This is a genomic window from Neorhizobium sp. S3-V5DH (assembly GCF_004343065.1).
Lineage (GTDB): Bacteria > Pseudomonadota > Alphaproteobacteria > Rhizobiales > Rhizobiaceae > Neorhizobium > Neorhizobium huautlense.
In genome coordinates this window covers 1-52,816 of sequence record NZ_SMCL01000029.1, presented here as the reverse complement: position 1 = coordinate 52,816, position 52,816 = coordinate 1, and the positions used below count along the sequence as shown (strand labels likewise).

Sequence of the window (52,816 nt, the reverse complement as noted above, 5' to 3'; positions counted from 1 at the left end):
TGACGACCTCAACTGCTCCAACCGCCCGGTGCGGACCCGCATGCCGGGTGGTGTGGGAGGGGCGGAGCCAATAGGCTCCCCCCTATCCCGATTGGAGCGGCAAAAAATACTCCTATCTCAATTCGGCGTCACCATCGCGGAGGCCGTTAAGCTGGTCAGCGATACGGGTGGGGAATTGCCGCATTGAGTAGTTTGTCCAGAGCGTGACGGCCCATATGAGCGCCATCGGGATGCAGCGCAGGAGCTCCTGGTAGGCTTGACCCAACATGGTCGTCAACCACCTGGCGTCAGTCGACGCAGCAGAACGCCTCCATTGTGTTTTTCTGGAACAGGCGGCCTGTCGGCCGCCTTTCTTTTTGCAGTGGAGGCGATGGGACGCGTTTCTCGCTTGCGTCGAGCCAGAAAATCACATAAACATATCTTTATATGTTGATTGGATGGGATGCTGCTTCGATGGGTCTCGCGCTCGATACATTGGTAGATGTGCTCAAAACGGCAGGCGAGCCCACTCGCTTCCGCCTGCTCGCACTACTGGCAGAGGGCGATCTTACGGTCACCGATCTCACGGATATCCTCGGGCAATCGCAGCCGCGGATTTCGCGGCACCTCAAGCTCCTCACCGAAGAGTCGCTGATCGACCGCTATCAGGAGGGAGCCTGGGCTTATTTTCGTCTGAGACAGGAAGGCAAGGCCGCCGCTCTGGTCCGTACGCTGCTGGCTGCCGCTTCGGAGGAGGATCCGGTCCTGTTGCGCGACAGCGAGCGGCTTTTGGCAGTCAAGCGCCTGAGGGCCGAACGGGCGCAGGCTTATTTCAGCCGCAACGCGTCGGAATGGGACGAACTGCGGCGACTGCATGTGAGTGATGCAGCGGTCGAAGCGGCACTGCTGAAGCTCATCGGCAAGACGCCAATCGATGCGCTGCTCGATCTTGGGACGGGTACGGGCTGGATATTGCAGCTTCTGTCCGATTTTTATCGCCGAGCTGTCGGCATCGACGCAAGCCGTGACATGCTCGCTGTGGCACGCGCCAATCTCGACAAGGCCGGCATCACCAAGGCCTCCGTCCGGCACGGCGACATCCTGAACCTGCCGTTGGAAGGCCAGGACTTCGATCTGATCACGATCCATCAGGTGCTGCACTTCCTCGATCAGCCGGAACTGGCCATCGCGGAGGCTGCCAGGGTGCTGCGCCCCGGCGGCCGGATCATCATCGTCGATCTGGCGCCCCACAAGCTTGACTATCTGCGCGAGGATCATGCGCATATCCGGCTTGGTTTCTCTCACCAGGTCATGGCCGAGTGGCTGGACAAGGTGTGGCTCGAAGTGGAGGAGGCGATCGATCTCGGCTCCGGCAAGGAAGGCGCACTTACGGCGACAGTCTGGCTCGCACGAGACCGCAGGCTGTTGATCGCTTCCCACGCACCCGCAGAAACCCAAAACGCCTCATAAGGGAACTGACCATGACTGCCAATCGCGAACCCTTCAGCGTTTCTTTCGAATTCTTTCCGCCGAAGTCGGACGAGATGGAGGCCCAGCTGTGGGAAGCCGTGGAGCAGCTTGCGGGTTGGGCGCCGGAATTCGTGTCCATGACCTATGGCGCAGGCGGTTCGACGAAGGAGCCGACGCTTGCAGCGGTAACACGGATGATCGGCGAGGCGAGACTTCCGACAGCGGCGCATCTGACCTGCGTGGATGCTTCGCGCGAGGAAACGCGCTCGGTCATCGAAGCATATCGGGCCGCCGGAGTTCGCCGCATCGTTGCTCTTCGGGGCGATCCGGCAACCGGCATCGGAACCGCTTACCTTCCCCATCCCGAGGGGTATGCACAGACGGCAGATCTGGTGCGGGCTCTAATGGAATATGGGGATTTCGACGTGTCGGTGTCGGCTTATCCGGAAAAGCACCCGGAGAGCGCTGATCTCGCGGCGGATATCGAGGCCCTGAAAGCCAAGGCGGATGCGGGCGCCTCGCGGGCCCTCAGCCAATTCTTCTTCGATAACGACATTTTCGAACGGTATCTGGAAAAGGTGCAGGGGGCGGGCGTTTCCATCCCCGTAGTACCGGGCATCATGCCGATCCAGAACCTTACCCAGCTCAAGCGTTTCGCCCGTCGTTGCGGCGCCTCTGTGCCAGCTTTCCTCGATGCCCGGTTCGAAGGGCTTGATGAGAAGCCGGAGGATCGCGCCAAGGTGGCGGCTGACGTTGCCGCAGAACAGATGGAAGATCTGAGCCGTCGCGGCATCCACGAGTTCCACATCTATACCATGAACCGCGCGCCGCTCGTTTCGGCCGTGCTGGAGCGGCTCGGCCGCCGGCAGATTGCCAGTCCTCGCACTGTCGCGGCCTGAATGAAAAACGCATGCTTCTACGAGAGGAGCATGCGTTCTAATTGAAGTGCTGATATCAAACGGTCATGGATGCAAAATTATGACCGGGTAGTGGGATCTGTAGCGTTCAGATGAACAGCATAGATGCCACGAACACGAACGCTACACCGACTACCAGGACATTCAGAGAGTATGTACGTCCCATGTCTGCCTCCTTGCGTTGACCGTTAAAGTCTATGTCGGTTTTGTGTCGATTGGAAAGCAGATTCTATGCTGCACCGCCGCTGCCCGAACCTCGCTTCACGACCTTAAATCTGTCATATTGCTGAATTTGCTCAATAAATTTGTTGTTAATCTTAATTGTCGCACCCTTAAAAAGTGGTGTATGAGTGTTACTGAGCGTCATATTCCGTGAGAGCTGCGCTTCTTTTTGACACTTTGCGAAGCCATTTGCTGCAGTAGCGAAGAAGCCGTCCGTCGAGCAGGACGAGGCCGAACCCGATCAGCAGCATGCCGGCGATGTCCGGCGCCTCCAGCCGCTCGCCGAGAAACAAGGCGCCCAGCAGAATGGCGCTTGGAGGCACAATGAGCGTCACCAGCGATGCATTGGTGGCGCCTGCCGTAGCCAGGATACGGAAGAAAAGCATATAGGCAAACGCCGTCGAGATCAGTGCCAGCGCCAGGATCGCCGCCACAGCCTGCATGGAAGGCGCCGGCAATGTCCAAGGCTGGTCAAGGAGTATTGAAACGGGCAGCATCATCAGTGTCGAGGCAGTCAGTTGGCCGGTGGCGGAAACCGGAGCGGGAAGGCTGCGGAAACGTTTGCCGTAGGTTCCGGCTACCCCATAGGACATTGCTGCGGCCACCGGCAGAACCAGAGCCCAGAGCGGAGCAGATGCCGCTGTTGTGATGCTCGGCCCGATCAGAACAACCGTGCCGGCGAGGCCGGCGAGACAGCCGGCGATTTTGCCTGCCGTCAGTTTTTCGTCCGGCGTCCAACGATTGGCAATCAGGACTGTCCAGATCGGTGTCGTTGCATTGAGGATCGACGCAAGGCCTGCCCCGATCTCGGTCTGGCCGAAGAAGATCAGCGTATGGGGCAGGGCATTGTTGACGAAGCCCATGACCACGAAGGAGCGCCAGTGAGCGGCCAAGGACTGATAGAGGCCAAATCGGCCGTGGAGATAGATGTGGAGCGCAAGCGCTGCCAGGAATAGACGCAGGAAGACCAAAGTGAAGGGCGGCACTTCCAGCACGGCAATGCGCGCAAAAAAGAACGAGCCGCCCCAGATCAAGCCCAGCAGCAGAAGAAGCGCCCAGACAACTGCATTGGGCTTCGAAACGGTGGCGGTCGTCATGGAATTTTCCTTCACATCGGAAGCAGGAATATAGCCAGGACGAGCCGACCGCCACCCGAATCTTGAGCAGTGGGATTGCAGGCCTTAGAGTGCCGAAAGCAGCCCCTGGGTCGGCCACCCGTCTGCCGGCAGTCCCAAGCGGGCCTGTTCCTTCTGAACCGCCATGCGGGTGCCGGAACCCAAGATGCCGTCGACCTTTCCGACATCGTGGCCGAGCGATTGCAACTTCGCCTGCAATGCCTTCATACCGGAATCATCGAGGCCGGGTTCAGGCGTTCCCTTCAGATAGGGCGGAGCGCCGGACAGGCGGGTGGCGAAGTAGGCCGCCGATGTCGTGTATATGAAGGACTGGTTCCACTCGAGATAAATGCGGAAATTGGGATAGGTGAGTAAGGCTGGCCCCTTTCGTCCCTGCGGCAGGACAAGAGCCGCCGGCAGATCGCCGAAGCTCGTATTGCCGTCGCGCGGTGTGACACCCATCTTGAACCATTCGCCAGCGGGAATCTCGTTGCCGAGGCCCGATTTCCCCCAGGGCAGGTTCTCAGCCAGCGTTACTTCCTGAACCCACGGCTGGCCTGCCTTGAAACCAAGGCTCTGGATGAATTTGGCGGCAGTCAGGATCGCATCGGCGGCGCTGTTCTTCACGTTGACATGGCCATCGCCATCGCCATCGACGCCAAACGCGATGATGTCCTCAGGCAGCATCTGAACCTGGCCGATCTCACCCGCCCAAGCACCGGTATTGGTCGCGGGATCCAGGTCTCCGTGCTGCACCATCTCGATGAGTGCGATAAGCTGCGGACGGAAGAGTTCCGGGCGCCGGCAATCATGGGAGAGGGTCACCAGAGCGTTGCGGGTGTTGAAGTCGCCCTGAACCGCTCCGAAATCCGTTTCCATGGCCCAGAAGGCGGCAATGACGCCCGGAGCCACGCCGAATTCCAGCTCGGCGCGGGCGAAGACATCGGCATATTGCTTCAGCTTCTGGCGGCCGATATCGAGCCGCGCCTGACTGACGGTGCGTTGGGAAAAATCGAGGAAGGTTTGGCGGAAGACACCCTGGGCGCGATCGCGGGACAGTACTTTCTGGTCGATCTGCGCGTCGGCGAGAGCTCGATCGGCGGCATCGGCAGGGATACCCTTGGCGATCGCTTCGGCCTTCACGCCCTGAAGGAAGGTGGAGAGATCACCTCCGCACGTGGGGGCCGGCGTCTGAGCAAGGGCGGTGGAGGCAAGGCAGCCGGCGACAACGGATGCGAGCAAGAGGCGGCGGACAAAAACAGCGGACATTCGGCGTTCCCAATGTGAATAAGCACCGCCGCATGTGGACAAAATCGTGACGGAAATGGCGGCAGCGGCGTCGGGGCAGGTTCTACCGCAACTGCTCACATATTGCCAGATGTCGGAGTGCCGGCAGGTCGAGGTTTACTTGCTGACGGATGCGACCCAGTTGTTCCAGCTCTTCGCGGTGCCGGAAAATACGTTGATATCCGTCTGACCTTGGATGCCCGGCACGATGCCCGTTGAGGTGTATTGCCAGAAGGCCCAGCGGCGACCGGCATAAATTTCACCGGGATGTGCTGCGACCGACCGCACCCAAAAATGATAATCGTTGAAGGCTCCAACCAGGTTGTCCCGGTGGAAGTCGACGGAGGTGTAGATGATCGGACGCTTGCCGTAATGCCGTTCGATACGATCCATGAAGCGCTTCATAACGTCGCGCACGGTGGCAGGGTCAGGCTTCAGCTTGCAGGTCGGCGAGGCGTGGTTCCATTCCACGTCGAGCACCGGCGGCAGCTTCGTCGACTGCCTCGGCACATTGGCGATGAACCAATCGGCCTGCTCCTCCGGAGTCGAGCAGAAATAATAGAAGTGGTAAGGCGCGTGCGGAATACCGAATGCGGCGGCGTTGCGCCAATGCCGTTCGAATGCGGCGTCGACCCGATCTTTTCCTTCGGTCGCCTTGATGAAGGCGAATGCGACTCCGGAGCCCTTCACCTGAGCCCAATCGATATCCCCGTCGTTCCATTTGGAAAGGTCGATGCCATGGATTTCGTGGCGGCCGGGATGATATCTGCCGAAATCCTGCGGATCGTTATCCTTGAACCTCATCTGCTTGACCGACGAGGTCTCCACCAGATCGTAATCGGTCGATGTGCAGCCGGCGGCTGCGAGCATGACTGTCGCAAGAAACGTCAAAAGGAGCCGAGGCATGGAAGTCCCGTGTTGATGCCGACTAAAGCCTCTCGCCTCACGAATCTGCAACGAGGAGGCGTAAACGCGATGTCGTCATAACGTCGTAAAAAATCGGTTATGGCAAGAGGGCTGCCAGCCGCATGCGCAGCGATCGGATATCAGCCGCGGCGGCGGATCACCGCGTGCCACGCATAACCCCAGCCGATCTCTTCGAAGATCATGTCGGCGTCTGCTGCGGCAAGCCTGCTTTCCAGTACACCGTGCAGGTTCGCACGAGGCGTGACGTGGAAGCGCGTCAGCCAAGCCTTCAGCAGCCGTCCGAACCAGCCGGGCAAGCGTTCCTGCTGGCCGAAATCGACGATATGCAGCGAGCCGTTCGGGGCAAGCGCGGCCAAGGCCGCATCGACTGCACCTTCCCAGTTCGGGATCATCGAAAGCGCATAGGAAATCAGGATCCGGTCAAAGCCCGTCCTGCCGAACTCCTCCGCCTTGAAATTCGTGGCGTCCGCCACCTGGAAGTTCGGTGCAGCGGCTCTGCCGCGAAAATTCGCTCGGGCGCTTTCGAGCATCGCTGCGGAGATGTCCAAGCCATAGAGTTTGGCAGTCGGATAATGCCGGTGAGCGAGCAACAGATTGCGGCCCGTTCCGCATCCGACTTCCAGCAATGTCGCTCCCGGCGGGACGTTCAGTCCTTCTACCGCCCGATCACGACCGAAGAGGTAATATTTGCGCGTGGCGTCGTAGATGTGACGCTGATAGCGGTACATCCGATCCATCCGCTCTGCATGCTCGTCGGGAAGGGACGTGCTTGTCATATGCTGCGCCATCAGGCTTTTTTCACGTAGATATGGAAGCCGCCATAGATTGCGGACCGGTCCTGGAGGTTCAGTTCGGCCGATCGATCTTCCAGATAGGTCCACTGGTCCAGTAGCGCAGCCGCCAGCCGGCCATGAAACACGGTCTTTTCGGCCGCCGTGCGGAAGATCACGCGGGCTCCGGAAGCCGCCGTGCGGGTGATTTCCGTCCAGAGATCATTGAGCTGCTGATCCGTCATCCAGTCCTGAGCGTCGAGCAGGACGTAACGGTCCACGGAAGCCGCGGGCTTGCGCGCCAGAAGCTCGGTAAAGCTCGCGTGGTGGACCGTGACGCGATCGGCATTCTTGCGGATCATCTGAAAGTTTTCCGCCTTCAGATAAGTCGGCAGCGTACCCTCTTCCGCCTTTGGGTAGCGGCGTACGAAGGCTTGCCAGGCAAAGTAGTTGTCGCGCAACGGGAAATGGCAGGCAAGCTTTTCGAGTCGCTGGCGCAGCACCGGCGCGATCGATCCATCGGCGGCAAGACTTGCGAGCTCGTCATATTGCTGCGGCGGGATACCGAGACCGAAAAGCGAACTCTTGCGGCTGGTGATCCAGCGGATTAGGGGTTTTTCGAACAGAGGAGCGATCTTTTGGTCGAAGAACTGCCGCTGCTCGCGCAGGGAGCGGGCATTCGCCATTTCGGTAAGGTCGGTTCCGTGCAAGCGGGCGATCAGATGGCCGGCGCCGATGAAGCGGCCGAGCAGGCCAGTTCTGTAGATGTTGCGATTGAAGACGCCGATGCGGCGTCGGCCCGACAGGGACCGCTTCTCCCAATAGGCGCGTGTGGCGGTGTCGAGATGCGGGGCGACGAATTTGTCGTAGCTCGTGCTGTTGGAGCGAACGCCGTCCATTCCGAAGTGGCGTACTACATCGCCGTGGCCCGGCAAATGGCGGAAGGCGGCCAGTTTCAGGCGGTTCAAAGCGACGTGATGTGGATTAAGGTCTACCACGTCGATCTTCCTCGGCGCGCGGGACAGATAGGCGAGCATATTGCAGCCGCCGGAACCGATTGTAACGATCGAGTGCCCTTCGGCCAATTCCATAGCCGTCATGTCGACATCCGGATCTTCCCAGATCTGCGGATAAACCAGCCCGGAAAACAGCAGCCCGAAAAGCCTCTCTGAAAAACCCTGTCGAGAAAGTGCCTTGTGCTGCAGGAGCGCATCCTTGAGCTTCTTGTTTTTCCGAAAACCGGCTTCCTGAGCAATATCTGCCATAATCGAGTCCCGCCTAGTCCAGAGTTGCAGGGCGTGTAGCCCGATCGTGCAACAGATTGATGACGCGGCCTGTGCTGAACATCCAGAACGGGCCCTGCGCCAACAAAACTGCTTCCTTGGGGGCGAGAATCCTGATTGCATGCATGCGCAAAAGATGAGGGACCAAGCGATTGTTGATCAGGATTGCGAAGATTTGTTTTGGTGTCGTCCTGGTCAGTGTCGCCGGAGTTGCGGGCTGGCTTTACGTTATGCCGCCGGAACTGCTGAGGGTCGGAAGCGGCTATGCCGCCAAGATCGTCTGCTCGAACGTCTTCATCGCCGGGCGGGACGCTGACGTGGTGCTTGCGGTCGACGTCCAGGCGCCGGGCCATCCGCTGCTCAAGCTGATGCACGTGTCCGTCGATCGGACCGAAAGACGTGTCCATGCCGCGCTGCTCGGCATTTTTGCCGGCAATGATGCCGTCCATCGCGATGGCTTAGGGTGTACTGTCACTCCGAATGGGGAAACATTGCCGCGGGTGGAAACGGCATCGGCTATTCGGACGCCCGTCGATGAGACTGTCCTTTGGCCGGAGGGCGGAAAAATTGAATCCCATCCGGCAATTGCGCCTTTTCTTTCACGCGATGATCTCATTGGAGCCGGTATGCGGGCGGTGGTTGTCGTGAAGGGGGGGCGTATCGTAGGAGAGACCTATTCTGCCGGGTTTTCGAAGGACACGCCGCTTCTGGGGTGGTCTATGACCAAGACGGTCACTGCGGCAATCATCGGCACGATGATGCGGGACGGCCGGCTGTCGGCGGACGATAAAAGGCTCTTACCGCAATGGCAAAACGATCAGCGTGCCGACATCAGCCTCGGCGACCTTCTGGCGATGGAGAGCGGCCTGGCGTTCAACGAGAACTACGGCACGGTCGCGGACGTGACCCGGATGCTCTATCTTGAGAGCGATATGGCAAATTTTGCCGCGGATCAGCCGGCTGAGGCCGATCCGGGCACCCGCTTCAACTATTCCTCCGGCACAGGTGTGCTGCTTTCCCGGATATGGATGAGCCGGCTGGAAGAGAAAGCGGCGCTTGCCTATCCGCGAAAGGCGCTATTCGAACCGTTGGGAATGGCAAGCGCGGTATTGGAGGTCGATGCCACCGGTACTTTCGTCGGCAGCTCCTACATGTATGCGACTGCGTGGGACTGGGCGCGATTGGGACTGCTGCTGGTGCGGGACGGCGTCTGGAACGGTAACAGGATCCTGCCGGAAGGCTTCGTCGAAGCGATGCGCCAGCCGAACCGGACCTCGAACGGCCGCTATTCCAGGATGCAGACCTGGCTGCCGGTCGCCGGTAAGGGTCTGCCCGCCGATACATTCATCCTGGACGGCCATGACGGACAGAACGTCATCGTCATTCCATCGCTCGACCTTGTGGTCGTGCGGCTTGGCCTGACGCCGGAGCGCTATGATCCGTCGATGCTTGTTGCGGAGATCATAAAGGTGACGGCGGCGCCCTAAGGAGCCGCCAATTGCCGTTACTTCTCAAGCACGTGCAGCATGTCCTTGCGCTTGGCATCATAATAATAGCCGCGCGCGTAGAGCTTGATGGCATTATCGTTCTTGTTGTCGGCTACGAGCCAGGCACCGCGCAGATATTTGATCGCGTATTTCAGGTTTGTTTCAGCGTCGAGCAGACCCGAAGCGGGTCCTTCATAACCCATGGACTTGGCAGTCGAATATTTGATCTGCATGAGACCCCAATAGCCGTTTTTGTGATAGGCCTTGGGGTCGTATTTGCTTTCCCGATGTACGACGCGGTGCACCAGCGATTCCGGCACGCCGTACAGTCCCGCATAACGCTTGATGAGCTTGCTCAAATCCGCAGGTGCCGCAGCTGCGGTGGTTGGCAGGGGGTCGCCGGGTGCCGGGGGAAATTCCATCGCCGAAAGTGCGGCGACGGCCTTCGGTGGAGCGGCATAGGCAAGTGTCGACGTGTCCGGTCGCGGCGTGGGTACGACCGATTGCAGCGCCACCATATCCGGTGTCAGTTCGGGCTCGTCCAATGCAATCGCCTGGGCTGCTGCCGGCTGGATCCTGCCTTCTGAAACGGCGGGAGCTACGGCCGGTACGGCCAGCCGTCCGCCCTTGCTGGATGCGAGGATCGTCGAGGTTGCGGGAACGGTCGGGGCGGCGGGCGATGCTGCTGCCACAAGGGTCGAGGTGGTCTTGCCAGGTATCAACGCCGTCGCGGCGCTCGGGGCGGGTGCCAAGGCAACGAACGGCGCCATGGTTGCAGATGCCATCGCTACCGTCTGGACCGAGGCCGCTTCTGCGGCCATCGGAACAGGAACCGGAAGCCGCGACGTCTTGGCGAGAGCGACCGCCGGCTGTGCACCCGCGGCCTGTGCCTGCTGACCGACCGGCAGATCCGACTTGTACTGGACAGCCAACTGCCCATCCGCGGACGCAGTCTGAACCGCACCGGCTACAGCAGTATTTGTCGGGAATTGGCTCTGAGTCGCGGCAAGTTTGGGTTCCCGTTCAACACTCGAACAGGAAGCGAGAACCGAAGACATGGCGCAGGCCACGGCCGTTCCACGGCCGAGAAATCGGATTATCGCCATTGGGTTTCTTTCATGAATTTGGTTACCCCAGCCCGCCGAACCGCTACCGAATATGTGGTTTCATTAACCTATTGGGCAGCGTCCGACAAGACGGTGAGGCCTAGGCCGCAATCCGGCGATAACCGGCCGTGACCGCACGTCGCGATATGAATCGCGTCTGGGGCTTGCGTGAGGCTTGGTTGAGGTTTGCAGCATTGCGTTTCCGGCCGAGAACGCGGCGCGGCAGCAGCACGTGGACGGCGCCACCGATTATCATGCAGACGAGAAAGATTGCCTGCATTTCAAGAAGCTGAAGCAAAATTGGAGTTTGGAGATCGATGAACTGCGCAAGTATGGCGGCAAGCACGAGCGCGTAGCGAAGAGTGAATGCGGATTGACCGAAGAGGCAGCCGAAAATCCGCGCGCGACGACATTCCGGCAGGTTGTCGTTGTCGGCCATGGGGCCGGTGATTTTCGGATCCTGATAGGACCACAATATATAGAGCATCAGATAGCCAAGGCCGATCCAGGAAATCGTTTCCATCAGCCGCGGGGCATAAAGAGCCGCAATTGCGACCGGCACGCTCGCCAGCAGCAGGGCCGTCGTCAACCCAAGCGCCAGGCCGGGCAGGGTGGCGACCGCGGTACGGCGGCCACGCTGGAGAGAGAAGCTGGCAGTAAGACAAGCAAGAGGGCTCGGGAGAAGGACGAAAAAAATCGCGGTCGCGGCAAAAGCGAGCCAGATATCAGCCGTCATTCCACTTCCTCCCGAACGCCCCCAGGCGCTCGTCAATCGTCTTGTATCAAGCAGCTTCGAAGGGTTGACCGATATGGTCCATCACTTCGCCGAACCATTTTGCCGTCAGATCGAAATGTTTTCCACCCTTGATTCTCGGGAATTCGATCGTCCGCAGTTTTCCGTTCTGGTCTTCGTCATGACCGGTCACGCCCGAGACCTTGTTCAGGGCACTTTCTACCGCCAGATCGACCATGCCTTTGATCAGCATCAAATCAGCGGCGTTGGCAGCGGCCGAACGTGCAAAATAACCGGATTTCTGCACCATGGAGCGGTCGGCGCCAAGAAGTGCTGCGAACTGCTTCTGAAACCAGTTGCCGACATTGATCGTGTCGATCTTCACGTGACCGAAGGCGTCACGCTTGACCGTCTCGCCGGCGGCTTCCCGCTCGGCGACGATCGCGTCCAAACAGGCTCCTTCAGAAACGAAAAGGGTCACGAAACCGCGTTTGTCCATCACGTCCTTCAGCCGGGCGGCTTCCTTGTCGATGTCAAAGGCCATTTCAGGAAGATAGATGCCATCGATGTTTTTCAACTCCGAGTTCATCATCAGGCCTTCGACATATTCATTGTCCTTGGTCTTCTGGATATAGGCCCGTGCAGTGGCGGCGGTAAGCCAGCCGCAATGACGCCCCATCACTTCGTGGATCACAAGTGTGCGAGGAGCGGCGCTCTGTTCGTTCGAGACGTGGTCAAAGAAATGCGCCCCCACCTCCGCGGCCGTCCAGGCGCCGAGCGATTGTCGGATCGGCACGACGTCGTTGTCGACCGTCTTCGGCAACCCGACCACCGTCAGATTATAGCCGTTCGCACCGAGATAGGCGGCGAGGTCTGCTGCGGTGGTGTTGGTATCGTCCCCGCCGATGGTGTGCAGGATGGTGATGCCATCGGAGGCAAGGCGCTCGGCGGCGACCCTGAGAGGATTTTCTCCTTCCTTGACGAGGCCGCGCTTCACGCAGTCGGCGGCGTTTGTCAGCTTGACGCGGCTGTTGCCGATTGGCGAGCCGCCATAGCGATGCAACAGATGCGCCTTCTCCCGCATATCGGCCGTGATGCCGATGCGGTCGCCCAGGAGTACGCCCTGGTATCCGGAGCGGTAGGCAATCATCTCGATCTCCGGCGCGATATCGTTATAACGCTCGATCAGTCCGCCCACGGCAGACGAGAGGCAGGGCGCAAGGCCTCCGGCGGTCAGCATCGCTACTTTCTGTTTGGCCATCGATCCTCCTTGACGCGTACACTCGCGTTCAGTTCAAAACCGCTCGAATGGATGCGACAGAGATGGTCACCTGTAAAGTGAATTTCTCAAGAAAATCCGGCCTTTCGGCTGAATATGACGGCAAGCGGCGATATAATCGTTTCAACTGAGAGAACCCTCGCGGGGGTTGGCTGTGGAAAAGCAAAACATGGAGAAAGTCCGCAGCATCCGTACCCGCGATGCCGTTGCAGCCCGATCACGGGGTCATGAAATGGCTCTTGGGATCACCGGCTGACGATCCGGTCGATTGGTCTCGCAGACTTGGTAATGCCGCTGTGAACGGCAGTGATTGTTCGGAAAACATGAACATAGTTTAATCTGAGATGGACCGTCCGCTGCCTTGCAATCATTGGGATAATCTGGTCCATTGGGGTCATGATATTCGATTTCGCCTGCTTCCAAATCTCCTCCCTCTGGGAACGGCTCCTCGGCGCCATCGGCGACGCGGCCGGCAGCGCGCTGGGCCGTATGGTGGAGGCCGTCCGGACGGTCTTCGAGGGCGATCCGGAAACCCGCCGACAGGTTTCCTTCTCGGTGGCCATCATTGCTCTGTCTGCCAAGATGGCCAAGGCCGACGGGATCGTGACCGAGGCCGAGGTGAGGGCTTTTCAGCAGATCTTCGATTTTCCGGATGAAGAGGCGCGGAACGTAGCGCGGCTTTATAATCTGGCGCGCCAGGACGTTGCCGGTTACGAAGCCTATGCGCTGAAGCTCGCCGGTCTCTGCAGTTCCGGTGTCGCAAAGAATTGCCCAATGCTGGAGAACGTGGTCGACGGCCTCTTCCACATCGCCAAGGCAGACGGCCTCGTGCACGAAGACGAATTGGTCTTCCTCGGGCGCATCGCCGAGATATTCCAAATCGACGAGGCGCATTTCCGCCGCATCATGGCGCGTCACGTGCATCTCGATGGAGCGGATCCTTACCTTGTTCTCGGGGTTTCACCGGAGGACGATTTCTCCGAGATCCGCAAGCAATATCGACTGCTGGTTTCCGAACATCATCCGGATCGGCTTATCGCGCGGGGCGTTCCTGTCGCCCTCCATGCTGCGGCCAACGAGCGGATGGCTGCCTTGAATGCGGCTTACGCAGCGATTTCGAAAGAGCGCCGCGCTGCATGACGGTTTTTGCCGCCGATTATCCCGGCGCCTCGGTGAACCCTTCTCCCAATCAGGGCGATCGTGCAAACGGGCGCAAGCCCGACATGATCATTCTGCACTACACGGGCATGCCCAGCGCCGATCAGGCGCTCTCCTGGCTCTGCAATGAGGAGAGCCAGGTTTCCAGCCATTATTTCGTCCATGAAGACGGGCGGATCGTCCAGCTCGTGCCGGAAGGGCGACGCGCCTGGCACGCCGGAAAGAGCTCCTGGGCCGGCGAAAGCGACATCAATTCCTGTTCGATCGGAATAGAGATCGCAAATCCCGGACATCCCGGCGGGCTTCCCGATTTTCCGGATGCACAGATCAAGTCGGTCGCCGATTTGTGTCTCAATTGTGGCAAAAGATGGAAAATTCCGCCCGAAAGGGTGCTTGGCCACTCGGACGTAGCGCCGATCCGCAAGGTCGACCCGGGCGAAAATTTCCCCTGGGAAAGATTGCATCTTGACGGGGTGGGGCACTGGATAAACCCAACGCAAATCAGCGGAGGGCGCTTCTTTCAGTACGGAGAGAGCGGCCAACCCGTCGAAGCTCTTCAATCCATGCTCTCTCTCTATGGGTATGCCATTGAAACTACGGGAGGCTTTTGTGATCGGACAAAAGGCGTCGTTGAGGCCTTTCAGCGACATTTCAGACCTCAGCTCGTTGACGGCATCGCTGATTTTTCAACAATCGACACCCTGCATCGGCTGCTGGCCGCATTGCCGAAATACCGCCGCTGTTAGTCGCGGTGGTTGGGGCGCAATGGGCGCGTTTCAGCAAAAATATTGCGCTGCCACATCATCTCCTCATTAGGTCTTTCTAAAGGACAGGTTAACGCAGCCACCATGTTGGACGGGGGTTGCAGAGATAAACGATAGGTCATCGTGAAGCACCGCGCCGTCTATCCGGCGACGCGGTGAGGGTGTCTGCGTATTGACGCCGGCGAGCCTATTAGTCCGGAGAGAATCTAACTGAATGAAAAAACTGGCTGTTATAGCCGCGGCGGGCCTGGCCATGGTCGTCGCGGGAAGCGAATTCGTGCGCGCTGAAGACGCCGAGAAGGTTACCGTCTACACCAAACCGCTCATTGTTCCTTGGGAAACGCGCGAGACGGGCTTTGCTGCACCTACCGACGTGGCAAAGCGGATAGTCAGACAGCTCCACTATTCCAAGATAATTGAGAAATATGCCGGCGAGTATGGTGTTCCGGTTGAACTGGCCAATGCCGTCGTGCAGATCGAAAGCAATTTCCGTCCAACCGTAAAGGGCAGGGCCGGCGAGATCGGCCTCATGCAAATCAAACCTGCAACGGCCAGGTTGATGGGATACGAGGGGCCGAGCTACGGTCTTTACGACCCTGAGACGAACATTCGCTATGGAATGAAATACCTTGCCGGAGCGCATGAGCGCGGCGGCGGCAGGATCTGCGGCACGATCCTGAAATACAATGCAGGCCACGCTGCCAAGCGCATGAACCCGGTCTCCAAGCGCTATTGCGATAAAGTGCTCGCCGTCATCGACGCTACCAAGCAGCCGACCGGCCAGCCGCAGATAGCCGATACTGCGGAATTCGATTTCGCATCGAACGTCATCCGGACGACAACACCTCTGGTATTTTGATTCCGGAAACGGCTAGAAGTGCCTTCAGGAACAGGCATTTCAGTCGAAGGAATCAAAGGGCAGAGCATGTCGGGGCGGTTTAAATACATAGTTGTCGGGAAGGGCATGATGGGCGCTGCGGCTGCCCGTTACCTCTCGAAATGGACCGATGGCGTCGCGCTGATCGGTCCGGGTGAGCCGGCGGACTATGGGCGCCATGAGGGCGTCTTCGCCAGCCACTACGACGAGGCGCGCATTACCAGGACGATCGATCGCGATCCGGTCTGGGCGCGCCTCGCCAACCGCTCCATTGCCCGGTACAGGGAAATTTCGGCGGAGAGCGGGATCGACTTCTATTCGGAGTGCGGATGTTTGATTGTGGGACCCGCCCGCACTAGCGGTCTGTCCTATGTCGCCAAGGTCCTTGATGCTGCGGGAAAGCTTGGTGTTACTACCGAAATATCCGGGGATGCCGATCTCGGCGACCGTTTTCCGTTCTTTGCCTTTCCGTCCGGTAGCGAGGGTGTCTGGGAGCCGAAAAACGCCGGCTATGTGAACCCGCGCCGCTTGGTCAAAGCCCAGGCCGAACTTGCGGAACGGCAGGGCGCCGCAATCATTCCGGAAACCGTTTCCTCCATCCAGCAGGCCGGCGATGCGGTGACGGTGACGACGGCCGAAGGCAATACCTATCAAGGCGAAAAGGTCCTTGTCGCTGCCGGCGGATTTTCCATAAATGAGAATCTCCTGCCGCGGCGGTTTCATCTGGACGTCTATGCTCGAACCGTTGCCTTCTACGAGATCGATGAAGCAGCCCTGAATGCCCTGGGCAACGTTCCGTCGCTGATCTGGAAATGGGACGAGGCCGATGACGGGATTTATCTTCTGCCGCCGGTGCGTTATCCCGACGGCAAGGTCTATTTGAAAATCGGCGGCGATCCGGATGATCTGCCGTTGCCGACCGAGCCGGACGTGCGCGCCTGGTTTCGTTCCGGCGGCCGCGAGAGCACCCACCGATATCTGACCGAGGTCATCCACCGGCTGATGCCGTCGCTCGATATTTCCCGCACGTCGAAGGCGGCTTGCGTAACCTCCTTTACCCCGACCGGCTATCCTGCGATCGCCATGACGGAATCGGATTGTATCGGGATCTTGAGCGGCGGATGCGGCGCTGCTGCCAAGAGTTCGGATGAAATCGGCAGGCTTGGTGCAGAGCTCATTTTCCATGGTCGGATTATCGACGAAAGCTATCCGACAGATTTCGCGGCGAGCTACCTGTAAACTCTGGTATTCGACGCCTATCTCGGTTATGGACCGCATGCCAGTTGGCCGGGCAGCCGCGCTTTATCAATGTCGAAAGGCGATAAGGTGAGGAAAGTCCGGGCTCCACGGAAACACGGTGCCGGATAACGTCCGGCGGGGGCGACCCCAGGGAAAGTGCCACAGAAAGGAAACCGCCCCGCTTTCTCAACTGCCCGATGGGCGGCTGAGATGGCGGGGTAAGGGTGAAAGGGTGGGGTAAGAGCCCACCGCGCCTCTGGTAACAGCGGCGGCATGGTAAACCCCACCGGGAGCAAGACCGAATAGGGATGACGCGAGCCCCGCGAAAGCGAGGCTACAGCCTGTTTCCGGGCCAGTCATCCGGGTGGGTTGCGTGAGGCGATGTGCAAACGTCGTCCCAGACGAATGGCTGCCACGTTCCGGTGCTTGCATCGGGGCCATACAGAACCCGGCTTACAGGCCAACTGGCAATTTCCCGCACCGGATGTGATGAATTCTGCGAAATCGCCTCCCGCGAGCGCATCCGGAGGTGCGGCTAACGGAAAGGTGTATTTAAGGATCTGCGAAATCTCCTTTGCTTTCGGAGCATTAGGGAGCGCCGGAATTCCACTTGCGGCGGTCGGTAGAGGCGGTTTCTCCGCTTGCTCCAATAACCCTTTGTTAAACTTAACAGCTTATAAATAAATCAGGTTTGGGAGCGGCTAGCGGGGTCTCTCCCATTGACGCCCATATGGTCCCATGGTATCCCAAAATCGCACTGCACAAGGGCGTATGAGCGCCCGCCAATCCCAAAGTTTCGGTCGGTCGGCCGGGCGGATTTCCGTTCATCCGGATGGCGAAGCTTTGTCTGGGGCGGTGCGTCGGGACGGGCGGGTATCCGTCTGGAATTGCAAGGGAGCGGGTGTTCGGCGTGGTAAGTCGCTTCCTTTCAAATGCGACGAACAGGATCGATGCGAAGGGGCGGGTCTCCGTTCCGGCGAGTTTTCGTGCGGTTCTTTTGGAGCTTGGAATCCAGGAGCTTTATTGTCTTCAGGATTTCATCTATCCGGCGATCAGCGTTGGAGGTCCGGATCTGCTCGGTCGATACGAAAAGCAGATCGCATCGGTCGATCCATTTTCGCCGGAAGCCAACAGGATGTCGCTGCTGGTACATGGTGGCGGCGTCTTCATGAGGCTCGACGCGGAGGGCCGGCTGATGGTCACGGATTTTATCCGGGACTTCACGGGAATCAGCTCGGAAGTAACCTTCGTTGGGCGCTCGGATCATTTTCAGCTTTGGCGGCCGCAGGCGTTTCACGAGGCGCAGGCGGCAGCGAGAGAGGGGCGCTTCGGTTCGCGCCCTGCGTAAAACAGAGGTGCGGAATGGCGGCGAATTCTGGCAACGGAGAAACCGAGGCCGAAGGCGGACTGGTTCGTCACATTCCAGTCCTTCTTGACGAGGTTGTCGAGGCGCTCGATCCTCAAGCGGGCAAGGTCATCCTCGATGGCACATTCGGGGCGGGTGGATATTCATCCGCCCTGCTTGCTGCCGGTGCGGAAGTGATCGCGCTTGATCGTGATCCGACCGCGATCGCTGCCGGGCAGGCGTTGGCCGAAGCTCATAAAGGGCGTCTTACGCTTATCCATTCGCAATTCTCCAATCTCGCCGACTATGCGCCCGAAGGAGGGTTCGACGGCGTCGTGCTCGATATCGGCGTGTCGTCCATGCAGATCGATGAGGCGGAGCGCGGCTTCTCATTCCAGAGAAACGGCCCGCTCGACATGCGTATGTCGGCAGCGGGCGTGTCTGCTGCTGATGTCGTCAACCGCGCCAAGGTCAGCGATCTTACCCGCATCTTCGGTTTTCTGGGCGAAGAGAAGCAGGCCGGCCGCATTGCGCGGGCCATCGAGAAGCGTCGTGCCTCCGAGCCATTTGCGACCACGCGGGATCTGGCAAACCTCATCGAAAGCGTCAATCCGCGCAAGGCGAAGGACAAGATTCATCCGGCTACCCGCGTCTTCCAGGCGCTGCGCATCTTTGTGAACGATGAACTGGGTGAGCTCGCAACGGCGCTTTTTGCCGCCGAACGCGCTTTGAAACCCGGCGGCCGTCTCGTCGTCGTTACCTTTCATTCGCTCGAAGACCGGATCGTCAAGCAGTACTTTTCCGACCGCTCCGGCAAGGCTTCAGGTTCGCGTCATCTGCCAATGGTCGAAGCGAAGCCCGCCATATTCGAACCGATCGGCAAGTCGATGATCGTCGCGAGCGAAGAGGAGGCGGAAGCCAACCCGCGCGCCCGTTCGGCAAAGCTGCGGGCCGGCATTCGTTCCGTCGCTCCGCCCCGTGCTGCCGATCTTTCCATTTTCGATCTGCCCGACCTCGCCAGCCTTGCAAAGATGGGAGCCTGAAACATGCTGCGTAGCTTCGATCTGGTACTGATCGGCGTCATGACGGCTACCGCGGTCGTCACCTACACGATCAAGCACCGCGCCGACGAGAAGCTTGCCGAGGTCCGCCGGCTGGAGGCGGAAATCAAGTTGGAGAAGGATACGATAGATCTGCTGAAGGCGGACTGGGCGCTGCTGACGCAGCCGAACCGCCTGCACCGACTGATCAATGTCTACAATTCCGAGCTTCAATTGGCTCCAACGGTGCCGACCCAGCTTGCCATGCCGAAGGAGCTGCCGATGTTGAAGGCGCAGCTTCCGCAGCCGGAGACGACGATCGAGGACATCATCGCCGGCAAGAGCAGCGAAGTCGCCGCAGCTCTCAAGGGTGTCGAGGCGGCCAAGGCGAGACCAGCCTCGAAAATCCCCGTACCCACCCCGCGCGGGCGCGGCTCCATCGAAGTTATCTCTACCGGATCGGTGAAACGCTGATGTCTTTCCTGTCCCGCATTATGGTCCTGAAGAGCCGCGCGCATTTTTCCGCAGGCGGCCGCTCACCCGCCCGAGGCGCCTCCTTCGAAGGCACGCGCAAGCGCAAGTCGGCCCAGGCGAAGAACCGGGTCGGCCTGCTGATCGCCGGTTTTACGGTCTTTTACTGCGTCATCGGCGGTCGCCTCGTGCAATATGGCGTTGCGGAACCCCTGACCACATCCAGCATCCTGCCACCCGATCGGCTGATGGCATCGCGCCCAGATCTCGTCGACCGGAACGGCGAGGTTTTGGCAACCGATATCCGCACCGTCTCGCTGTTTGCGGAACCTCACAAGATCGTCGATCCGGACGAGGTCGTCGAAAAACTCTCTACCGTTCTCAACGATCTCGACGTCAAGTCCACATATTCCAAGCTCAAGTCGGATTCCCGATTCCAGTGGCTCCGCCGTCAGTTGACGCCCAAGCAGCAGAGCCAGATTCTTGCACTCGGCATTCCGGGCATCGGATTCCGGCCGGAAAAGCGCCGGTTCTATCCGGGTGGTCCGACAGCTGCGCACGTCGTCGGTCACGTCAATATCGACAACCGCGGCGTGGCGGGAATGGAGCGTTACGTCGACAGCCAGGGATTGGCCGATCTTGCCGCCGTTGGGATGACGTCCAGCCAGCCGCTTGAGCCGGTCAAGCTTTCGGTCGACCTGCGGGTCCAGGCGATCGTGCGGGACGTGGTTGTTTCCGCGATAAAGAAATTTCAGGCAATCGGCGCGGGCGCGGTGGTGATGGACGTCCATACGGGCGAGATCCTCGCCATGGCCTCGGTGCCCGATTACGATCCGAACAATCCGGCAGAAGGAGCCGAAGAAGGCTGGCTCAATCGCATGTCGAACGGAACGTTCGAAATGGGATCGACCTTCAAGTCTTTCACGATTGCCATGGGATTGGATTCGGGCAAAGTGAAGCTGTCGGACAGTTTCGATGCGCGTTTTCCCATCCGCATCGGCGGCTTCACCATCAAGGATTTCCACGGCAAAGGACGCGTGCTGAGCGTTCCCGAGATCTTCCAGTATTCATCCAATATCGGCACCGCCAAGATCGCCGATACGGTGGGCATCGAAGGCCACAAGGACTTCCTGACGAGGATCGGCTTGTTGAACAAGATGAAGACCGAGCTGCCGGAAGTCGCGCAGCCGACCCAACCGCGTCAATGGAAAAAAATCAACTCGATCACCATTTCCTTCGGCCACGGCGTATCCACCACGCCTTTGCAGACGGCCGTCGCGGGAGCGGCTCTCGTCAATGGCGGCAAGCTCATCGAACCTACGTTCCTGCCGCGCACGCGGGAACAGGCCGATCTGGTTGCAACCCAGGTCATGAAGCCTTCCACCAGCAAGGACATGCGCTTCCTGTTCGAATGGAACGGTATCAACGGTTCGGGCAGAAATGCGCGCGTCGAGGGATTCAATGTCGGCGGAAAGACCGGCACCGCCGACAAGGTCGTCAATGGCCGTTATGTCAACGACAAGAACTTCAACGCGTTTCTTTCCGCTTTCCCGATGGACAATCCGCAATATGTGGTGCTGACCTTCATCGACGAGCCAAAAACCGACAAGGGCAACGGTGCAGCAATTGCAGGTACCTCGGCGGCGCCGATGGTCAAGGAGATCATCAGCCGCTCGGCGCCCATTCTCGGTGTAAAGCCGAAATTCGGCAGTGACGGTTCTGCCCTGCTTGTGTCTTATTGAGCGACAACAAATCGACGGGACGATTCGTGGGGAAACGCTCAAGAGGGACATTCAAACGATGAAATTGCGAGACCTCGTCGGACAGGACTTCCCGGAGCTGGCCGAACTCGTGGCCGGCCGGGCAGGTGATCTCGACGTAGCCGGCCTGACCTCCGACAGCCGCAAGGTGAAGCCCGGCATGCTCTTTGCAGCACTTGCGGGCACAAAGGCCGATGGTTCCAGCTATATCGGCGACGCTGCAGCCCGTGGTGCAATTGCCGCTATTGCCGCACAGCCGGCCGATGCCGGCATTCCGGTGCTGACCGTTTCCAACCCCCGCAAGCTTCTGGCGCTTGCGGCGGCGCGGTTTTATGGAGCGCAGCCGGCGACGATGGCGGCGGTGACCGGGACGGCCGGCAAGACTTCCGTCGCTTCCTTTACGCGTCAGATCTGGACCTATGCCGGCTATGCGGCCGCGCAGATCGGCACAACGGGCGTCGTCTCTCCCACCCGCAACGATTATGGATCTTTGACAACGCCGGACCCGGTGGAACTTCAGGAGCTTCTGGCGGAACTCGCTGCCGAAGGCGTCACCCATGCGGCCATGGAGGCGTCCAGCCATGGTCTGGACCAGAGCCGGCTCGACGGGGTTCGTCTGACGGCAGCAGCTTTCACCAATCTTGGCCGCGACCACATGGACTACCATCCGACGGTCGAGAGCTACATGGCTGCAAAGATGCGGCTTTTCGATACGCTGATGCCGAAAGGCGGACCGGCGGTGATCTTCGCGGATGATGCCTGGTCGGAAGAGGCCATTCGTGTCGCGACAGTGTCCGGCCTCAACGTGCGTACCGTCGGTCGGCGTGGCGATTATCTATGCCTCAAACGCGTCGAGCATTTCCGCCACAAGCAGGTGGCGGAAGTACATTTCGGCGATGAGATCTTCGAGGTCCATATTCCGCTTGCAGGTGACTTCCAGGTGGCCAACGCGCTCGTTGCGGCCGGTCTTGCCATGTCGACCGGCGTTTCGGCGTCTGTCGCGATGGCCGCGCTGGAGAAGTTGGTCGGCGCTTCCGGGCGCCTGGAATTTCTCGGGCAGACGAAGGACGGTGCACTGGCCTATGTCGACTATGCCCATAAGCCGGATGCGCTGGAAAATGTGTTGACCTCCGTAAGGCCTTTCACGACCGGGCGCGTGATCGTGGTGTTCGGTTGCGGCGGCGACCGCGACAAGGGCAAGCGGCCGATCATGGGGGACGTGGCGACGCGGCTTGCCGATATTGTTATCGTCACGGACGACAACCCGCGATCCGAGGTGCCGGAGGTTATTCGTGCCGAGATCATGGCTGCGGCTCCTGGTGCGATCGAGATCGGCGATCGCGCTACGGCGATCCGCGAGGCGGTGAAGATGCTGCAGTCGGGCGATACGCTGATTGTTGCCGGGAAGGGGCATGAGGAGGGGCAAACGATCGGGACCACGGTTCTGCCGTTCTCCGACCACGTGGAGGTACGCAAGGCACTGGAGGAGCTGAAACCTTGAGCTTTCTTTGGACTTCTGAGGAAATGGTGGCCGCAATCGGCGGCCGCCCGATCGGTACGTTACCCGCTGGCATTACCGGCATTTCGATCGACAGCCGCTCGATCGGCGAGGGCGAGGCTTTCTTCGCGATCAAAGGCGACCGTGTCGACGGCCACGATTATGCGAGCCTCGCGGTCGCCAACGGCGCGCCGCTCATCGTCGTCAACGAGGCGAAATTGCCGGCGCTCGGCAAGCTGACGGTGCCGATGATCGTGGTGGAAGACGTGCTTGCGGCGCTGGGAAAGCTGGCTCTTGCGTCACGAGAGCGCAGCCGGGCGCGGATCATCGCGGTTACCGGCTCGGTCGGGAAGACGACGACCAAGGAGATGCTGCGCCACGTGCTGACGCCCTCCGGCAAGGTACATGCCGCGGTTGCCTCCTTCAACAATCATTGGGGTGTGCCGTTGACGCTCGCCCGGATGCCGGCGGATGCGGATTTCGGCGTCTTCGAGATCGGCATGAACCATCCGGACGAGATCCGGCCTCTGGTGAAGATGGTGCGTCCGCACGTGGCGATCATCACCACGATTGCTGCGGCTCATCTCGGCCACTTCAAGAACCTCGAGGAAATCGCCGCCGCAAAGGCCGAGATCTTCGAGGGCCTTGAACCCGGCGGGGTCGCAATCCTCAACCGCGACAACAAGCAATTCGATTTTCTTGAAAAGAAGGCACAGGAAGACGGTGTCTCGCGTGTCTGCAGTTTCGGTCAGCACGCCAAGGCGGATTTCCGGCTGGCGGATTTCGAAGGCAATGCCGAAAGCTCCACGGTATGGGCTGTGCTCAACGGCGAAACGTCGGAAATTCAGATCGGCGCGCCAGGACGCCACATTGCCGAAAATGCCATGGCGGCACTTGGAGCCTGCCTGCTCGTCAACGCGGACATGCCCAAGGCCATGGAGGCGCTCGCTGTCCTTAGACCGGTAAAGGGCAGGGGCGAGCGCCACCTGCTCGGCATAGGCGAGGGACATCTGACGCTGATCGACGAAAGCTACAACGCTAACCCCGCTTCCGTGCGGGCGGCGATCGCCTTGCTTGCCTCGGCCACGCCGGAAGTTACCGGCCGGCGCATCGCCGTGCTCGGCGACATGCTCGAGATGGGAGAATTCTCCGCTGCGGTACATGAAGAGCTTGCCGGTCCGCTGCTGGCCGCCGGCATCGAGCACGTCTGGCTCGCAGGCCCCGAGATGGCCGCACTTCGCGATGCTCTGCCTGAGAGTGTCGAGGTGCAATATTATGAGAGAACCGCCGATCTCGCGGACTTCGTCGTGCGTTCGGTGATCCCGGGTGATGTGGTGATGGTGAAATCATCGCTCGGACTTGGCTTCGGCAAGATCGTGGCAGCCCTGCTTGACAACTATCCGGCATTCTCCGACACGGAGCGCCAACTTTAATGAGATGCGGCTTGAGAAAGGGCGCTGAATGCTGATCTGGCTTGTGGAACTGGCGGACCATTTCCAATTTTTCAACCTGTTCCGGTACATCACGTTCCGGACCGGTGCCGCCCTTTTCACGTCGGCCCTGATCGTCTTCCTCTTCGGCCCGCAAATGATCGCTTCGCTGCGCGTTCGGCAGGGCAAGGGGCAGCCGATTCGCGCCGACGGTCCGCAGACTCACTTCAAGAAGGCTGGCACGCCCACGATGGGCGGACTGATGATCCTTGCCGGTATCGTCGGTGGATCGTTGCTTTGGGCCGATCTGTCCAATGTCTACGTCGTCGCGACCTTGCTCGTCACGCTCGGTTTCGGTGCGATCGGCTTCTACGACGACTATCTGAAGGTCACCAAGCAGACGGAAAAGGGATTTTCAGGCAAGGCGAGACTTGGAATCGAGTTTGTCATCGCAGGCATCGCGGTCTTCTTCATGATGCGTATGGCACTGGCGAGCGGCTCGGCGACCAACCCGACTCTCGGCACTTCCATCGCCTTTCCCTTCTTCAAGGATCTGATCATTAATCTTGGTGTCTTTTTCGTGCTGTTCGGCGGGTTCGTGATCGTTGCCGCCGGCAATGCAGTTAACCTCACTGACGGCCTCGACGGTCTCGCGATCGTCCCGGTGATGATCGCCGCGGCTTCGTTCGGCGTGATTGCCTATCTCGCCGGCAATGCCGTCTTCGCGAACTATCTGCAGATCAACTTCGTCCCCGGCACCGGCGAACTTGCCGTCATCCTTGGTGCGGTGATCGGAGCGGGCCTGGGCTTCCTGTGGTTCAACGCGCCGCCTGCGGCAATCTTCATGGGCGACACCGGTTCTTTGGCGCTCGGGGGGCTGATTGGTTCGGTCGCCGTCGCCACCAAGCACGAAATCGTCATGGCGATCATCGGCGGACTGTTCGTGATGGAGACGCTCTCGGTCATCATCCAGGTCGGCTTTTTCAAGATGACCGGCCGCCGCGTCTTCCTGATGGCGCCGATTCATCACCATTTCGAAAAGCTCGGCTGGACGGAAAGCCAGGTTGTGATCCGTTTCTGGATCATCGCCGTCGGTCTTGCCATGCTCGGCCTTTCGACCCTCAAGCTCCGGTGAGGCCAGATGATTCCGGTCACCACCTTTAAGGATAAGCGGGTCGCTCTCTTCGGCCTCGGGGGATCCGGGCTTGCGACCGCAAAGGCGCTGGTTGCCGGTGGCGCGGATGTTACCGCCTGGGACGACAATCCAGACAGTGTCGCGAAGGCTGGCGCCGAAGAGATTGCAACCGCGGACCTTCGCACGATCGACTGGTCGGCGCAGGCTGCATTCGTCCTGTCGCCGGGCGTGCCGCTTACCCATCCGAAGCCGCATTGGAGCGTCGATCTCGCCCATGCCGCCGGCGTCGAGATCATCGGGGATGTAGAGCTTTTCGTTCGCGAACGCCGGGCGCATGCGCCGGATTGCCCGTTCATTGCCATCACCGGCACCAATGGCAAGTCGACGACCACCGCCCTTATCGCCCATATCCTGAAATCGAGCGGCCGCGACGTGCAACTCGGCGGGAACATAGGTACGGCGATCCTGACCCTCGATCCGCCGAAGGCGGAACGCTATTTCGTCGTCGAGTGCTCCTCCTACCAGATCGACCTTGCCCCGACGCTTAATCCGACCGCCGGAATCCTACTCAACCTGACGCCGGACCATCTCGATCGGCACGGCACGATGCAGCATTACGCGGATATCAAGGAGCGGCTGGTAGCCGGCAGCGATACCGCGGTCGTCGGTGTCGACGATTCCTATTGTGCGCTCATCGCCGACCGGGTGGAGCGCGCCGGCGTGAGCGTCAAGCGGATCTCCAAACGCAACGTCGTGGCCGAAGGTTTTTACGCGGAAGGCAGCCGGATCATCGAATCCCATGGAGGCACGACTTCGCTGCTCGCCGATCTCGACGGTATCCAGACGCTCCGAGGCAGCCACAATGCCCAGAACGCCGCGGCCGCGATTGCCGCGTGCCTCGCGGTCGGAATGTCCAGAGACGACATCCGCGCCGGACTGAAATCCTTCCCGGGACTGAAGCACCGCATGCAGCCGATCGGCCAATTGATGAACCGCGCGGGCGGGCAGGTGGTTTTCGTCAATGATTCGAAGGCGACCAATGCGGATGCGGCAGCGCCGGCACTCTCCAGCTACGACCGGATCTACTGGATCGCGGGCGGTCTGCCGAAGGAAGGCGGGATAGTCAGCCTCGCTCCACTCTTTTCCCGTATCGTGAAAACCTATCTGATTGGAGAGGCGGCGCCGGTTTTCGCGGCAACTCTCGGTGAGGCGGTGCCCTACGAGATTTCGGGCACCCTCGAAAGAGCCGTGATCCATGCCGCAGCGGACGCCAGGATCGACCCGGCGCCCTCTGCGGTCATGCTGTCACCTGCTTGCGCCAGCTTCGATCAGTTCAAGAATTTCGAGGTCCGCGGCGATTCCTTCGTCGGCCATGTCGCGGCTCTCGATGGCGTCACGATGTTGGTCGAGACCGGAAAGGGAAGCTGAAGATGGTAAGCCGCGCAGACCGAGGGCCGCTCGCAGACTGGTTCTGGACGATCGACCGTTTCTTCCTGGTCGCCTTCGTGCTGCTGATGGGCATCGGCTTCATGCTCTCCTTCGCGGCCTCGCCGGCGGTTGCCGAGCGAATCGGTCTGAACAGCTTCCACTTCGTTGAGAGGCATGCGCTTTTCCTCCTGCCGTCGTTGGTGGTGATGATCGGCCTGTCCTTCCTGACGCCGAGGCAGGTCCGTCGAACGGCGGTCATCCTGCTTGTCATTTCGCTGGCTATGATGGTGCTGGCGTTGTTCTTCGGTGTCGAGGTCAAGGGATCGCGCCGCTGGATAGGGGTCGGCAGTTTTTCGATACAGCCGTCCGAATTCATGAAGCCGGCTTTCGTCGTCGTCTGCGCCTGGCTGTTTGCCGAGCATGCACGCCAGCCGGAAATCCCCGGTAACCTCTTCGCGATCATCCTTTTCGGCATTGTCGCAGCACTGCTGGTCGCCCAGCCGGACCTTGGACAGACGATCCTGACCAGCGTCGTCTGGGGCGGCATGTTCTTCATGGCCGGCATGCCGTGGCTGTGGATATTCCTGCTCGGCGGCGTCGGGGCGGGAGGCATCGTCGCAGCCTATTACATGCTGCCGCACGTCACCTCCCGTTTCGACAAATTCCTGACGGGCGAGGGCGACCGTTTCCAGATCGAGACCGCGCATGAAGCGATTCTTCAGGGTGGCTGGTTCGGTCAGGGGCCGGGCGAGGGGATCGTCAAGCGGATCCTTCCCGACAGCCATACCGATTTCATCTTCTCCGTCGCGGCCGAGGAATTCGGCATCATCTTCTGTATGACGCTGGTGGCGATCTTTGCCTTCGTCGTGCTGCGCGGCCTGAATCATGCCTTCAAGGAAGGCAACGACTTCAACCGTTTCGCGGTTGCAGGTCTCGTCCTACAGGTCGGCATGCAGTCGATGATCAACATCGGCGTCAATCTCGAACTCATGCCGGCAAAGGGGATGACGCTGCCTTTGATCTCCTATGGCGGCTCTTCGATGATCGCGATCTGCGTCACCGCAGGTTTCATTCTGGCGCTGACGCGGCACCGGCCGGAAAAGCGGGCGCAGGAGCGCAGCCTGTTCCGCGTCACTCAAAGCCTGCCGGCGGAGTAAGATGAATGACCAAAGGCATCATCCTTCTTGCCGCCGGCGGAACCGGCGGCCATGTTTTTCCGGCCGAAGCGCTCGGACATGAGCTCAAGGCACGGGGCTATTCCGTCCACCTCGTCACGGACAGCCGCGCCGAGCGTTTCGCCGGCACCTTTCCGGCAGAAGAGATTCATGTCGTCCCTTCCGCCACGCTGGGCTCGAAAAATCCGGTGGCGCTCGCCCGTACCGGCTGGAGACTCTGGACGGGCCTTCGCGCCGCCCGCCGCCTGATCGGCAGGCTGAAACCGCTCGCCGTCGTGGGCTTTGGAGGATATCCGACCGTGCCGCCGCTGATGGCAGCAACGTCCATGGGCGTGCCCTCGATGATCCACGAGCAGAATGCCGTAATGGGCCGCGCCAACAAGGCATTGGCGGGAAAGGTTCAGGCGATCGCCGGCGGCTTCCTGCCGGAGACCGAAGGTCCCTATGCAGGCAAGACCGTGACGACCGGCAATCCGGTGCGTCCGGCGGTCCTTGCGGCTTCAACCGTTCCCTATGTGGCATCCCGCGGTGCCGATCCGTTCCGTCTCGTCGTCTTTGGCGGGAGCCAGGGCGCGCAGTATTTCTCTTCGGTCGTGCCGACGGCGCTCAGCCTGCTCGATCAGGCCGAGCGCGACCGCCTCACGGTTACCCAACAGGCTCGCCCGGAAGACAAGGATCGTGTGACGTCGTGCTTTGCCAAGCTGAAGGCGCCGGCGGATATTTCCTCCTTCTTTTCGGACATGGCCGAGCGTCTGGCGACGGCGCATCTTGTCATCTGCCGTTCGGGGGCTTCGACGGTGTCGGAAATAGCCGTGATCGGCCGGCCGGCCATTCTGGTGCCTTATCCGCATGCTCTGGATCATGACCAGGCAGCGAATGCGGCGGCATTGGTTGCGACCGGCGGGGCGCAGGTCGTGCCGCAATCTGAACTTTCGCCGGAGAAGCTGGCCGGTCTCGTCTCCGCTGCGATGAAAGAGCCTGAACGCCTCGAAAAGATGGCAGCGGCCGCCAAGTCGGCTGGACGACCCGATGCGGCGATCTTGCTTGCGGACATGGTTGTGGCTATTGCCGAGCGCAGGTCCATCGCAGAATTTAAGGGAGTGCGTACATGAAGATGCCGAAGGCCATCGGGCTCGTCCATTTCATCGGCATCGGCGGCATCGGGATGAGCGGCATCGCTGAAGTGCTGCATAACCTCGGACACAAGGTGCAGGGTTCCGATCAGGCAGATGGTGCCAATGTCCAGCGGCTACGCGACAAGGGCATTCCGGTTTTCGTCGGCCACAGGGAAGAAAATCTTGGCGACGCCGAAGTGGTCGTGGTCTCGACTGCGATCAAAAAGAACAATCCGGAGTTGATGGCTGCGCGTGAAAAATCGCTGCCGATCGTCCGTCGTGCCGAAATGCTCGCCGAACTGATGCGCTTTCGCAATGCGATCGCGATCGGGGGTACGCACGGCAAGACAACCACGACCTCGATGGTCGCGACGCTGCTGGAAGCCGGCGGGCTTGATCCGACCGTCATCAACGGCGGCATCATCAATGCTTACGGCACAAACGCCCGCATGGGCGAGGGCGAGTGGATGGTCGTGGAGGCCGACGAATCGGACGGTACCTTCCTGAAGCTTCCGGCCGATGTGGCAGTGGTCACCAATATCGATCCCGAACACCTCGATCACTACGGCAACTTCGATGCGGTGCGCGCCGCCTTCCGGCAGTTCGTCGAGAACGTCCCCTTTTACGGGTTTGGCGTGCTCTGCCTTGATCACCCCGAAGTGCAGGCGCTGGTCGGCCGGATCGAAGACCGCAAGATCGTCACCTATGGGGAAAACCCGCAGGCCGACGCTCGGTTCTTCAATGTGCGCATGGAAGGTACCAAATCGATCTTCGACGTCGAAATCCGTCGCCGCCGCACCGGTCGGGTATTCAACTTCAAGGAATTGGCGCTGCCCATGCCGGGGCGCCATAACATTTCCAATGCCACGGCTGCGATCGCCGTTGCCAATCGGCTCGGAATCTCAGAGGAAAATATCCGGAAGGGGCTTGCTGCCTTCAGCGGCGTCAAGCGCCGCTTTACGCTGACGGGCACCTGGAACGGCGTGTCCGTCTTTGATGACTACGGGCATCACCCGGTCGAGATCAAGGCGGTTCTGAAGGCGGCTCGGGAAGCGTGCCAGGGGCGCATCATCGCTGTGCATCAGCCCCACCGCTATACGCGTCTGTCCAGCCTGTTCGAGGACTTTGCCACCTGCTTCAACGATGCCGACAGCATCATTCTTGCGCCGGTCTATGCGGCAGGGGAAGAGCCGATCGATGGAGCGAATTCGGAGGCGCTCGTCACCCGGATCCGCTCGGGCGGCCATCGCGATGCTCGCCATATGGAATCGCCGATAGAACTCGCTTCGATTGTATCTGCCATTGCGAAACCGGGTGATTTCGTGGTTCTTCTGGGGGCTGGCAACATCACGCAATGGGCGGCTGCCTTGCCGAAGGAACTGGAAAGCATATCGGGACGACAGGAATGAAACAGGTGAATGGGGAAAAGCTGCTGGCGTCGCTGGGGGATGGCGTCAATCAACTGCGCGGGCGGCTTACGCCCGATGCGCCAATGGATCGTGTTACCTGGTTCCAGGCCGGCGGCTTGGCCGAACTCATGTTCCAGCCCCATGACGTCGACGATCTTGTCAGCTTCCTGAAGCTCCTGCCGGAGGACGTGCCGCTGACAGTGGTCGGAGTCGGCTCGAACCTCCTGGTCCGCGATGGCGGTATACCCGGCGTCGTATTGCGGCTCTCGGCGAAGGGGTTTGGCAGCGTTGACCTTATCGGCGAAAATCGCATCCGGGCCGGTGCGATCTGCCCGGACAAGCATATTGCTGCCATGGCGATGGACAACGGCATCGGAGGCTTTGCCTTCTACTACGGCATTCCCGGATCGATCGGCGGCGCGCTCCGCATGAATGCCGGTGCAAACGGTACCGAGACGGCGGACCGGGTGATCGAGGTCCACGCAGTCGACCGGAAGGGCAACAAGCATGTCTTGTCGAAGGCGGACATGGGATATTCCTATCGCCACTCATCGGCTGCGGCGGACCTGATCTTCACCCATGCGATCTTCGAAGGTTATGCGGAGGATCGGGCCAAGATCCGCGCCGAAATGGATGCGGTTCGCCAGCATCGCGAGACGGTACAGCCGATCAAGGAAAAGACGGGCGGTTCTACCTTCAAGAATCCCGAAGGTCACTCCGCTTGGAAATTGATCGACGAGGCAGGTGGGCGGGGCCTGATGAGCGGCGGTGCGCAGATGTCTTCACTCCACTGCAACTTCATGATCAATATCGGCCATGCTACCGGTTATGATCTCGAGTATCTCGGTGAGACCGTTCGGGCGAGGGTCTTCGAACATTCCGGGATCAAGCTCGAATGGGAAATCAAACGGCTCGGCATCTTTATGCCGGGACGTGAGGTAAAACCGTTCCAGGGCGTAACGACCGAATGATCTGGGCCTTCGGCTGAGGTCGTCAGGCCCACCAATCCCGTGGTACACTTCCAACAGCATCCCCCTGGGAATGGCGGCGCGTTTGAGCATTTTCTCATTCATTGCGCATTCATGAGCAGTGGTCAGATAATCCCCTGGCATTGAGCGAGTCATCACGCTGGCAGGGGCCGGCGGCGCTCTTGGGGGATACAAGATGTTTAAGAAGCTTTTCGCCGAGTTTCTCGGCACGTTCTGGCTGGTGTTCGGCGGATGCGGCAGTGCAGTTCTGGCAGCTGCCTTTCCCGAAGTCGGCATCGGCCTTCTCGGCGTTTCTCTGGCGTTCGGCCTGACGGTCGTAACCATGGCATATGCGGTAGGCAGCGTCTCCGGTGGTCATTTCAACCCGGCGGTATCCATTGGCCTGATGGTTGCAGGCCGGTTCCCCGCCTCCAGCCTGCTTCCATATGCCATCGCGCAGGTGGCCGGCGCGGTTGCAGCGGCCGCCGTGCTTTATCTGGTTGCTTCGGGCAAGGCTGATTTTCAGCTCGGCGGGTTCGCCTCCAACGGTTATGGCGAGCATTCGCCCGGCAGCTATTCCCTCCTTTCGGCGCTGGTGATGGAAGTGGTGATGACGGCCTTCTTCCTGTTCATCATCCTGGGAGCTACCAGCCATCGGTTCCCGGTTGGTTTTGCCCCTCTGGCGATCGGCCTGGCTTTGACCTTGATTCATCTAGTCTCGATTCCTGTCACCAACACTTCGGTCAACCCGGCCCGTTCCACCGGCGCGGCGCTGTTTGTGGGAGACTGGGCGCTCAGCCAGCTCTGGCTCTTCTGGGTAGCGCCGATCCTGGGTGCGGTACTGGGCGCGATTGCCTGGAGGGCTGTCGGAGAAGCTGAATAACCGCGATTCTTCCCGGCCACTAAACAGCCCGCGGGACGGCCTCCGGCGGGCTTTTTTGCATCTAACTGCCGTCGGCTTATTTTTATCTTCTTGATTAGAGAGGCTTGTTAAGATGCTGAAACAAAAGGAACAATAATGGATTTCAACTGGGGCATTAACGAAAGTAAACGGTTTGTTAACCATATTGAGGCACTAATATAGGCATGCCTTGGGTGTGGCGGGAATCGCTGAAGAACAAGGCTGGCGCAAGCGCCGCAACGTAGCGTGAAGTCCTTTTTTCGGGAGTGATTGATGAGTGACAAGCATGTGGCTGTTCTGATGGGAGGTTTTTCCTCGGAGCGGCCTGTCAGCCTGTCCTCGGGCAATGCCTGCGCCGAGGCGCTTCAATCCGAAGGTTATCGCGTCACTCGCGTCGATGTTGGCCGAGATATCGCCGCCGTCCTTTCCGAAATCAAGCCGGACGTGGCCTTTAATGCCTTGCATGGGCCGTTTGGCGAAGATGGTACGATTCAGGGTGTCCTGGAATATCTGGAGATTCCCTACACCCATTCCGGCGTTCTCGCTTCTGCGCTTTCGATGGATAAGCATCAGGCAAAGCATGTCGCCAAGGCGGCCGGGATTCCGGTTGCGGAGGCCAGGGTTATGGATCGGTTCGAGATAGGGGGTGTGCATCCGATTACGCCTCCCTATGTCGTGAAGCCGGTCCGGGAGGGATCGTCCTTCGGTGTCGTGATCGTTCAGGAAAATCAGTCGCATCCGCCGCAGGTGATCGGATCCGCCGAGTGGCGTTACGGGGATCGGGTTCTCGTTGAGCGTTACATTTACGGACGGGAGCTGACGTGCGGCGTTATGGGCGATGTGGCTCTCGGTGTGACCGAGGTCATTCCGACCGGCAATGCTTTCTATGACTATGATGCAAAATACGCTCAAGGTGGTTCAAAGCACGTCATTCCTGCGCAAATTTCACCGAATGTTTACCAAAAGATTCAAACAATAGCGCTTAAGGCGCATCAGGCGATGGGCTGCCGGGGCGTCAGTCGTTCGGACTTCCGCTACGACGACCGTTTCTCCGAGGATGGTGAGGTTATCTGGCTTGAGATCAACACCCAGCCAGGCATGACTCCGACATCGCTGGTGCCTGAAATGGCCGCACATGCCGGCCGATCGTTTGGTGAACTCGTCCGTTGGATGGTGGAGGACGCTTCGTGCTTGCGTTGATCGGCAAAAGAGCGGATGGACCGCAGGGCCGTTCCCAGAGGCTTTACTCCAGTGCGGAGGAGCGGCGTGTGCTGCCGCGGCCGTTGCGTCGGGCCGTACGTTTTTGTGTCAGCCTTGCGACTGGGCGCATCCATATTCCCGAGCACACCGGAACGGTTGCGACTTTCGGCTTCTTCGCCGTGGTCGGTCTCTATGGCATGTCGCTGGGCGGCCATACCCAGACTGTTGCTCAGGCAACCACAGCTGCCGCAGGCTTTGCCATCGAGGACGTGCGTGTCTCCGGCAACGACCAAACCTCGGAAATCGATATCCTCCAGCTTCTTGGCCTTGATGGTACGACCTCGCTCGTCGCTCTCGATGTCGATGCGGCGCGCCGCAAGCTTTCAGAGCTTCCTTGGGTGCGGTATGCGGAGGTCCGTAAGGTCTACCCGAAGACGATCGAGGTTATGCTGAAAGAGCGCGAGGCTTTCGGTATCTGGCAGCATGGTTCCGAGCTTTCGCTGATTGAGAGGAACGGTAGCATCATCGCCCCTTTGCGCGACAACAAGTTCGCTTCGCTTCCGCTCTTTGTCGGACGTGACGCGGAAACCGCTGCTACTTCGTTCGAAGGTGAAATGTCTGCCTGGCCGGAGCTCAGAAGCCGGGTCAAGGCCTATGTTCGTGTCGCCAGCCGCCGTTGGGATCTGCATCTCGACAACGGTGTCGTGCTGAAATTACCGGAAGCCAATGTCGGCAAGGCGCTGGCTGTGCTCGCTCGTCTTGAAAAGGAGCAGGGTGTGCTGGAGCGCGATGTCGCCGCAGTCGATCTGCGTCTGGAAGACCGCACAACCATCCAGTTGACTTCCGGCGCCACGGAGCGCCGCAGGGAGGCCCTGGAGGCGCGGGCAAAGACCCTGAAGAAGCAGGGAGAGCAGTTGTGAGCGTTTTTGGTTCCTCGCACTTTGGGTTGCCGCGCATGAAGCCTCTGTCTTCCAAGCGTTCGCATGTTGTTTCGGTCCTTGATATCGGTTCCACCAAGGTGGTCTGCATGATCGCCCGGCTGACGCCGCGTCAGGAAAGCCAGGTATTGCCGGGCCGCACCCACAATATCGAGATCATCGGCATCGGCCATCAGCGTTCGCGCGGCGTGAAGTCCGGCGTTATCGCTGATCTGGATGCCGCAGAAAGCGTCGTCCGGCTTGCAGTCGATGCTGCCGAGCGCATGGCCGGCCTCACCGTGGATAGCCTCATCGTCAACGTCTCCGCCGGCCGGCTGGCGAGCGACGTCTATACCGCCACAATCGATCTGGGCGGCCAGGAAGTCGAGGCTGCGGACCTCAAGAAGGTTCTGGTTGCGGCCAGCCAGCAGTCGCTGCGTCAGGACCGCGCCATTCTCCACTCCTTGCCGACCGGCTTCTCGCTGGACGGCGAACGGGGCATTCGCGATCCCCTGGCGATGTTCGGCGACGAACTGGGGGTCGACATGCACGTGGTCGCTGCCGAGCGCGCCACCCTCAAGAATCTCGAACTGTGTATCAACCGGGCGCATCTTTCGGTGGAGGGCATTGTCGCCACTCCTTACGCCAGCGGCCTTGCCGCCCTCGTCGATGACGAGGTGGAACTCGGCTGTGCGGCAATCGACATGGGCGGCGGCACCACCACGATCTCCGTCTTCGCCGAAGGCAAGCTCGTTCACACGGACGCAATCAGCCTCGGCGGACATCACGTCACGACCGACCTCGCACGCGGCCTTTCGACCCGGATCGAAGACGCGGAACGCATGAAGGTCGTTCACGGTTCGGCGCTCGCAAACAGCGGTGACGAACGCGACGTGATCTCCGTTCCGCCGATTGGCGAGGACGATCGTGATCAGCCGACCCAGGTGCCGCGTTCCCTCGTCACCCGCATCGTTCGGGCCCGGATCGAAGAGACGTTGGAGCTCATCCGGGATCGCATACAGAAGTCAGGATTCAGCCCGATCGTCGGCAAACGTGTCGTGCTCACCGGCGGAGCCAGCCAGCTGACGGGTCTTTCCGAAACGGCTCGCCGTATCCTGGCGCGCAACGTCCGTATCGGCCGCCCCATGGGCGTCTCGGGTCTGCCGGCGGCAGCCAAGGGGCCGGCTTTTTCGACTGCGGTCGGATTGATGATCTATCCGCAGGTCGCGGACATGGAAACACATGCTTCGCAAAGCGGGCTGATCGCTTCGCTTGGCAGCGGAAACGGCCGGCTGGCCCGCGTCGGCCAATGGCTGAAGGAAAGTTTTTGATACAGCGGTATCTGCCGGCTGCGTCAGAGAAGAGTTGGAATGAATTGGCCGGCGGCGATGCGGCCTGAGAGAGAAGGAACTGGTGCAATGACCATCAAGCTGCAAAAGCCTGACATCACCGAGCTGAAGCCTCGGATTACCGTGTTCGGCGTCGGTGGCGGCGGCGGTAACGCTGTCAACAACATGATCACGGCCGGGCTGGAGGGCGTCGATTTCGTCGTCGCCAACACCGACGCCCAGGCGCTGACCATGACAAAGGCCGAACGGATCATCCAGATGGGTGCCCGGGTTACCGAAGGTCTCGGTGCAGGCTCGCAGCCGGAAGTCGGTCGCGCCGCCGCTGAAGAATGCCTCGACGAGATCGTCGATCATCTGAACGGCACTCATATGTGCTTCGTGACCGCCGGTATGGGCGGCGGCACGGGCACGGGTGCAGCGCCGGTCGTCGCGCAGGCCGCCCGTTCCAAGGGTATCCTGACGGTCGGCGTCGTCACCAAGCCGTTCCATTTCGAAGGCCAGCGCCGCATGCGCCTTGCCGAATCGGGAATTCAGGAACTTCAGAAGTCGGTCGACACGCTGATCGTCATCCCGAACCAGAACCTTTTCCGCATCGCCAACGACAAGACGACCTTCGCGGACGCATTCGCAATGGCCGACCAGGTTCTCTACTCGGGTGTTGCCTGCATCACCGACCTCATGGTCAAGGAAGGCCTCATCAACCTCGATTTCGCTGACGTCCGTTCGGTGATGCGCGAGATGGGCCGCGCGATGATGGGCACCGGCGAAGCCTCGGGTCCCGGCCGCGCCATGCAGGCTGCGGAGGCAGCGATCGCCAACCCGCTCCTCGACGAAACCTCGATGAAGGGCGCACAGGGTCTCTTGATCTCGATCACCGGCGGCCGCGACCTGACGCTCTTCGAAGTGGACGAAGCCGCGACCCGTATTCGCGAGGAAGTCGATCCGGACGCCAATATCATTCTTGGCGCGACGTTCGACGAAGCGCTGGAAGGCCTCATCCGCGTATCGGTCGTTGCGACCGGCATCGATCGCGGTGCGGCGTCCGTCGATATCCGCGCTGCGGAAATGCGCGCCGCCACAAAGCCGATCGTCCGGCCGTCGGCTGCGGTGCCGGCAGCTTCGGTTGCACAGCCGGCTCCCGCTTCGGTCATGCAGGCGGCTCCCGCTCCGACCCCCAAGCCGGCTTTCGATCCGATTGCCGAGACCATCCGCATGGCGGAAGCCGAAATGGAACGTGAGCTCGCAATCGCCGAACCTCAGCGCGTAGCCCCGGCCCCCCAGCCGGCGATGCAGCAGCCGCAGGAAGAATTCCGCCCGCAAAGCCGCATTTTTGGTGCTGCTCCGGTCGAAGCTCCGGCTCCGGTCATCAACCGTCCTGCACCGGCGCCGCAGCCTGCGCCGATGCAGGCCCACGTTCAGCCGCAGGCTCCTCAGATGAGCCAGCCCGCACCGCGCATGGCGCAGCCGCAGCATCACGAGCCGGTTGCTCCGTCGATGTCGCCGATCATGGAGCCTGTACGCATGCCTAAGGTGGAAGATTTTCCGCCGGTGGTGAAGGCGGAGATGGATCGCCGCTCTCAGCCGGTACAGCACGTGCAGGAAGAGCGGGGTCCCATGGGTCTCCTGAAGCGGATCACCAATTCGCTGGGACGCCGTGAGGAAGAAGAGCCGGTCAATGCCGACATGACCGCGCCGGCGCCGGCTCAAGCTTCCCAGCAGCGCCGTCCGCTTTCGCCCGAGGCAAGCCTCTACGCTCCGCGCCGTGGCAATCTCGACGATCACGGCCGGGCTGTTCCGCAGGCTCACCATGAGGAAGATCAGCTGGAAATTCCGGCCTTCCTGCGGCGCCAGTCGAACTAGGGTAACGGCAGTCACCAAACGTGAAGAAGGCCCGGATCACAGATCCGGGCTTTCCTTGTTTTCTCAATCAGGACTTAGAGTTAGCAACGTTACAATTCGAAACGAACAGTGATTTGGAATGTTCCGGATGGCTGCGTATGAAGGATGCTGAAGAGACGCCGAAAAGACCCGCCGATTCAGACGGTCGGCTACAAAAGGCGCTAAGAATTTCGGATCTTCTGATTGTGGATCCGACGAAAAGAAGGCAGCAGGAATGACCATCGGATTGCTCGGTTTCCAGAACACCATTGCCGCTCCGGTGAGCCTCAAGGGTATCGGTGTTCATTCTGGAGCTCCAGTCGGTATTACGTTCCAGCCTGCGGAAGCGGGCACGGGCGTGGTCTTCAGCCGTATTCTCAATGATGGCAGCTCCGTCGAATATCGCGCCGTTTCCTCCCATGTAGGTCCAACGGACCTCTGCACGGTTCTCGGCAGCTCGCCCGCGAAATGGGTTGCCACGATTGAACATGTGATGGCAGCGCTCTACGCGCTCGGTGTCGACAACATCGTCGTCGAAGTCGACGGCGGCGAGATGCCGATCATGGATGGCAGTTCCTTACCGTTCATCGAAGCGATCGAGCAGGTCGGCCTCGTCAATCAGGGCGTCAAGCGGCGTTACATCCGCGTCATAAAGCCGGTGCGGATCGATTCCGGTGCTTCCTGGGCCGAGTTTCGCCCTTATGACGGCACCCGGTTTGAAGTCGAAATTGACTTTTCCTCGCCGCTCATCGGCCGCCAGACCTGGAAGGGCGACCTGACGGCCGCTACCTTCAAGCAGGAGCTTTCACGCGCACGCACCTTCGGCTTCATGCGTGACGTGGAACGGCTCTGGGCGGCTGGTTATGCGCTTGGTTCGTCGCTGGAAAATTCCGTCGTGATCTCCGACGACGATACGATCGTCAATGTCGAGGGCCTGCGTTACGAGGACGAGTTCGTCCGTCACAAGACGCTCGACGCTGTTGGTGATCTGGCGTTGGCCGGTGCCCAGTTTATTGGCTGTTACCGTTCTTATCGAGGCGGTCACAAAATGAATGCCAATGCGCTGAAGGCGTTGATGAGCGATCCGACCGCCTATGAGGTGGTCGAGGCTCCGTCTTCGCGTTCGGCGCGCGTGCGGGCAGGTGAGTTCGTACCGGTCAGCATGCCGGAAATGGCACCCTGGTCCGCCTGATAGAACTCCGATCCAGTCGACTTGGCCGCTTCTTCGGGAGCGGCCTTTTCTTTTGGGAGGATCCCGATGCTGGCATCAATGCCACAAAAATGCATTAATGCCACAGCATTGCGTTGCTCTCCCTTTGCTTTTATGGCTAGAACGGCCTGCTCGGGGCAGGGCGTTTGTGCGCGGGACGATCAGGAACTGTCGAATGAATCATGTAAGGTCTGTTGGAATGCGTAAGACGGCAAGATTAGCGCTTGTCTCGCTGGTGCTTATCGGCGCCGGGTTTGGCATAACCGCCTGCCAATCGGACCGAGATATCGACATTACCAAGCTCGGCATGGAAACGGATCCGCCGGAGGCCCTCTACAATCAGGGGCTTGCCAACATGAAGGCCGGCAATCTGTCGGAGGCTTCGCGAAAGTTCGACGCGATCGACAAGCAGAACCCGTTTACGGAATGGGGGCGCAAGGCGCTGGTCATGAGCACCTTCACGAAATATCGGCTTGGCCGCAACGACGAAGCAATCGCGACCGGCAACCGCTATATGAACCAGTATCCGCAGTCGCAGGATTCGGCGTATGTGCAGTACCTCATCGGCCTTGCTCATTCGAAGCAGATCGCCGACGTGACGCAGGATCAGCGTGCCGCCAACCGTACGATCGAAGCTATGAACAAGGTCGTGAAGGACTATCCGGATTCTGAATATGTCGAGGATGCGCAGGCCAAGATCCGGTTTGCGCGAGACCAGCTCGCCGGCAAAGAAATGCAGGTCGGGCGCTATTACCTGGAGCGCAAAGAATATCTTGCTGCGGTACGACGTTTCCGGAATGTCGTGGAGCAGTTTTCGAATACCAACCAGGTGGAAGAGGCACTGGCGCGACTCACCGAAGCCTATTATGCGATGGGCATCGTGGAGGAAGCCCAGACTGCGGCAGCTGTGCTTGGGCGAAACTATCCGGACAGCCAGTGGTATGCGGATTCCTACAAGCTGCTGCAGGGCGGCGGTGTAGAGCCTCGCGAAAACCGTGGCTCGTGGATTTCACGCGCCGGAGCCAAGCTCATCGGCGCCTGAGACTGGGCGCGGTATCGAGGAAACATGCTGAGCCAGTTATCGATCCGGGATATCGTTCTGATCGAGCGGCTGGATCTTGCCTTCGAGACCGGCCTGTCGGTGTTGACCGGTGAGACGGGTGCGGGCAAGTCTATCCTCCTTGATAGTCTCTCGCTTGCGCTCGGCGGTCGCGGCGATGGAGGGCTGGTTCGGCATGGTGAGGAGAGGGGGCAGGTCACTGCGGTCTTCGACGTGCCCGGCAACCACGACGCTCGCCGGCTCCTGCGTGAAAACGGCATCGATGACGATGGCGACCTGATTTTCCGGCGCGTCCAATCCGCCGACGGCCGCACGCGCGCCTCCATCAACGACCAGCCGGTGAGCGTGCAACTCATGCGGCAGGCGGGTCAACTGCTCGTCGAGATTCACGGCCAGCACGACGATCGTGCGCTGATCGATACGGATGTCCATCGCACGCTGCTGGACGCCTTTGTCGGCCTGACGGAAGAAGTGCAGGCTATTTCCGGTCTCTATCGCTCCTGGCGGGACGCGGAGCGCGCATTCAGGACCCACCGAGCCAAAGTGGAGGCTGCCGCGCGTGAAGCCGACTATATCCGCGCATCGGTCGAGGAGCTTGAGGTACTGGCGCCGCGCGACGGCGAAGAGGACGAGCTTGCCGAGCAGCGCTCTCGCATGCAGAAGGCCGAGCGTATTGCCGGCGACATTTCTGAGGCCTCCGAATTTCTGAATGGCAATGCATCGCCGGTGCCGCTGATCGCTTCGCTGGTCCGCCGCCTGGAGCGCAAGAGCCATGAGGCGCCGGGCCTTCTTGAAGAAACCGTCGAACTCCTCGACCAGGCCCTGAACCACCTTTCGAATGCGCAGATGGAAGTAGAGGCCGCGCTGCGCAAGACGGAGTTCGATCCGCGGGAGCTGGAGCGCGTCGAACAGCGGCTTTTTGCGCTTCGCGCCGCCGGCCGCAAGTATTCGGTCGCGGTGGCCGACCTGCCTGCGCTTGCCGAAAAAATGGTGGCCGATCTTGCCGATCTCGATGCGGGAGAGGAAAGACTCCTTGAACTCGAGAAGCTCGCGGTCGCGGCAAAGATCGAATACGATCAAGCGGCTTCCGTTCTGTCGGAGAAACGCCGCCACGGCGCCGAGGCCCTGGCGGAAGCGGTCATGGCTGAATTGCCGGCGCTGAAGCTCGAGCGAGCGCGCTTCATGGTCGACGTGACGAGCGATCCCGAAGCCGCGACCGCCGAGGGCATCGACAGGGTAGAGTTCCACGTCCAGACCAACCCCGGCACGCGCCCTGGTCCGATCATGAGGGTTGCTTCGGGAGGCGAGCTGTCGCGGTTCCTGCTGGCGCTGAAGGTGGCGCTGGCGGATCGCGGCTCGGCTCCGACGTTGGTCTTCGACGAAATCGATACGGGCGTCGGCGGCGCGGTAGCGGATGCAATCGGTCAGCGGCTGAAGCGGCTTTCGGAAAAAGTGCAGGTGCTCTCGGTCACCCACGCCCCGCAGGTGGCTGCCCGTGCCGCGACGCATCTTCTGATCTCCAAAGGACCGGCGGGCGAAGGTTCTGAAAAAATCGCCACCCGCGTTGCGACGATGGAGCCGGAACACCGGATGGAAGAAATCGCCCGCATGCTTGCCGGCGCTTCCGTCACCGACGAGGCGCGCGCAGCGGCGAAGCGCCTGCTTGCCGGAAGCGGCTGATCTCGTCTCTTCCCATCGGCAAAAATTGCTCTACAAAAACGACTCCGCGATACCCCGAGGAGCCGTTGCCATGTCCGCCGAACAGACGCCCGTCGAGAACCTGACCGAAGAACAGGCCGCAGCCGAGCTGGCCTTCCTCGCCGCCGAGATCGCACGCCACGATGAGCTTTATCACGGTCACGACACGCCGGAGATTTCGGACGCAGAATACGATGGACTGAAACGGCGCAACGATGCGATCGAGAAGCAGTTTCCGCAGCTCGTCCGCGCCGACAGTCCGTCGATCCGGGTTGGGGCGGCTCCTCTGCCGACTTTTGCGCCGATCACCCATTCAAGGCCGATGCTGTCGCTCGACAACACGTTTTCGGACGAGGACGTGCGGGATTTCATCGGTTCCGTCTATCGCTTCCTGGGTCAACTTCCGGATGGATCGATCGCTTTTACCGCCGAGCCGAAGATCGATGGGCTTTCCATGTCGATTCGCTACGAGCAGGGCCGACTGGTGAATGCCGCCACCCGTGGCGACGGCACGACGGGTGAAAACGTCACCGAAAACATCAAGACCATCAAGGAAATCCCGAACAGCCTGCCATCCGGCGTGCCAGATGTCGTCGAAGTGCGCGGTGAGGTCTATATGACGAAAAGCGAGTTCCTGGCGCTCAACGAGAAGATGGCGGCGGAAGGCAAGCAGACTTATGTCAATCCGCGCAACACGGCCGCGGGGTCGCTCCGCCAGCTCGACGCAAAGGTGACGGCGAGCCGCAATCTGAAATTCTTCGCCTATGCCTGGGGTGAAATGTCGGAAATGCCGGCCGATACCCAAATGGGCATGGTGGAAAAATTCAGGGATTGGGGTTTTCCGGTCAACCCGCTCATGAAGCGCCTGAATTCCGTGGAAGACATCATTGCGCATTACACCGATATCGGCCTGAAGCGCCCGGACCTCGACTATGAGATCGACGGTGTGGTCTACAAGGTCGACCGGCTCGACCTGCAGGCCCGCCTCGGATTCCGTTCGCGCAGCCCGCGCTGGGCGACGGCGCATAAATTCCCGGCCGAGCAGGCTTTTACCAAGGTTGAAAGAATCGACATTCAGGTCGGCCGCACCGGGGCGCTGACGCCGGTTGCGCGCCTGACGCCGGTCACCGTCGGCGGCGTCGTAGTCACCAACGCAACGCTGCACAACGAGGACTATATCAAGGGCATCGGGAATTCCGGTGAGCGCATCCGCGAGGACGAGCACGATATCCGCATCGGCGACACGGTTATCGTGCAGCGGGCGGGCGATGTCATTCCGCAGGTGCTCGACGTCGTTATGGAAAAGCGCCCTTCCCACGCTGTGCCCTACGAGTTTCCGAAGAAATGTCCGGTCTGCGGCAGTCATGCGGTGCGCGAGCGCAACGAAAAGACCGGCAAGCTCGATTCGGTCACCCGCTGCACCGGCGGTTTCGTCTGCCGGGCGCAGGCGGTCGAGCACCTGAAACATTTCGTCTCGCGGAATTCCTTCGACATCGAAGGCCTGGGCGCAAAGCAGATCGACTTTTTCTTCGAGAACCAGGACCCTGCACTGCAGATCCGCACCGCGCCGGACATTTTCACGCTGAAGAAAAGGCAGGAAGCCTCGCCGCTTACCAAGCTCGAGAATATCGAGGGTTTCGGCAAGGTAAGCGTGAAGAAGCTCTTCGATGCGATCGACGAACGCCGCAATATCGCCCTTCACCGCTTCATCTATGCGCTCGGCATCCGCCATGTCGGCGAGACTACGGCGAAGCTGCTGGCGCGCGCCTACGGCACCTATGAGGCCTTCGAAGCCGCGATGAGGGAGGCGCAAAGCTTTTCAGGCGACGCCTGGGATGACCTCAACAATATCGAGGGCATAGGCGAGGTGGTTGCTCGCGCCATTGTTGAGTTCTTCAGGGAGCCGCGCAATGTCGAGGTGATAGCACGCCTCCTTGAAGAGGTGACGCCGCAGGCGGCGGAGCAGATTGCCGCAAGCGGCAGCCCTGTCGCTGGAAAGACTGTGGTCTTTACCGGAGCGCTCGAAAAGTTCACCCGGGACGAGGCCAAGGCTCGTGCGGAAGGTCTCGGTGCCAAGGTGGCAGGGTCTGTTTCGAAAAAGACCGACTTCGTCGTGGCCGGTCCGGGCGCCGGTTCCAAGCTCGACAAGGCAAGGGAACTCGGCGTCCAGGTGATGGACGAGGACGAGTGGCTGGCTTTCATCAGCGAGTGATCGTCAATCTTTTAAACGAGCCATCGAGTAAGCATCGATATATTGGCCGTCGCGGAAGGCGAATTCTCTCAAATGACCTTCCTTCACGAAGCCATTCTTCTCGTAGAGACGGATCGCTTTTTCGTTGTCGACGAAGACTGTCAGTTCGACACGGCGCAGATCCAGCCAATTGTCGGCGATGTCAAGAATGGCCATCATCAATGCGTTTCCGACGCCGTTTCCCACAAAATCATCGTGCACCCCGATGCCGATCGACGCTGCGTGGCGTCGTCGACCGAGCATCGGTCCCAGAAATACGTCGCCGACGATCTGACTGTTGCGTTCCGCCACCAGTCTTTTTGCTCCTGGATTAGGGGATTCGAGCCCTTTGCGGGTCTCCTCGACCGTCTGGAAGGGCAGGCGTAGCGTGCCGTAGCGGTAGCCGTACATATTGGCGAGCGCGGTAATCTTTTCCGCATCGGCAGGGCAGGCGGCGCGGATCAGCACATCGCCAAACCTTTCCGGTCGTGGCGGCTTTTCGCGGGCGTCTTGAATGCGTTTCATTTTGCTCTCCTTCGTTGGGCGCCGAAGCAGAGCGGAATGACCGAACCCTGCCGCTTCGGCAGGGTTGGTGGACGGATGACCGGTTAACGCGCCAATACCGCCACGCATCCTGCGGGGTGAATGGTCAGGGTAAGATGCATGTGGGCGGCGAAGCTGATCATGGAGCGTATGAAGCCAGAGGTTGTGTGGCGCGTCAAGAGACGATCGATGACAACCGTCTTTGCCGAATCAATCGGGCAACGATAGAAGTCAGTGCATATTCGTTCGGAACCAGCCCTTGAAGACCATCGCCATCGACTTCGAAACAGCCAACGAACAGCGCGCCAGCGCCTGTTCCGTCGGGCTTGCATGGATTGAGGATAACAAGGTCGTGCGCGTCGAAGAGAGGCTCATTCGCCCGAAGGATATGCGTTTTTCTTCATTCAACGTGGCGATCCATGGAATCCGGCCGGAACATGTCGAAGACGCCGGGGAATTTCCTGAGGTGATGGAAGAGTTTGCCGATGATTTCCGCGGGGCGACAATGATCGCTCACAACGCCGCCTTCGATTTCAGCGTGTGGCGCGCCTGTTTGGACGTCTATCGGCTTGGCTATCCCGAACTTTCCTATCTCTGCAGCGTGAAGATGGCAAAGAAGGTCTGGCCGCATCTCGGTTCGCACAAACTCAATGTCCTTGCCGGACATCTGGGATTACGGTTTGCCCATCATAATGCGGCAGAGGATGCCGCAATTTGCGGTCAGGCGGCGATCGCCATCGCCCGTTCGCTTCAGGTCTCGCACGTGCGCGACATACCCGCGATGATCGGAATGAAGGTCGGGAGGCTCTTTTCCGGCGGTTATGATCCCTGCACCTGCAGGCTGAAATAGACCCCTACTGCGAGGGGCCTGCTTGTTTCTGCTCCGGCGCTTCTTATCTCAGATCACGGATCGTTTACCGGAGCCCGCACCCATGAACCGACTGGCCTGCCTCGTATCTGCCGCCGCGCTTTCGTTCTGCGCCCTTGCGGCACCCACGTCTGCCGAAGTTATCGGCAAGGTAGGGGTCGACTGGATCGGCAACGACATTATCGTCGAGGCGATTGCCGATCCGGAAATCAAGGGCGTGACCTGCCACGTCACCTATTTCGACCGGAGCATTATCGACCGCCTCAAAAAGGGCAACTGGTTCGAGGACCCCTCGAACAGTTCCATCGCCTGCCGCCAGACAGGCCCGATCGAGATCGGCGAAATCGACCTGTCCAGAGGGGGTGAGGAAGTGTTCCGCGAAGGCCGCTCGCTGATATGGAAAGACCTCCTCGTCAAACGCATCTACGACGAGACGAACGATACGCTGGTCTATCTGGCGCATTCGCGGCAGGTCGTCGAGGGATCGGCCAAAATGGCGATCTCGACCGTGCCGCTCTATGGCCAGCAGGTTGTCTGGAAGAACGGCAAGCCGAAGCCGTGAGATCTTACGCGACTGCGGCCGCCGCGGCTTGTCCTGCCGTTCGGCCGGAGAACAGACAGCCTCCGAGAAAGGTACCCTCGAGCGAGCGGTAACCGTGCAGACCTCCGCCGCCGAACCCAGCCGCTTCTCCCGCCGCATAGAGGCCGGAAATCGGCTGGCCGTCATGTCCAAGAACACGGGCCGAGAGATCGGTTTCAAGTCCTCCCAAAGTCTTGCGGGTCAGGATATTGAGCCTTACGGCGATCAACGGCCCGTGAGCCGGATCAAGAATCCTGTGCGGTTTGGCGGTGCGTACCAGCCTGTCGCCGAGAGAGCGCCGGGCGTTGTGTATGCCCATGATCTGCGCATCCTTGCAGAAGGGATTGTCGATCTGCCTGTCCCGCGCCAGGATTTCGCGCTCCAGATCCTCCGGTTTCAGGAGATCGTTACCGGTCAGCCGGTTCATGCCGTCGACCAGTTCGACAAGCGTCTCAGCGACGACAAAGTCTTCTCCGCGTTCCTTGAAGGCTTCCACCGGTCCGGTCGCCCGCCTGCCGACCGCACGGCGCGCCGTCAGCCTCCAGTCGCGGCCGGTCAGATCGGGATTCTGCTCTGAGCCGGAAAGCGCAAACTCCTTGCGGATGATGCTCTGGTTCAGGACGAACCAGCTGTAATCGTAGCCCGTACTCAAGATATGCTGCAGCGTGCCGAGCGTGTCGTAGCCAGGGAAAAACGGTGCCGGCAGACGACGACCGGTGGCATCGAACCACATCGAAGACGGACCGGGGAGAATGCGGATACCGTGATCCTGCCAGACCGGATTCCAATTCCGAAGGCCTTCCGTGTAGTGCCACATGCGGTCGCGGTTGATCACACGGCCGCCGGCAGATTCGGTGATGCCGATCATCCGTCCGTCGACGTGTTTCGGCACGCCCGAGACCATGAAGGCGGGCGGCTTGCCCAACCTTTCCGGCCACATCTGCCGCACGAGGTCCTGATTGCCGCCGATGCCGCCGGAAGCAACGATCACCACGGGCGCTCGAATTTCGAAGTCGCCGACTGGCGTTTTTGATGTTTCTGCGCCGCGGGCGGCGGAGCTGGCTTCCAGAATGGTACCAGCAACGCCGACCACCGCATGACCCGCGGTGATGAGTTGATCTACGCGATGACGCCACAGGAAGCGGATTTTCCCGGCTTGCTCGGCTTCGCGCGCTCGGCGCTCAAAGGGTTCTACCACGCCGGGACCTGTTCCCCATGTGATGTGGAAACGGGGCACCGAATTGCCGTGCCCTGTCGCCGGTCCGCCGCCGCGTTCGGCCCAGCCGACGACAGGGAAGAGGCGATGTCCCATCTGTCGCAGCCAGGAACGCTTCTCGCCCGCTGCGAAGCCCACGTAAGCTTCTGCCCAGGCGCAAGGCCAGAAATCGTCGTCTCGGTCAAACCCGGCCGTTCCAAGCCAGTCCTGCCAGGCAAGGCTGAAGGAATCTTTGATGCCCATGCGTCTCTGCTCGGGTGAATCAACGAGGAAGAGGCCGCCGAGCGACCAGAAAGCCTGGCCGCCGAGGTTCTGCTCCGGCTCTTGCTCGACGATAATAACGGAGCGACCGGCATCGGATAGTTCCGTGGCAGCCACCAGGCCAGCCAAACCCGCGCCGACGACGATGACGTCTGCTACATCGCTCACACCGCTCCTCCCAAAGCGCGGATGGCAGCAGCTCCTGCCGCAACACCCTGCCAGATACAGTCATGGGGCGCGACATGAGTCAATCTGACCGAGCGCACGAAAAAAACCGGGCCCGCGAGCGGACCCGGTTTCAGATGGTATGGATGGCGGATCAGCGGATGTAGACGATCCGGCTTCCGTCCGCAGCGGTATCGATCCCTACGACGTTGTTCAGCTCGACATTCTTCTGCAGAAGGCCGGCGCGGAGAGCTGAATCCCGATCAAGTTTGGCCTGAGCCTGACGGATCATTGCCGGGGTGGGATGGACGATACTATCAGGGATATCGAGACGATTGGCGCTGTTGTCGATTTCCGGATCGGTATAGACGATGGAAAAATCGGTTGCGGGTCTTACAGCGCTGCCCATGTCACGGGCATAAGTACTGCCGATGGTGGCGGTAGACATCAGAATTGCGAGCGCAAAGGCCTTTTTCATGATCATTCTCCTATCTTCGTAACCAGCCGAAGAGTTTTGAAGCGGTTCGGTTGGGCGTTTGCGGTCGGAGAACTCGCAGTGCGAAGAAGTAGTTCCGAATATTATTCTTAAAAATATGTAATAATTACAATGAATTAATGTTCCGCCACGCTTGCGTGTGGCGGAACATCATCAATATGTTTGCGGTGCAAAATCAGGCCGCTTCGCGGGACAGCTCGTCGGCAATGACCGTGTCGAGGTTGAGGAAGCAGACCATGGTCTTTTCGAGTGCCACGATGCCGCGGCAGAAGGCGCGCTGGGCTTCCGGGATGATCTCGGGGGCGGGCTGCAGGTCCTCTCCGCGAATCGTCATCATGTCGGAAACCTGTTCAACCAGCAGGCCCACCAATTTGCCGGCAATGTCCGTGACGATGATCGCCGAGCGTTCGGAAGGTTCCGTCATCTTCATGCCGAGACGGCAGGCCATGTCGATAACCGGGATCACGGCACCGCGCAGATTGATCAGACCCAGAACGTAGGGGGGCGTATGCGGCATGGGAGTGACCGGCGCCCAGCCGCGGATTTCGCGGATCGCCATGATGTCGATGCAGAATTCCTGGTCTCCAAGATGGAAGGAGACGATTTCAAGGTAGGCGCCGGACTGCTTGATGGCATTCGTCATGTCAGAACTCTTCCCATTGATTTGAGGAACCCACGGCCTTCGGCTTGGCGGAGGTCGGGTTGTTGTCGAAGGCTCCCGCGAGCTTGTTCATCAAGTTCAATGCGGGGGATGGTTTGCCGGGCGGCGTCGAGGTGCCCGCCGTATCGACGGCGCGCGGACCGCCGGCGCCACGAATTTGAAACTGACTCATCAGCCTGTTCAGGTTTTCCGCGTCGCTCGCCAATGAGTGGGTTGCGGCAGTGCTCTGCTCCACCATCGCTGCGTTTTGCTGGGTTGCCTGATCCATCTGGCCGATTGCGCTGTTGATCTCTGTCAGTCCGGTTGATTGTTCGCGCGCAGAAGTGAAAATCGCGTGAACGTGACCATCGATTTTCAAAACATCCTCGCCGATACGGGTCAGGGCCTCGCCGGTCGCTTTGACGAGATCCACCCCGGTCTTCACCTCCTGGTTCGAACGGGTGACGAGCGCTTTGATGTCTTTAGCGGCACCGGCCGCGCGTCCGGCCAGCTCGCGCACTTCCTGAGCCACCACGGCAAAACCCTTGCCCGCTTCGCCCGCGCGGGCTGCTTCCACACCCGCATTCAGCGCCAGGAGGTTCGTCTGAAAGGCAATTTCGTCGACGACGTTGATGATCTTGCCGATCTCGGCGGTTGCGTCCTCAATCCGTCCCATGGCAGCCGTTGCGTCGCGGACGACCGTTGCCGAGCGTTCCGTATAAGCCTTGGTGTGGCTCACCATTTCGCTTGCCTCTTCGGCGCGGTGGGTAGCGCTGCGGACGGTTGCGGTGATTTGTTCGAGCGCCGCCGAGGTTTCTTCGAGCGACGCGGCCTGCTGCTCCGTCCGCTTGGCGAGGTCGTCGCTGGCCGAGCGCATCTGATTCGCGCTGGCACCGATGGAGCCGGCGTTGGAGGCGACTTCGCTCATTGTGCGGCGCAGGCGTTCGACGACCCGGTTGAAATCCTCGCGCAGGCGCTCCAGGTCGCCGCGGAAGGGGTGATCGATGGTGACGGAGAGATTGCCATCGGCGAGCAGGTTAAGTGCCTTGCCGAGCGATTGCACGGCATCGCGGATTGCTTCGGCTGCGGCTCGCTGATCTGTTTCGCGGGCAAGGCGTTCCTGATCGCTGAGCTGCCGTTGCTTTTCGCTGTCTGCTTCAAGTTGGCGTTTCTCGATCGCGGACAAACGGAAAATATCCGTTGCGCGCGCCATCTCACCAATCTCGTCGCCGCGTTCTGCACCCTCGACCGGTGTCGCATAGTCACCGTTGACAATCCGCTGCATGCTGGCCCGCACACCGGAGATGCCTCGACGGATCGCACCTCCGTGGACGATCTGGAGAATTGCCATGATGAAGAGGGCGACAAGTCCGCAGCCGATCTGAACGTAAAGCGCCCGGCCGGACACGGAATTGGCTTCCGCGACCCGTTCCTTGACGATCGTGCTGCCCTTTTCCGCAAGGGTTCGCAGGGCTATGTCGAGCCGCTCGCCGGCGCCGTCGATCGTATCGTCGATCTTCGCGTAATCTTCGTTGGGCGCCCCGGTTTCGACCATCGTCTTGAGATCGCTCTGGATCGCTTTGGAGACCGCGGCGAGATCAGCTTCGAAGGTGGATACGAGTGCTGGTGTGCCGATCTCGGCAGCAAGCGCGTTCATATCGCTCACGCCGAGGTTCATCTGCCGGATGGAGGATGCAATCGCTTCCAAGCGCTCGGGAGCCACGCGCTTTTCTTCGCGATCCACGATGGTATCCATCGCAACGAGTATGAGCTGCGAATTGGCGATCCGCATCTGGTTGACGGAATCTACCTGGTTGTGAATGTGCGTTGCCCGTTCGAGGGCCAGTTCAACCTGATGGCCTTCGTACCATCCGACGACAAGCATGGCGCCGATACCGGCGAAGGCAGCTCCGGCCAGTGTCCAGAGACGTTGGTTCACGGAAAGCGTCTTGCTAGAACGACCATTCGTCATGCAGCTTGAATTCCTTTTGCGCCGGATAAGATCGGCGGATTTTCACTACGATGGGGCAGGCGAACCGATTGCGCGACGTCATGTCTTGGTGGTCGGAGTGTCACAGGGCAGCGAGAGGCTGCCGGCGCGGCTTCTCGCTTCGGGCCGACTCTCCGAGCCGTTTCGCAGCCTCAAGCTCTCAAAAAGATATTAAGTCTCTGCTAATCTTAATCGGCAAAGGGCTTTCGAAAAATCATGTATAGCCCTAGAATGAGGCCATGAACCCGGATGCCACCAACGCTCATCGCGTGCCGATAATCGCCATCGCGAGCCTATTTTTCCTCGGCCTGGGAGGAATGGCTTTCTATGGCTGGTTGCGGTTTGGCTCTTCCATCATGCTGGTGCTCGACGAGGGTGGCCTCTCCTGGTGCTTTTGAGCGAAGCATTGCGCCCGTGGGACAAATTAGCGCGACGACGGCGTGTTGAATTGCGCGAGACCGACTTCCCATCTATCTCTTCAGGAACTGCAGCCTGACTAGCAGGCGCGAACTGAGAGAATTCCAATGAAGACCTTTCGCACCATCCTCTGGGTCGCTGTCGTGGCACTCGCGGGCGTCCTTGTCTGGCTGACGGTGGAAATGAGCAAGTCGAGACAGGAGCTTGCGGAAGGCCCCTTCGGGGTTCCGTTCCAGCTTGTCGCCCAGGACGGGCAGCCGGTCACCGAAAAAGCCTTTCAGGAAAAGCCGACGGCGCTCTTCTTCGGGTTCACGCATTGCCCGGAGGTCTGCCCCACTACACTTTTCGAACTGAACGGCTGGCTACGGCAGGTCGATCCTGACGGAACAAAGCTCAACGGTTTCTTCGTCAGCGTCGATCCGGAGCGCGATACGCCAGAATTGCTCGGCCAGTATATCTCGAACGTCACCGATCGGGTGAAAGGCATTTCGGGGCCTCCCGAAAAAGTCAACGAGATGATCAAGGGCTTCAAGGTCTATGCGAAGAAGGTCCCGGTCGACGAAAAGGATCCGAAGGGCGACTACACCATGGATCATACCGCTTCCGTTTTCCTGCTGGATAACGGCGGACGCTTTGCTGGCACCATCGCTTACGGCGAAAATCCTGACGTTGCCGTCAAGAAGCTTGAGAATCTGATCAAAGGGTGACGCCTTCGCTGTTGAAGCCCCCCATGCTTCTGTGGCAATCCTCTCGGCCATTGATCATTAGCTGAGAGATATCTCCTTGAGCGAAATCCGCCTTTACGTCACGTCCACCGAGAAGGGCGCAGCACAGATCCTCGATATCCTCTCGGAAGTCTTCGGCGAGGAAGATCTTGCCATAGCGACCACCGAGGTCGAGGAAAAGAAGGATATCTGGGAAGCCTCTGTCTACATGATGGCGGATGAAGAGGAAGCGGTGCGTGACCGTATGGCTGCAGGTATTGGCCAGGCCTTTCCCGATGCGGTAATCACGCGCGAAGTCATTCCTGATATCGATTGGATTGCCAAATCACTGGAAGGCCTGAAACCGGTCAGGGCAGGGCGCTTTCTCGTTCATGGCTCGCATGACCGCGACAAGGTCAAGCCCAATGATATCGCGATCGAGATCGATGCCGGCCAGGCCTTCGGGACCGGCCATCACGGCACCACGGCCGGCTGCCTTGAAGTTATCGAGGATGTCATGCGGGCTCGTAAGGTCCGCAACGCGCTCGATCTCGGATCGGGAAGCGGCGTGCTGGCGATTGCGGTGCGCAAGTTGAAGAACATTCCTGTTCTTGCCACGGACATTGATCCGGTCGCGGTCCGCGTCGCCAAGGAGAACGTGCGCCGCAACGGGATCGCCACCGGCATCCGATTAGAGACGGCGTCCGGATTCCATTCACCCGCTTTCCTTCAAGAGGGACCATTCGACCTGATTATCGCCAACATTCTGGCGCGTCCGCTCATGAAGATGGCGCCGCAACTGGCCGCGCATCTGGCCCTTGGAGGCTCCGTCATTTTGTCCGGCATTCTGGCAGGGCAGCGGTGGAAGGTGCTGGCCGCCTATAACGGCGTGCGGCTCCGTCATGTCCGGACGATCTGGCGGAACGGCTGGGTGACAATCCATCTCCAGCACGGCTGAAACATTCCGCATTGCAGCATTGAATTTACCGCATGGCTGAGGCGCCTCCATAGAAAAAAGCAACGGTGTTAGGTGTCAATCGCGTTAGCGTGGTGTTCCCGCATTCTTGCGTTGAGGATGATGATCATCTTTCGCATGACGGCGACGA

47 protein-coding genes and 1 other RNA gene are annotated in these 52,816 nt (G+C 60.1%); 35 read left to right on the top strand and 13 right to left on the bottom strand.

The window, feature by feature from the left end; all coding sequences use genetic code 11:
- The 3 genes from EDE09_RS28490 to metF form a co-directional block, all read left to right on the top strand.
- A partial coding sequence (locus EDE09_RS28490) for a hypothetical protein (RefSeq protein ID WP_132413226.1) occupies positions 1 to 187 on the top strand: 187 nt, incomplete at its 5' end.
- A gap of 266 nt (positions 188 to 453) precedes the next feature.
- Positions 454 to 1,449, top strand: a complete 996-nt coding sequence (locus tag EDE09_RS25690) for a metalloregulator ArsR/SmtB family transcription factor (RefSeq protein ID WP_112798546.1) — start codon at positions 454 to 456, stop codon at positions 1,447 to 1,449.
- A gap of 11 nt (positions 1,450 to 1,460) precedes the next feature.
- Entirely contained in the window at positions 1,461 to 2,348 is an 888-nt protein-coding gene (gene metF, locus EDE09_RS25685; protein WP_112798480.1) for a methylenetetrahydrofolate reductase [NAD(P)H], read from the top strand.
- Between the two features lie 371 nt (positions 2,349 to 2,719).
- Here metF and EDE09_RS25680 read toward each other — a convergent pair whose 3' ends face one another.
- The 5 genes from EDE09_RS25680 to EDE09_RS25660 form a co-directional block, all read right to left on the bottom strand.
- Positions 2,720 to 3,685, bottom strand: a complete 966-nt coding sequence (locus tag EDE09_RS25680) for a DMT family transporter (protein ID WP_112798478.1) — start codon at positions 3,683 to 3,685, stop codon at positions 2,720 to 2,722.
- Between the two features lie 84 nt (positions 3,686 to 3,769).
- Positions 3,770 to 4,972: a lytic murein transglycosylase gene (locus EDE09_RS25675; protein WP_132413224.1), complete on the bottom strand. Its 1,203-nt coding sequence runs from the start codon at positions 4,970 to 4,972 to the stop codon at positions 3,770 to 3,772.
- Between the two features lie 135 nt (positions 4,973 to 5,107).
- Positions 5,108 to 5,896, bottom strand: a complete 789-nt coding sequence (locus EDE09_RS25670; RefSeq protein WP_112798474.1) for a GH25 family lysozyme — start codon at positions 5,894 to 5,896, stop codon at positions 5,108 to 5,110.
- A 140-nt stretch (positions 5,897 to 6,036) separates the two neighbouring features.
- Positions 6,037 to 6,705 (bottom strand): class I SAM-dependent methyltransferase, encoded by a 669-nt coding sequence (locus tag EDE09_RS25665; protein ID WP_112798472.1) that lies wholly within the window; start codon positions 6,703 to 6,705, stop codon positions 6,037 to 6,039.
- Complete coding sequence (locus tag EDE09_RS25660; RefSeq protein ID WP_112798470.1) at positions 6,705 to 7,952, bottom strand: DUF3419 family protein; 1,248 nt, start codon at positions 7,950 to 7,952, stop codon at positions 6,705 to 6,707. Before EDE09_RS25660 ends, EDE09_RS25665 begins: the two co-directional genes overlap by 1 nt.
- A gap of 170 nt (positions 7,953 to 8,122) precedes the next feature.
- Between EDE09_RS25660 and EDE09_RS25655 the strand changes: the two genes are divergently transcribed.
- Positions 8,123 to 9,457 (top strand): serine hydrolase, encoded by a 1,335-nt coding sequence (locus EDE09_RS25655; protein WP_245505236.1) that lies wholly within the window; start codon positions 8,123 to 8,125, stop codon positions 9,455 to 9,457.
- Between the two features lie 17 nt (positions 9,458 to 9,474).
- Here EDE09_RS25655 and EDE09_RS25650 read toward each other — a convergent pair whose 3' ends face one another.
- The 3 genes from EDE09_RS25650 to EDE09_RS25640 all read right to left on the bottom strand — a co-directional run bounded on the left by EDE09_RS25650 (position 9,475) and on the right by EDE09_RS25640 (position 12,557).
- The gene (locus EDE09_RS25650) at positions 9,475 to 10,389 is read right to left on the bottom strand and encodes a lytic transglycosylase domain-containing protein (RefSeq protein ID WP_245505235.1); all 915 of its coding nucleotides are present in this window, start codon (positions 10,387 to 10,389) and stop codon (positions 9,475 to 9,477) included.
- A gap of 274 nt (positions 10,390 to 10,663) precedes the next feature.
- Positions 10,664 to 11,299 carry a hypothetical protein gene (locus EDE09_RS25645; RefSeq protein WP_105370078.1) on the bottom strand — a complete coding sequence of 212 codons (636 nt, stop codon included), beginning with the start codon at positions 11,297 to 11,299 and terminating at the stop codon, positions 10,664 to 10,666.
- 46 nt (positions 11,300 to 11,345) lie between these two features.
- The gene (locus EDE09_RS25640; protein ID WP_105370077.1) at positions 11,346 to 12,557 is read right to left on the bottom strand and encodes a pyrophosphate--fructose-6-phosphate 1-phosphotransferase; all 1,212 of its coding nucleotides are present in this window, start codon (positions 12,555 to 12,557) and stop codon (positions 11,346 to 11,348) included.
- Between the two features lie 414 nt (positions 12,558 to 12,971).
- Between EDE09_RS25640 and EDE09_RS25635 the strand changes: the two genes are divergently transcribed.
- The 26 genes from EDE09_RS25635 (at position 12,972) to ligA (ending at position 43,812) form a co-directional block, all read left to right on the top strand.
- Entirely contained in the window at positions 12,972 to 13,715 is a 744-nt protein-coding gene (locus EDE09_RS25635) for a DnaJ family molecular chaperone (protein WP_162712330.1), read from the top strand.
- The gene (locus EDE09_RS25630; RefSeq protein WP_112798468.1) at positions 13,712 to 14,479 is read left to right on the top strand and encodes an N-acetylmuramoyl-L-alanine amidase; all 768 of its coding nucleotides are present in this window, start codon (positions 13,712 to 13,714) and stop codon (positions 14,477 to 14,479) included. Before EDE09_RS25635 ends, EDE09_RS25630 begins: the two co-directional genes overlap by 4 nt.
- 232 nt (positions 14,480 to 14,711) lie before the next feature.
- The gene (locus EDE09_RS25625; protein ID WP_112798466.1) at positions 14,712 to 15,356 is read left to right on the top strand and encodes a transglycosylase SLT domain-containing protein; all 645 of its coding nucleotides are present in this window, start codon (positions 14,712 to 14,714) and stop codon (positions 15,354 to 15,356) included.
- A 66-nt stretch (positions 15,357 to 15,422) separates the two neighbouring features.
- Positions 15,423 to 16,613 carry an FAD-dependent oxidoreductase gene (locus tag EDE09_RS25620; RefSeq protein WP_112798464.1) on the top strand — a complete coding sequence of 397 codons (1,191 nt, stop codon included), beginning with the start codon at positions 15,423 to 15,425 and terminating at the stop codon, positions 16,611 to 16,613.
- A gap of 40 nt (positions 16,614 to 16,653) precedes the next feature.
- An RNA gene (rnpB, locus tag EDE09_RS25615) (RNase P RNA component class A) lies at positions 16,654 to 17,085 on the top strand.
- 429 nt (positions 17,086 to 17,514) lie between these two features.
- Entirely contained in the window at positions 17,515 to 17,961 is a 447-nt protein-coding gene (gene mraZ, locus EDE09_RS25610; RefSeq protein ID WP_112798461.1) for a division/cell wall cluster transcriptional repressor MraZ, read from the top strand.
- 14 nt (positions 17,962 to 17,975) lie between these two features.
- Positions 17,976 to 19,001, top strand: a complete 1,026-nt coding sequence (gene rsmH, locus EDE09_RS25605; protein ID WP_105370072.1) for a 16S rRNA (cytosine(1402)-N(4))-methyltransferase RsmH — start codon at positions 17,976 to 17,978, stop codon at positions 18,999 to 19,001.
- A gap of 3 nt (positions 19,002 to 19,004) precedes the next feature.
- Positions 19,005 to 19,472, top strand: coding sequence for a hypothetical protein (locus tag EDE09_RS25600; protein WP_105370071.1), 468 nt, complete (start codon positions 19,005 to 19,007; stop codon positions 19,470 to 19,472).
- Positions 19,472 to 21,211 (top strand): penicillin-binding protein 2, encoded by a 1,740-nt coding sequence (locus EDE09_RS25595; protein WP_132413222.1) that lies wholly within the window; start codon positions 19,472 to 19,474, stop codon positions 21,209 to 21,211. Before EDE09_RS25600 ends, EDE09_RS25595 begins: the two co-directional genes overlap by 1 nt.
- A gap of 58 nt (positions 21,212 to 21,269) precedes the next feature.
- Complete coding sequence (locus tag EDE09_RS25590) at positions 21,270 to 22,730, top strand: UDP-N-acetylmuramoyl-L-alanyl-D-glutamate--2,6-diaminopimelate ligase (RefSeq protein WP_132413220.1); 1,461 nt, start codon at positions 21,270 to 21,272, stop codon at positions 22,728 to 22,730.
- A complete protein-coding gene (locus EDE09_RS25585) occupies positions 22,727 to 24,160 on the top strand; it encodes a UDP-N-acetylmuramoylalanyl-D-glutamyl-2,6-diaminopimelate--D-alanyl-D-alanine ligase (RefSeq protein ID WP_112798457.1) in 1,434 nt (477 codons plus the stop codon). Before EDE09_RS25590 ends, EDE09_RS25585 begins: the two co-directional genes overlap by 4 nt.
- Positions 24,161 to 24,188: 28 nt before the next feature.
- Positions 24,189 to 25,292, top strand: a complete 1,104-nt coding sequence (mraY, locus tag EDE09_RS25580; protein WP_105370067.1) for a phospho-N-acetylmuramoyl-pentapeptide-transferase — start codon at positions 24,189 to 24,191, stop codon at positions 25,290 to 25,292.
- A gap of 6 nt (positions 25,293 to 25,298) precedes the next feature.
- On the top strand, positions 25,299 to 26,720 hold the full coding sequence (gene murD / locus EDE09_RS25575) for a UDP-N-acetylmuramoyl-L-alanine--D-glutamate ligase (RefSeq protein ID WP_132413218.1): 1,422 nt from the start codon (positions 25,299 to 25,301) through the stop codon (positions 26,718 to 26,720).
- A 2-nt stretch (positions 26,721 to 26,722) separates the two neighbouring features.
- Positions 26,723 to 27,877 carry a putative lipid II flippase FtsW gene (ftsW, locus tag EDE09_RS25570; RefSeq protein WP_105370065.1) on the top strand — a complete coding sequence of 385 codons (1,155 nt, stop codon included), beginning with the start codon at positions 26,723 to 26,725 and terminating at the stop codon, positions 27,875 to 27,877.
- Positions 27,878 to 27,882: 5 nt separating this feature from the next.
- Positions 27,883 to 29,007: an undecaprenyldiphospho-muramoylpentapeptide beta-N-acetylglucosaminyltransferase gene (murG, locus tag EDE09_RS25565; RefSeq protein WP_112798451.1), complete on the top strand. Its 1,125-nt coding sequence runs from the start codon at positions 27,883 to 27,885 to the stop codon at positions 29,005 to 29,007.
- Entirely contained in the window at positions 29,004 to 30,419 is a 1,416-nt protein-coding gene (gene murC / locus EDE09_RS25560) for a UDP-N-acetylmuramate--L-alanine ligase (RefSeq protein WP_112798449.1), read from the top strand. The genes murG and murC overlap by 4 nt, the downstream gene beginning before the upstream one ends.
- Positions 30,416 to 31,390 (top strand): UDP-N-acetylmuramate dehydrogenase, encoded by a 975-nt coding sequence (gene murB, locus EDE09_RS25555; RefSeq protein ID WP_112798447.1) that lies wholly within the window; start codon positions 30,416 to 30,418, stop codon positions 31,388 to 31,390. The genes murC and murB overlap by 4 nt, the downstream gene beginning before the upstream one ends.
- Positions 31,391 to 31,583: 193 nt before the next feature.
- The gene (gene aqpZ, locus EDE09_RS25550) at positions 31,584 to 32,270 is read left to right on the top strand and encodes an aquaporin Z (protein ID WP_112798445.1); all 687 of its coding nucleotides are present in this window, start codon (positions 31,584 to 31,586) and stop codon (positions 32,268 to 32,270) included.
- 291 nt (positions 32,271 to 32,561) lie between these two features.
- Positions 32,562 to 33,488 carry a D-alanine--D-alanine ligase gene (locus tag EDE09_RS25545; protein ID WP_105370060.1) on the top strand — a complete coding sequence of 309 codons (927 nt, stop codon included), beginning with the start codon at positions 32,562 to 32,564 and terminating at the stop codon, positions 33,486 to 33,488.
- Positions 33,485 to 34,408 (top strand): cell division protein FtsQ/DivIB, encoded by a 924-nt coding sequence (locus EDE09_RS25540; protein ID WP_205839296.1) that lies wholly within the window; start codon positions 33,485 to 33,487, stop codon positions 34,406 to 34,408. Before EDE09_RS25545 ends, EDE09_RS25540 begins: the two co-directional genes overlap by 4 nt.
- Complete coding sequence (ftsA, locus tag EDE09_RS25535; RefSeq protein WP_105370058.1) at positions 34,405 to 35,736, top strand: cell division protein FtsA; 1,332 nt, start codon at positions 34,405 to 34,407, stop codon at positions 35,734 to 35,736. Before EDE09_RS25540 ends, ftsA begins: the two co-directional genes overlap by 4 nt.
- An 87-nt stretch (positions 35,737 to 35,823) precedes the next feature.
- Complete coding sequence (ftsZ, locus tag EDE09_RS25530) at positions 35,824 to 37,614, top strand: cell division protein FtsZ (protein WP_132413216.1); 1,791 nt, start codon at positions 35,824 to 35,826, stop codon at positions 37,612 to 37,614.
- A 253-nt stretch (positions 37,615 to 37,867) separates the two neighbouring features.
- Positions 37,868 to 38,824: a UDP-3-O-acyl-N-acetylglucosamine deacetylase gene (lpxC, locus tag EDE09_RS25525; protein WP_112798441.1), complete on the top strand. Its 957-nt coding sequence runs from the start codon at positions 37,868 to 37,870 to the stop codon at positions 38,822 to 38,824.
- A gap of 193 nt (positions 38,825 to 39,017) precedes the next feature.
- Positions 39,018 to 39,884 carry an outer membrane protein assembly factor BamD gene (locus EDE09_RS25520; RefSeq protein ID WP_105370056.1) on the top strand — a complete coding sequence of 289 codons (867 nt, stop codon included), beginning with the start codon at positions 39,018 to 39,020 and terminating at the stop codon, positions 39,882 to 39,884.
- Between the two features lie 24 nt (positions 39,885 to 39,908).
- Positions 39,909 to 41,582: a DNA repair protein RecN gene (gene recN / locus EDE09_RS25515; RefSeq protein ID WP_132413214.1), complete on the top strand. Its 1,674-nt coding sequence runs from the start codon at positions 39,909 to 39,911 to the stop codon at positions 41,580 to 41,582.
- Positions 41,583 to 41,652: 70 nt separating this feature from the next.
- A complete protein-coding gene (gene ligA, locus EDE09_RS25510) occupies positions 41,653 to 43,812 on the top strand; it encodes an NAD-dependent DNA ligase LigA (protein ID WP_112798538.1) in 2,160 nt (719 codons plus the stop codon).
- Between the two features lie 3 nt (positions 43,813 to 43,815).
- On the opposite strand, the gene EDE09_RS25505 is transcribed toward ligA, so the two are convergent.
- Complete coding sequence (locus tag EDE09_RS25505; protein WP_112798440.1) at positions 43,816 to 44,355, bottom strand: GNAT family N-acetyltransferase; 540 nt, start codon at positions 44,353 to 44,355, stop codon at positions 43,816 to 43,818.
- Positions 44,356 to 44,632: 277 nt separating this feature from the next.
- On the opposite strand from EDE09_RS25505, the gene EDE09_RS25500 reads away from it, so the two are divergent.
- Both EDE09_RS25500 and EDE09_RS25495 read left to right on the top strand, forming a co-directional pair.
- Entirely contained in the window at positions 44,633 to 45,223 is a 591-nt protein-coding gene (locus EDE09_RS25500; protein WP_105370052.1) for a 3'-5' exonuclease, read from the top strand.
- 82 nt (positions 45,224 to 45,305) lie between these two features.
- Entirely contained in the window at positions 45,306 to 45,803 is a 498-nt protein-coding gene (locus tag EDE09_RS25495; RefSeq protein ID WP_112798436.1) for a CreA family protein, read from the top strand.
- Between the two features lie 4 nt (positions 45,804 to 45,807).
- On the opposite strand, the gene EDE09_RS25490 is transcribed toward EDE09_RS25495, so the two are convergent.
- The 4 genes from EDE09_RS25490 to EDE09_RS25475 form a co-directional block, all read right to left on the bottom strand.
- On the bottom strand, positions 45,808 to 47,466 hold the full coding sequence (locus EDE09_RS25490; protein WP_112798431.1) for an FAD-binding dehydrogenase: 1,659 nt from the start codon (positions 47,464 to 47,466) through the stop codon (positions 45,808 to 45,810).
- Between the two features lie 151 nt (positions 47,467 to 47,617).
- A complete protein-coding gene (locus tag EDE09_RS25485) occupies positions 47,618 to 47,941 on the bottom strand; it encodes a hypothetical protein (RefSeq protein ID WP_112823772.1) in 324 nt (107 codons plus the stop codon).
- 193 nt (positions 47,942 to 48,134) lie between these two features.
- Entirely contained in the window at positions 48,135 to 48,602 is a 468-nt protein-coding gene (locus EDE09_RS25480) for a chemotaxis protein CheW (protein WP_105370048.1), read from the bottom strand.
- A gap of 1 nt (position 48,603) precedes the next feature.
- Positions 48,604 to 50,571: a methyl-accepting chemotaxis protein gene (locus tag EDE09_RS25475; protein ID WP_112798427.1), complete on the bottom strand. Its 1,968-nt coding sequence runs from the start codon at positions 50,569 to 50,571 to the stop codon at positions 48,604 to 48,606.
- Between the two features lie 257 nt (positions 50,572 to 50,828).
- Between EDE09_RS25475 and EDE09_RS28380 the strand changes: the two genes are divergently transcribed.
- The 3 genes from EDE09_RS28380 to EDE09_RS25465 all read left to right on the top strand — a co-directional run bounded on the left by EDE09_RS28380 (position 50,829) and on the right by EDE09_RS25465 (position 52,668).
- Complete coding sequence (locus tag EDE09_RS28380; RefSeq protein ID WP_157948970.1) at positions 50,829 to 50,987, top strand: hypothetical protein; 159 nt, start codon at positions 50,829 to 50,831, stop codon at positions 50,985 to 50,987.
- Positions 50,988 to 51,113: 126 nt separating this feature from the next.
- Entirely contained in the window at positions 51,114 to 51,713 is a 600-nt protein-coding gene (locus EDE09_RS25470) for an SCO family protein (RefSeq protein ID WP_105370045.1), read from the top strand.
- A gap of 76 nt (positions 51,714 to 51,789) precedes the next feature.
- Positions 51,790 to 52,668, top strand: coding sequence for a 50S ribosomal protein L11 methyltransferase (locus EDE09_RS25465; protein ID WP_132413212.1), 879 nt, complete (start codon positions 51,790 to 51,792; stop codon positions 52,666 to 52,668).
- The last annotated feature ends 148 nt before the right edge of the window (positions 52,669 to 52,816 follow it).

Bases quoted from the DNA above. Each gene is read 5' to 3' on its own strand.
- EDE09_RS25645 (WP_105370078.1), bottom strand. From the start codon at position 11,299: ATGACGGCTGATATCTGGCTCGCTTTTGCCGCGACCGCGATTTTTTTC.
- EDE09_RS25480 (WP_105370048.1), bottom strand. From the start codon at position 48,602: ATGACGAATGCCATCAAGCAGTCCGGCGCCTACCTTGAAATCGTCTCC.
- murD (WP_132413218.1), top strand. From the start codon at position 25,299: ATGATTCCGGTCACCACCTTTAAGGATAAGCGGGTCGCTCTCTTCGGC.
- EDE09_RS25485 (WP_112823772.1), bottom strand. From the start codon at position 47,941: ATGAAAAAGGCCTTTGCGCTCGCAATTCTGATGTCTACCGCCACCATC.
- aqpZ (WP_112798445.1), top strand. From the start codon at position 31,584: ATGTTTAAGAAGCTTTTCGCCGAGTTTCTCGGCACGTTCTGGCTGGTG.
- rsmH (WP_105370072.1), top strand. From the start codon at position 17,976: ATGGCGGCGAATTCTGGCAACGGAGAAACCGAGGCCGAAGGCGGACTG.
- ftsW (WP_105370065.1), top strand. From the start codon at position 26,723: ATGGTAAGCCGCGCAGACCGAGGGCCGCTCGCAGACTGGTTCTGGACG.
- EDE09_RS28380 (WP_157948970.1), top strand. From the start codon at position 50,829: ATGAACCCGGATGCCACCAACGCTCATCGCGTGCCGATAATCGCCATC.
- EDE09_RS25545 (WP_105370060.1), top strand. From the start codon at position 32,562: ATGAGTGACAAGCATGTGGCTGTTCTGATGGGAGGTTTTTCCTCGGAG.
- EDE09_RS25635 (WP_162712330.1), top strand. From the start codon at position 12,972: ATGATATTCGATTTCGCCTGCTTCCAAATCTCCTCCCTCTGGGAACGG.
- EDE09_RS25590 (WP_132413220.1), top strand. From the start codon at position 21,270: ATGAAATTGCGAGACCTCGTCGGACAGGACTTCCCGGAGCTGGCCGAA.
- EDE09_RS25475 (WP_112798427.1), bottom strand. From the start codon at position 50,571: ATGACGAATGGTCGTTCTAGCAAGACGCTTTCCGTGAACCAACGTCTC.
- murB (WP_112798447.1), top strand. From the start codon at position 30,416: ATGAAACAGGTGAATGGGGAAAAGCTGCTGGCGTCGCTGGGGGATGGC.
- EDE09_RS25600 (WP_105370071.1), top strand. From the start codon at position 19,005: ATGCTGCGTAGCTTCGATCTGGTACTGATCGGCGTCATGACGGCTACC.
- ligA (WP_112798538.1), top strand. From the start codon at position 41,653: ATGTCCGCCGAACAGACGCCCGTCGAGAACCTGACCGAAGAACAGGCC.
- murG (WP_112798451.1), top strand. From the start codon at position 27,883: ATGACCAAAGGCATCATCCTTCTTGCCGCCGGCGGAACCGGCGGCCAT.
- EDE09_RS25470 (WP_105370045.1), top strand. From the start codon at position 51,114: ATGAAGACCTTTCGCACCATCCTCTGGGTCGCTGTCGTGGCACTCGCG.
- EDE09_RS25680 (WP_112798478.1), bottom strand. From the start codon at position 3,685: ATGACGACCGCCACCGTTTCGAAGCCCAATGCAGTTGTCTGGGCGCTT.
- EDE09_RS25595 (WP_132413222.1), top strand. From the start codon at position 19,472: ATGTCTTTCCTGTCCCGCATTATGGTCCTGAAGAGCCGCGCGCATTTT.
- EDE09_RS25670 (WP_112798474.1), bottom strand. From the start codon at position 5,896: ATGCCTCGGCTCCTTTTGACGTTTCTTGCGACAGTCATGCTCGCAGCC.
- EDE09_RS25520 (WP_105370056.1), top strand. From the start codon at position 39,018: ATGAATCATGTAAGGTCTGTTGGAATGCGTAAGACGGCAAGATTAGCG.
- EDE09_RS25495 (WP_112798436.1), top strand. From the start codon at position 45,306: ATGAACCGACTGGCCTGCCTCGTATCTGCCGCCGCGCTTTCGTTCTGC.
- EDE09_RS25620 (WP_112798464.1), top strand. From the start codon at position 15,423: ATGTCGGGGCGGTTTAAATACATAGTTGTCGGGAAGGGCATGATGGGC.
- EDE09_RS25665 (WP_112798472.1), bottom strand. From the start codon at position 6,705: ATGGCGCAGCATATGACAAGCACGTCCCTTCCCGACGAGCATGCAGAG.
- EDE09_RS25640 (WP_105370077.1), bottom strand. From the start codon at position 12,557: ATGGCCAAACAGAAAGTAGCGATGCTGACCGCCGGAGGCCTTGCGCCC.
- mraY (WP_105370067.1), top strand. From the start codon at position 24,189: ATGCTGATCTGGCTTGTGGAACTGGCGGACCATTTCCAATTTTTCAAC.
- EDE09_RS25505 (WP_112798440.1), bottom strand. From the start codon at position 44,355: ATGAAACGCATTCAAGACGCCCGCGAAAAGCCGCCACGACCGGAAAGG.
- EDE09_RS25625 (WP_112798466.1), top strand. From the start codon at position 14,712: ATGAAAAAACTGGCTGTTATAGCCGCGGCGGGCCTGGCCATGGTCGTC.
- murC (WP_112798449.1), top strand. From the start codon at position 29,004: ATGAAGATGCCGAAGGCCATCGGGCTCGTCCATTTCATCGGCATCGGC.
- EDE09_RS25690 (WP_112798546.1), top strand. From the start codon at position 454: ATGGGTCTCGCGCTCGATACATTGGTAGATGTGCTCAAAACGGCAGGC.
- metF (WP_112798480.1), top strand. From the start codon at position 1,461: ATGACTGCCAATCGCGAACCCTTCAGCGTTTCTTTCGAATTCTTTCCG.
- recN (WP_132413214.1), top strand. From the start codon at position 39,909: ATGCTGAGCCAGTTATCGATCCGGGATATCGTTCTGATCGAGCGGCTG.
- lpxC (WP_112798441.1), top strand. From the start codon at position 37,868: ATGACCATCGGATTGCTCGGTTTCCAGAACACCATTGCCGCTCCGGTG.
- EDE09_RS25660 (WP_112798470.1), bottom strand. From the start codon at position 7,952: ATGGCAGATATTGCTCAGGAAGCCGGTTTTCGGAAAAACAAGAAGCTC.
- EDE09_RS25630 (WP_112798468.1), top strand. From the start codon at position 13,712: ATGACGGTTTTTGCCGCCGATTATCCCGGCGCCTCGGTGAACCCTTCT.
- EDE09_RS25675 (WP_132413224.1), bottom strand. From the start codon at position 4,972: ATGTCCGCTGTTTTTGTCCGCCGCCTCTTGCTCGCATCCGTTGTCGCC.
- ftsZ (WP_132413216.1), top strand. From the start codon at position 35,824: ATGACCATCAAGCTGCAAAAGCCTGACATCACCGAGCTGAAGCCTCGG.